General features: G+C 63.1%; 37 protein-coding genes (2 of these 37 cut by a window edge). 18 read left to right on the forward strand and 19 right to left on the reverse strand.

The genetic code is table 11. The features are described 5' to 3' along the window. Window positions 1–355, forward strand: partial view of an FUSC family membrane protein gene (locus tag LJY25_RS11850; protein ID WP_227608553.1) — the 3' end only. It extends 1,796 nt beyond the left edge of the window; 355 of the gene's 2,151 nt are visible here — the last part of the coding sequence; its start codon lies off the left edge, out of view; its stop codon occupies window positions 353–355. A gap of 7 nt (window positions 356–362) precedes the next feature. Here the strand turns inward: LJY25_RS11850 and LJY25_RS11855 are convergent, their stop codons facing one another. The 4 genes from LJY25_RS11855 to LJY25_RS11870 form a co-directional block, all read right to left on the reverse strand. Continuing rightward, entirely contained in the window at window positions 363–770 is a 408-nt protein-coding gene (locus LJY25_RS11855; RefSeq protein WP_227608554.1) for a DUF983 domain-containing protein, read from the reverse strand. Between the two features lie 172 nt (window positions 771–942). Beyond that, window positions 943–1,809 carry a helix-turn-helix transcriptional regulator gene (locus LJY25_RS11860; RefSeq protein ID WP_227608555.1) on the reverse strand — a complete coding sequence of 289 codons (867 nt, stop codon included), beginning with the start codon at window positions 1,807–1,809 and terminating at the stop codon, window positions 943–945. Between the two features lie 171 nt (window positions 1,810–1,980). Further along, the gene (locus tag LJY25_RS11865; RefSeq protein WP_227608556.1) at window positions 1,981–2,931 is read right to left on the reverse strand and encodes an aldo/keto reductase; all 951 of its coding nucleotides are present in this window, start codon (window positions 2,929–2,931) and stop codon (window positions 1,981–1,983) included. A gap of 88 nt (window positions 2,932–3,019) precedes the next feature. After that, window positions 3,020–5,872, reverse strand: coding sequence for a TIM-barrel domain-containing protein (locus LJY25_RS11870; RefSeq protein WP_227608557.1), 2,853 nt, complete (start codon window positions 5,870–5,872; stop codon window positions 3,020–3,022). Between the two features lie 119 nt (window positions 5,873–5,991). On the opposite strand from LJY25_RS11870, the gene LJY25_RS11875 reads away from it, so the two are divergent. After that, the gene (locus LJY25_RS11875) at window positions 5,992–6,381 is read left to right on the forward strand and encodes a hypothetical protein (protein WP_227608558.1); all 390 of its coding nucleotides are present in this window, start codon (window positions 5,992–5,994) and stop codon (window positions 6,379–6,381) included. 402 nt (window positions 6,382–6,783) lie between these two features. On the opposite strand, the gene ggt is transcribed toward LJY25_RS11875, so the two are convergent. Further along, window positions 6,784–8,577: a gamma-glutamyltransferase gene (ggt, locus tag LJY25_RS11880; RefSeq protein ID WP_227608559.1), complete on the reverse strand. Its 1,794-nt coding sequence runs from the start codon at window positions 8,575–8,577 to the stop codon at window positions 6,784–6,786. Window positions 8,578–8,701: 124 nt separating this feature from the next. On the opposite strand from ggt, the gene LJY25_RS11885 reads away from it, so the two are divergent. After that, entirely contained in the window at window positions 8,702–10,732 is a 2,031-nt protein-coding gene (locus LJY25_RS11885) for an alpha-amylase family glycosyl hydrolase (protein WP_227608560.1), read from the forward strand. A gap of 496 nt (window positions 10,733–11,228) precedes the next feature. Beyond that, window positions 11,229–14,891, forward strand: coding sequence for a beta strand repeat-containing protein (locus LJY25_RS11890; RefSeq protein ID WP_227608561.1), 3,663 nt, complete (start codon window positions 11,229–11,231; stop codon window positions 14,889–14,891). 72 nt (window positions 14,892–14,963) lie between these two features. On the opposite strand, the gene LJY25_RS11895 is transcribed toward LJY25_RS11890, so the two are convergent. Further along, complete coding sequence (locus LJY25_RS11895; protein ID WP_227608562.1) at window positions 14,964–15,428, reverse strand: YdeI/OmpD-associated family protein; 465 nt, start codon at window positions 15,426–15,428, stop codon at window positions 14,964–14,966. A 20-nt stretch (window positions 15,429–15,448) separates the two neighbouring features. Then, a complete protein-coding gene (locus tag LJY25_RS11900; RefSeq protein WP_227608563.1) occupies window positions 15,449–16,321 on the reverse strand; it encodes a glycosyltransferase family 4 protein in 873 nt (290 codons plus the stop codon). A 253-nt stretch (window positions 16,322–16,574) separates the two neighbouring features. On the opposite strand from LJY25_RS11900, the gene LJY25_RS11905 reads away from it, so the two are divergent. Then, a complete protein-coding gene (locus LJY25_RS11905; protein ID WP_227608564.1) occupies window positions 16,575–19,007 on the forward strand; it encodes a glycoside hydrolase family 31 protein in 2,433 nt (810 codons plus the stop codon). Window positions 19,008–19,170: 163 nt separating this feature from the next. On the opposite strand, the gene LJY25_RS11910 is transcribed toward LJY25_RS11905, so the two are convergent. The 4 genes from LJY25_RS11910 to LJY25_RS11925 all read right to left on the reverse strand — a co-directional run bounded on the left by LJY25_RS11910 (window position 19,171) and on the right by LJY25_RS11925 (window position 23,142). Next, entirely contained in the window at window positions 19,171–20,265 is a 1,095-nt protein-coding gene (locus tag LJY25_RS11910; protein WP_227608565.1) for an esterase/lipase family protein, read from the reverse strand. Next, complete coding sequence (locus LJY25_RS11915; protein WP_227608566.1) at window positions 20,262–21,200, reverse strand: T9SS type A sorting domain-containing protein; 939 nt, start codon at window positions 21,198–21,200, stop codon at window positions 20,262–20,264. The genes LJY25_RS11910 and LJY25_RS11915 overlap by 4 nt, the downstream gene beginning before the upstream one ends. Before the next feature lie 118 nt (window positions 21,201–21,318). Further along, complete coding sequence (locus tag LJY25_RS11920; RefSeq protein ID WP_227608567.1) at window positions 21,319–22,179, reverse strand: rhomboid family intramembrane serine protease; 861 nt, start codon at window positions 22,177–22,179, stop codon at window positions 21,319–21,321. A gap of 120 nt (window positions 22,180–22,299) precedes the next feature. Beyond that, on the reverse strand, window positions 22,300–23,142 hold the full coding sequence (locus LJY25_RS11925; RefSeq protein WP_227608568.1) for a hypothetical protein: 843 nt from the start codon (window positions 23,140–23,142) through the stop codon (window positions 22,300–22,302). Between the two features lie 167 nt (window positions 23,143–23,309). Between LJY25_RS11925 and LJY25_RS11930 the strand changes: the two genes are divergently transcribed. The 7 genes from LJY25_RS11930 to LJY25_RS11960 all read left to right on the forward strand — a co-directional run bounded on the left by LJY25_RS11930 (window position 23,310) and on the right by LJY25_RS11960 (window position 33,329). Then, window positions 23,310–23,624, forward strand: a complete 315-nt coding sequence (locus LJY25_RS11930; RefSeq protein WP_227608569.1) for a hypothetical protein — start codon at window positions 23,310–23,312, stop codon at window positions 23,622–23,624. Between the two features lie 173 nt (window positions 23,625–23,797). Continuing rightward, window positions 23,798–24,016: a hypothetical protein gene (locus LJY25_RS11935; protein ID WP_227608570.1), complete on the forward strand. Its 219-nt coding sequence runs from the start codon at window positions 23,798–23,800 to the stop codon at window positions 24,014–24,016. A 147-nt stretch (window positions 24,017–24,163) separates the two neighbouring features. Continuing rightward, window positions 24,164–25,453, forward strand: a complete 1,290-nt coding sequence (locus LJY25_RS11940) for a serine hydrolase (RefSeq protein WP_227608571.1) — start codon at window positions 24,164–24,166, stop codon at window positions 25,451–25,453. Beyond that, window positions 25,450–26,082: a M15 family metallopeptidase gene (locus LJY25_RS11945; protein ID WP_227608572.1), complete on the forward strand. Its 633-nt coding sequence runs from the start codon at window positions 25,450–25,452 to the stop codon at window positions 26,080–26,082. Before LJY25_RS11940 ends, LJY25_RS11945 begins: the two co-directional genes overlap by 4 nt. Before the next feature lie 222 nt (window positions 26,083–26,304). Next, window positions 26,305–28,056, forward strand: coding sequence for a glycoside hydrolase family 10 protein (locus tag LJY25_RS11950; RefSeq protein WP_227608573.1), 1,752 nt, complete (start codon window positions 26,305–26,307; stop codon window positions 28,054–28,056). A gap of 535 nt (window positions 28,057–28,591) precedes the next feature. Continuing rightward, window positions 28,592–31,633: a SusC/RagA family TonB-linked outer membrane protein gene (locus LJY25_RS11955; protein ID WP_227608574.1), complete on the forward strand. Its 3,042-nt coding sequence runs from the start codon at window positions 28,592–28,594 to the stop codon at window positions 31,631–31,633. A 19-nt stretch (window positions 31,634–31,652) separates the two neighbouring features. Then, window positions 31,653–33,329, forward strand: coding sequence for a RagB/SusD family nutrient uptake outer membrane protein (locus tag LJY25_RS11960; protein ID WP_227608575.1), 1,677 nt, complete (start codon window positions 31,653–31,655; stop codon window positions 33,327–33,329). 161 nt (window positions 33,330–33,490) lie between these two features. Here the strand turns inward: LJY25_RS11960 and LJY25_RS11965 are convergent, their stop codons facing one another. From LJY25_RS11965 to LJY25_RS11980, 4 genes are all read right to left on the reverse strand, one after another. Next, the gene (locus LJY25_RS11965) at window positions 33,491–34,087 is read right to left on the reverse strand and encodes a hypothetical protein (protein ID WP_227608576.1); all 597 of its coding nucleotides are present in this window, start codon (window positions 34,085–34,087) and stop codon (window positions 33,491–33,493) included. Window positions 34,088–34,477: 390 nt separating this feature from the next. Continuing rightward, window positions 34,478–35,734 carry a hypothetical protein gene (locus LJY25_RS11970; protein WP_227608577.1) on the reverse strand — a complete coding sequence of 419 codons (1,257 nt, stop codon included), beginning with the start codon at window positions 35,732–35,734 and terminating at the stop codon, window positions 34,478–34,480. A gap of 41 nt (window positions 35,735–35,775) precedes the next feature. Continuing rightward, window positions 35,776–37,338: a SusD/RagB family nutrient-binding outer membrane lipoprotein gene (locus LJY25_RS11975; RefSeq protein ID WP_227608578.1), complete on the reverse strand. Its 1,563-nt coding sequence runs from the start codon at window positions 37,336–37,338 to the stop codon at window positions 35,776–35,778. Between the two features lie 140 nt (window positions 37,339–37,478). After that, window positions 37,479–40,610 (reverse strand): SusC/RagA family TonB-linked outer membrane protein, encoded by a 3,132-nt coding sequence (locus tag LJY25_RS11980; RefSeq protein ID WP_227608579.1) that lies wholly within the window; start codon window positions 40,608–40,610, stop codon window positions 37,479–37,481. Between the two features lie 381 nt (window positions 40,611–40,991). On the opposite strand from LJY25_RS11980, the gene LJY25_RS11985 reads away from it, so the two are divergent. Together LJY25_RS11985 and LJY25_RS11990 are read left to right on the forward strand one after the other, a co-directional pair. Then, window positions 40,992–42,161 (forward strand): acyltransferase family protein, encoded by a 1,170-nt coding sequence (locus LJY25_RS11985; RefSeq protein WP_227608580.1) that lies wholly within the window; start codon window positions 40,992–40,994, stop codon window positions 42,159–42,161. A 91-nt stretch (window positions 42,162–42,252) separates the two neighbouring features. Beyond that, window positions 42,253–42,798, forward strand: coding sequence for a DUF2059 domain-containing protein (locus LJY25_RS11990; protein WP_227608581.1), 546 nt, complete (start codon window positions 42,253–42,255; stop codon window positions 42,796–42,798). A 66-nt stretch (window positions 42,799–42,864) separates the two neighbouring features. On the opposite strand, the gene LJY25_RS11995 is transcribed toward LJY25_RS11990, so the two are convergent. Beyond that, entirely contained in the window at window positions 42,865–44,493 is a 1,629-nt protein-coding gene (locus LJY25_RS11995) for a 3-(methylthio)propionyl-CoA ligase (protein WP_227608582.1), read from the reverse strand. A gap of 330 nt (window positions 44,494–44,823) precedes the next feature. Here LJY25_RS11995 and LJY25_RS12000 point away from each other — a divergent pair, with 330 nt between their 5' ends. Further along, window positions 44,824–45,786 carry an NAD(P)-dependent alcohol dehydrogenase gene (locus tag LJY25_RS12000; protein ID WP_227608583.1) on the forward strand — a complete coding sequence of 321 codons (963 nt, stop codon included), beginning with the start codon at window positions 44,824–44,826 and terminating at the stop codon, window positions 45,784–45,786. 156 nt (window positions 45,787–45,942) lie between these two features. Further along, window positions 45,943–47,142: a cation:proton antiporter domain-containing protein gene (locus LJY25_RS12005; RefSeq protein WP_227608584.1), complete on the forward strand. Its 1,200-nt coding sequence runs from the start codon at window positions 45,943–45,945 to the stop codon at window positions 47,140–47,142. A 349-nt stretch (window positions 47,143–47,491) separates the two neighbouring features. Here the strand turns inward: LJY25_RS12005 and LJY25_RS12010 are convergent, their stop codons facing one another. The 3 genes from LJY25_RS12010 to LJY25_RS12020 all read right to left on the reverse strand — a co-directional run bounded on the left by LJY25_RS12010 (window position 47,492) and on the right by LJY25_RS12020 (window position 55,220). After that, window positions 47,492–50,857: a DUF7948 domain-containing protein gene (locus LJY25_RS12010; protein ID WP_227608585.1), complete on the reverse strand. Its 3,366-nt coding sequence runs from the start codon at window positions 50,855–50,857 to the stop codon at window positions 47,492–47,494. 351 nt (window positions 50,858–51,208) lie between these two features. After that, window positions 51,209–54,277 carry a glycoside hydrolase family 3 N-terminal domain-containing protein gene (locus tag LJY25_RS12015; protein WP_227608586.1) on the reverse strand — a complete coding sequence of 1,023 codons (3,069 nt, stop codon included), beginning with the start codon at window positions 54,275–54,277 and terminating at the stop codon, window positions 51,209–51,211. A gap of 160 nt (window positions 54,278–54,437) precedes the next feature. Then, window positions 54,438–55,220 carry a hypothetical protein gene (locus LJY25_RS12020; RefSeq protein WP_227608587.1) on the reverse strand — a complete coding sequence of 261 codons (783 nt, stop codon included), beginning with the start codon at window positions 55,218–55,220 and terminating at the stop codon, window positions 54,438–54,440. 275 nt (window positions 55,221–55,495) lie between these two features. Here LJY25_RS12020 and LJY25_RS12025 point away from each other — a divergent pair, with 275 nt between their 5' ends. Both LJY25_RS12025 and LJY25_RS12030 read left to right on the forward strand, forming a co-directional pair. Continuing rightward, window positions 55,496–56,743, forward strand: coding sequence for a carboxypeptidase-like regulatory domain-containing protein (locus LJY25_RS12025; RefSeq protein ID WP_227608588.1), 1,248 nt, complete (start codon window positions 55,496–55,498; stop codon window positions 56,741–56,743). A gap of 147 nt (window positions 56,744–56,890) precedes the next feature. Next, a protein-coding gene (locus tag LJY25_RS12030; RefSeq protein ID WP_227608589.1) for an RCC1 domain-containing protein crosses the window boundary here: on the forward strand, window positions 56,891–57,671 show its 5' portion. The gene runs 545 nt beyond the window's last position; 781 of the gene's 1,326 nt are visible here — the first part of the coding sequence; its start codon is at window positions 56,891–56,893; its stop codon lies off the right edge, out of view.

Consider the following 57,671-nt stretch of genomic DNA (forward strand, 5'->3'; position numbering starts at 1 on the left):
GCCGGAAAGCAAGCGGCGGCAGAGTGAGGCGGTGCAGCAGTTCGTGGTGCTCAACCATATTCTGTCGGCCAACATTGCCGCGCTCATGGGCGCGCCGGGAGCTGACGCGCCGGGGCCGCTCCGGCTGCCGCCCGAGGGCGTGCGGCCCGTAAACCAGGCTCTCGCCGCCCTGGCGGAAAGCCTGCAGAAGCTCGACGAAGCCGCCGCGCCGCTGCCCGACAAAGTACCCGCCCTGCCAGCCCAGCCGGCGGCGCCCGGCCCCACGCCCGACGACCAGCTTTTGCTCGAGCAGCTGGCCTTTCTGCAGAAAGTCAGCACCGACATCCGCAAGGTGACCGACCAAGTGCTGGCGTGAGGCGGGCTTATTCGCCGGCCATGCGGGCTTTCTCGGCCCGGGTGGCGTCGTAGCGGACCCCGCCGAACAGGTAAAGCATGATGGCCCGGGAGTAGCGCAGCACCAGGGGCGTAGTCACCAGCACCACGATGGTAACCGTCAGCACGTACACCCACACGGCCGGGTCGCCGAAGGCGTAGTAACAGAGCAGGCCGCAGCCCAGGAAGATGGCCACCGAGAAGCCGTAGCTCACGAACATGGCCCCCCAGTAAAAGCCGGGCTCCGGCTCGTAGGTTTGGTTGCACACCGGGCACTGGCCCGGCATTTCGGCAAACTTGGTCAGGTTCAGGGAAGAGTAGGAAAACAGCTTGCCTTCGTGGCAGCGCGGGCAGCGCAAAGCCAGGAGCGAAAGGGCAGAAGATTGAATGTGAGCCATAGTCGTTGAAATTCGATGGGCGGCAGACTGAGTTTACGGACCAGACCCCGGTTCGGCCACTGCTGACCGGCTGGTGGCGTACAGCCCCGGCTAACCAGTGCCTGGTACGATGCAAAGTTCCGCCTTTCCGCCCGCGCCCGCACGAGTTGTTTGCGGGCAGATGCAGGACAAATCAACGATGCTGGCGGTAGGCCTCGGGCGTGATGCCGGTGTGTCTGCGGAAAAAGCGCACGAAGTAGGACGCATCGTCGAAGCCCAGCTGATCGGCCACTTCCGCCACCGACAGCGCCGAGTGCAGCAGCAGGCGCCGGGCTTCCACCACTACCCGCTCGTGAATCAGGGTGCTGGCCGTTTTGTTGAGCAGGCGGCGGCACACGGCATTCAGGTGATTGGCGGTGAGGTGAAGCTGGTCGGCGTAGTCGGCCACGGCACGGCGGGTGCGGAACTGCTCGTTGAGCAGGCGGCCGAACTCCCGTACCTGCTGCCGCCCCAGGGCCGAAGCCGGCTGCGCCGGGTGTGGTGGGTAGTGGCGGCAGGCCAGCTCCAGGCACAGGTGCAGGTAGGAGCGGAACACCTCGGCCTGGTTGGCAAACGGGGTGGTGCTTTCCGCCAGCATCCGCTCCAGCAGCCAGCTGAACTCGGTTTCAGCAGGCGGAAGGTACAGTACCGGCGGAGCGGTGCTGGCGAAAAACGGGTACTCGTCGAGCACACTGCCGGGGTAGCGCAGCAGAAAGAAGTCGGCGTCGAAGAACACGATGAAGCCTTGCACGTCGGCCGACAGTTCCCAGCTGTGTACCTGCCCCGGCGTCATGAAAAACAGGCTGCCGGGCCGGATTTCGTAGGGCAGCAGGTCGATGGTATGGGTGCCGTGGCCTTCGGGAATGTACAGCAGCAGGTAGAAGTCGTGGGCGTGGGGCACGCTGACGCCGGGAAACCGCGCCACGTGGGTTTCAAGCCGCTCGATGTAGTAGGGCCGCCGCGCCTGCCGGGGCTTGGGAAACGCGGTAATGGCGAATACGGGCGGCGCGGCGGGTTTCATGGAGGGTTTTAGTTGCCAGTTGTTCGTTGTCCGTTGTCAGAACCAGACGTTGGGCATGAATGAAAAGAAGCGTGACAAAAAGCCTGATCAGGCCTGCTCGCAGCTAAATTCTAACAACTGACAACTGACAACCGACAACTGACAACGAGCAACTAACAACGAACAACCAAATCAGCCTCCGGCCCGACTCAGCAGGTCCAGGTCTTCGGCGCCCAGCTTAAGCTCGGTGGCTTTCAGCAGCTCGGTTAGCTGTTCTGCGCTGGTAGCGCTGGCAATCGGGGCGGTAAGGCCGGGCTGGGCCATCACCCAGGCCAGGGCTACCTGCGCGGGCGTGGCGCCCAGGCGCCCACCTACCGTGTCGAGGGCAGCGAGGATGCTCAGCCCTTTTTCGTTGAGGTACTTCTGGCCCACGCCGCCGCCCCGGGCGCTTTTCTGCAGGTCGGCTTCGGAGCGGTACTTACCGGTCAGGAAGCCCGCAGCCAGGCCGTAGTAGGGAATCACCCCGATGTTTTGCTCCCGGCACAGGGGCAGCAATTCCCGCTCAAACTCGGCCCGGTCGTAGAGGTTGTACAGGGGCTGCAGGCTTTCGTAACGAGGCAGGCCGTGCTTCTGGCTGGCTTCCAGCGACTCGCGCAGGCGGGCCGCCGTAAAGTTGGAGGCCCCGATAACCCGCACCTTGCCCTGCTGCACGAGTTGGGCGTAGGCTTCGAGGGTTTCCGCTACCGGCACCGTGGGGTCGTCCTTGTGCGACTGGTACAGGTCGATGTAGTCGGTCTGCAGGCGCTTGAGGGAGCCTTCCACGGCCCGCAGAATGTAGTCTTTGGCGAGACCCTTGTTTTCGGCATTCACTTCCCAGCCTACCTTGGTGGCAATAACCACCTGGTCGCGGCCCCCGCGCTGCCGGAGCCACTTACCGATGATGGTTTCAGACTCCCCGCCCACGTGACCCGGCACCCACACCGAATAGCCGTCGGCGGTGTCGATGGTGTTGCCGCCCCCGGCCACAAAGGCGTCGAGAACCTGGAAGGAGGTTTTTTCGTCGGCCGTCCAGCCAAATACGTTGCCGCCCAGCACGAGCGGGGCAATCTGCAGGCCGGAGTTGCCTAAGGGTCGGGTTTGCATAGCGAAGTCAGTAGTAAAGCAGGCAGAGCCCAAACGTACGACTGCCGCTGCCGCCATGTTGTAAAACCGCGGCAAGCTCAGCGGCCCGCTACCGGAGCAGCACCAGGCGCTGGCGCTGCCCGTCGGCTTCGGCCCAGTACACGCCCGGCGCGGCGGGCTGGTTGGCACTGGTCCGGCCGTTCCACTCCACCGAATGGCTGCCGGCTCGCTGGAGCCCGGGCGTGAGGGTGCTGACGAGCTGACCGGCGGCGTTGTGAATCCGGATGGTCGTGCTGCCGGCGGTATGCCGGGTGTAGCGCAGCTGGGTGCCGCCGCCAAAGGTGCGGTCGGAGGGAGCTTCCAGGGTCAGGGCCTGCGGGGCCATATCGGCGGCAGGCTGGTTGTTGATGCGAAGGCCCTTCACGATGATGCTGACCGGCTTTTTCTCGAGCAGGAAGCGCAGGCGCAGCTGCTGGCGGGCGGCATCGTAGCGCCACTCCGTAGCGGGCACCGTCTCACCATCGAGGCTGATGCTGGTAGGCGCCGCCGCTACCCGGGGCAGCAGCAGTTCTAAGGTCCGCCACTTGGGTGCGCCGGGGTAGCCGTTGCCACTCGTGGCTACCTTGATTTCGGTCTGGTTGACCGAGGTAGTGCCCGCAAAGCGGATCAGCTCAAACAGCTTGGTTTCGGCCGTCTGGGCTGATTTGCCGTCGTCCTCATACATCGTAAAGTTCGACTCCGCCACGCTGGGGTCGGCGTAGTAGCGCACCCGCAGCGTGTCGGTGCTGTACTGGGCCGTAGTGCCGACGTAGGGCGCCAGGGGCAGAAAGGCGCCGGCCCGTACCAGCAGCGGAATCCGGGCCAGCGGCGCGGCTACGCTCACCGTCTGGTCTCCGGGCAGCGTCTGCTGGGTGTCGAAGTCTATCCAGGAGCCGGCCGGCAGCACCACGTTGCGGCGGCGCTGCCCCGGGTTCATGACCGGGGCCACCAGCAGGTTGGGCCCCAGCAGGTACTGGTCGTTCAGGTTATTCAGGTTCGAAACGCTTGCAATAGAAGCAGATCTTTCTCGGTCATTAGCCCCGGCTACTATCGGCGTGCCGGTGCCGTAATTCATCGGCCGGGCCAGGGGCGTGCCGCTGACCGTGTTTTCCCAGGCCAGGGTGTAGAGGTAGGGCAGCAGCTCGTAGCGGCGGTGGGCGTAGTCGCGCACGATGCTCTTGTAGGGCTCGGGGTAGTAGTAGGGCTCGGGCGGCACGCCTTCGCCGTGGGGGCGCATGATGGGGCAGAGGCTGGCCATCTGCAGCCAGCGGGTGTACAGCTCCGGGTCCACGGGCCCTACGCAGAAGCCCCCGGCGTCGGAGTGCATATAGCCAACCCCGCCCATGCCCACACCGAGCATGATGGGCACCTGGGCCTGGTAGCCCGACCACGACCGGTTGATGTCGCCTGACCACGGAAACACGCTGTTGCGCTGCATGCCCGCCCAGCCCGACCGGGCCAGGTTGAACAGGCGCTCATCGGGAAACTCGCGGCGGTAGTTCTCGGAAAGGATGCCGGCCCAGGCCTGCCCGTAGGCGTTGTGCACGGCCCGGGTCGAGCCCGGCAGGTGCTGCATGTCGGCGGGGTGGTTTTCCGGCTCGCCCAGGTCGCTCCACCAGCCGCCCACGCCTTCGGCGCGGTGCTTTTTGTAGTAGCTCCACAGCCAGGCCCGGGTGTCGGGCTTGAACATGTCGAGCAGGGAAGCCGGCCCGGCCCAGAACGAAGCCACCGTGTAGGGGCGGCCCCGGTAATCGGTGCCTACCAGCCCGCGGGCCCGTACCTCGGCGTCGTTGCGGGAGGCGCGCATCACGTAGGGCTCGGTTATCAGCACGGTTTTGATGCCGGCTGAGTCGAGGCGGCGCATCATGGTGGCGGGCTTCGGAAACGCCTGGTAGTCCCACTCCAGGTTGCCCTGGTCGCGGATGGTGCCAAACCAGTAGAGGTCGAGCACCAGCGCGTCGAGCGGGAAATTCTCCCGCCGCATCCGCCGGGCCACGGCCTCGGTTTCGGCCTGACTGCGGTAGCCGAACCGGCTTTGCAGCAAGCCCAGCGCCCAGCGGGGCGGCAACGGCTGGCGGCCGGTCAGGCGGGTGTACTTGTCGAGGATATCGGCGTACGACGAGCCGGCAATGATAAAGTAGCCCAGGTTGACGAGGTTCTCCCCGCTGTACTCGAGCACGTCCTTTTTTGTGGCGCCCAGGTCGAGGGTGGCGGCGGCGTGGTGGTCGAAGAACAGCGCGTAGCCCCGGCTCGATACCACCACCGGCAAGGTAATGCCCAGGGCCGGCTCCCCGTTCTGGTAGGCGTAGTGGGCTTGGTTGTACAGTTCCAGCTTGCGGCCCCGCCGGTTTTGGGGCAAAGCCCGGGCCCCGGTGCCATAAAGCTGCTCGCCCGGCTGCAGCCGGAACGAGACGCCCGTCCCGCCCGGCCCGGAGGCTTCATTGGTGCGCCGCTGAAACGCACCGCCTGCTTCCGCGACCAGGGTTTCAGTGCCCTGCCGGTAGGTTACCCGCAGAGGCGACTTCTGAACAATAATCGTGTGACCTGGACCAACGGGCCATTCCAGCGCGGTGGCGCTGACCTCTGTGCTGCCGGTTCGTGGAGTATCCGGCTCCTGCACCACGCTCACCGACGCATCCGGCTTTACTGCGCTGCCCGCCGGGAAGTACTCGACCCGCACGACGCCCTCCGACCAGGGCCGGACGCGCAGGGTACCGCCGTCGGTGCTTTTTACGGTCAGGATGCCGTTGGCGTAGGTGTGGGAGCGGTAGCTGCCGATGCTGACGGGCGGGGCTACGGGCCGGGCAAACGGGTCCTGGTCGGGTGGACCGCCGCCTTCGCGCTGGGCAAGGGCGGCGCTGGGCAGCAGGGGCAAAGCCAGCAGGGAAAGGCGAATCAGGGAGCGGCGCAGGGGGGCGGGCATCGGCGGGAACGTGAATAAACGAAGCAAGATAAGGGCTTGGGTTGGGCCGGGCTAACTTTCCCAGCAACGAGGCGGCCAAATCCGGCGTACAGCTAAGCTCCATTCCAACCCCTACGACCATGGCACTGTCCTCTTCGAACGTCAACGACCACCTTTACTCCACCAACCTGGCCCTGGGCGACCTGTTCAACAACCACACCTTTGCCCACGACCCCAGCGGCCTCATTCCGATTATCGACAGCTGGGTGCCGTACCTGCAGAACTCGCCCAGCTCGGTGACGACCACCGCCGCCTCGGCCCTCACCCGGTTGCGGGAGATGATTCAGAACGGCGACCGGGTCGGAGCCAGCGCCCTGCTCCAGACCCTGGGTGAACAGGCGTCGCGCTCGGCCAGCAACGTGCACGAATGGGCCGGCAACCACCTCCACAACGGCATTGGCGACCAGATGCGCCACCTCGGCCAGCTGCTCATCATGGCCTCAGGCAACCTGAAAACCTACGTAGCCTAAAGCAAGGTCACGCGGGGTGAAGCAAAGTTTCGCAAGGTGGGTTCAAGTACGCCCTTGCGAAACCTCCTTTTAACAGCGCGAAACCTTGCGCGCGAAATCCGAAGCCCGGCCGCTCCCCGCAGCCGGGCTTCTTTGCTGTATCCAATTTTGCTGCATATAGAGAGCAAGCAGCCAGGGTTGTTTTGGGATATACACACATCGAACCTACCCCGGCCTTTCAGCGAAGGAAGCGTGAGGAGGAAGCAGCGGAAAAGTACCAATGGAGAAAAGATATCAGCGGGGCAGGGGCAAGCCTTCGTCTAACGACGAACCACCCCGCCCTGCGGGCACCCCTCCTTGAAAAAAGGAGGGGACTTACCACCTGGCTACATCCTTTCCCGGAGCAGGAAGTAGACTCCTGACTCAATACCCCTGCGCCGTATCATCGCCGCGGGGGTCGGCGCCACCCTGAAGCTGGCCTTTGGGGCCTACTTTAATAACGTCGATGCGGCCCCAGGCACTACGGGGCTTGAGCACGTAGCCCCGGGCGCGGAGCGAGTCCTGGACGACGGGCAGCAGGGCGCCTTCCTCTACGTCGATATGGTCGGGCAGCCACTGGTGGTGCAGGCGCGGAGCCGCCACGGCCTGCTGGGGGTTCAGGTTGTAGTCGACCACGTTCAGGATGGCCTGCAGCACGCTGGTGATGATGGTGGAGCCGCCGGGAGTGCCCACGACCAGCGCCAGCTTACCGTTGCGCGTCAGGATGGTGGGCGTCATCGAGGAAAGCATCCGCTTGCCGGGGGCAATGGCATTGGCCGTGCCGCCCGTCACACCATACATGTTCGGAACGCCGGCCTTGGCCGAGAAGTCGTCCATCTCGTTGTTGAGCAGAAAGCCGGCCCCAGCCACTACCACTTTGCTGCCGTATCCCCCATTGAGCGTGGTGGTGCAGGCCACCGCGTTGCCCTGGGCATCCACGATGCTGTAGTGGGTGGTCTGGTCCGACTCGTAGCCCGGCAGGCTTTTCCCGGCCGTCACCTGGGCGCTGGGCGTGGCCCGGTAGGGCAGGGTGGAGGCCATGCGCTCCTTGTTGTACTGCGGGGCCAGCAGCTGGGCTACCGGCACCCGGCCGAAGTCGGGGTCGCCGAGGTAGGTGGCGCGGTCGGCGTACACCCGCCGTTCCGCTTCGGTAATCCAATGCACGGACTGGGGCGAGTGCCAGCCGGCTTGGCGCAGGTTGTAGGGCTCCAGCATCTGCAGCATCTGCAGCAGCGCCACGCCCCCGGAGCTGGGCGGCGGAAAGGACAGCACGTCATAGCCCCGGTACGAGCCGTGCAGGGGCGTGCGCCACCGGGGCTGGTAGGCGTCGAGGTCTTTCCGGGTGATGAAGTCGTCGCCAAACCTCATTTCCTGAACAATCAGGTCAGCGGTTTTGCCGCCGTAAAAGCCAGCCCGGCCCTCATCCCGGATCCGCCCGAGGGTCGCCGCCAACTGGGGCTGCTTGAGCGTGTCGCCGGCAAGCCAGTCGATGTCGTGCAGGCGGCCGCCGTCGAGGTAGCGCACGTAGGGCGCCGCGCCCCGGGCCTGCTCGGCGAGGTCTCCTGCGAAGGGAAAGCCAGCCGGCAGCTCGTTGGTTTCAAAGAAAATTTTCCGGTTTGCGTTCAGGCCGGCGGCTTCTTTCTCCGTGAGCTTCACGCCCCGACGGGCCAGGTCCACGGCCGGTTGCACCACCGTTTTCCAGGGCAGGCGGCCGAGCTTCTGGTGCACCTCTACCATGCCCGCCACGGTACCGGGCACGCCCACGGCCTTGGGTCCCCGGGTGCTCATATTGGGAATTATGTTGCCCTGGGCGTCGAGGTACATATCCCGGGAAGCTTTGGCCGGGGCGGTTTCGCGGAAGTCGAGGGCACCTTCCGAGCCGTCGGCCGCCCGGTACAGCAAAAAGCCGCCCCCGCCGATGTTGCCGGCGGCGGGCAGACACACGGCCAGGGCAAACTGCACCGCCACCGCCGCGTCGTAGGCGTTGCCGCCCTTCTGCAGAATCTCCACCCCGATGCGCGACGCCTCGGGGTGGGCCGATACCACCATGGCATGCTCCGCCACGACCGGCGCGGCCGCCGGGGGCACCGGCGTAGCCAGGCCGGCAGAAGTCCGGGGTTCGGAAGCGGTGCAGGAAAGCAGCAAAAGCAGGGCCGAGGGCGCTAGGCGAAGTTTCATGCGGTGAAGATAGGGTCTGGCCTTTGGCCCGCCACCACCTGAATTCCTCGGAAATCAGAGGCGGATAACTTGCTTATTTATTTACTACCCCGGGAAGTGTAGCTTTGGCCCAAACCGCTCCGCTATGAACTCTGCCGCCGAAACCCCCGAACTTTTCCCCCTGCCCCTGGTTCAGCAGGACGCCTGGCTGGCCCCGTTCGAGCCGGTGCTGCGGGCCCGGCAACTGCGACTGGCCCGGCGCATCAGCGAAATAGAAGCCTCCTACGGCTCCCTGGCCCGCTTTGCCACTGCCCACCAGCGTCTCGGCCTGCAGTACGACGCCCGCCGCCGGGGTCACTGGTTTCGGGAGTGGGCACCCCAGGCCCAGGGACTGTTCCTGGTTGGTGACTTCAACTTCTGGAACCGCGAGGCCACGCCTTTGCAGCGGGGCGCGGACGGCGTGTGGGAAGTGTTCGTGCCCGATCAGCCTGAGGGCGGGCTGGTACACGGCAGCCGCTACAAGGTGCACGTCGTGACGACGAAAGGCGCGCAGGACCGGCTGCCGGCTACGCTGCGCCGGGCCGTGCAGAACCCGCAGACCCACGACTTTGCTGCCCAGGTGTGGCGCCCGGATCAGCCTTTCGCCTGGACCGACCAGAAATTCCGGGTCGGCAATTACGTGAAGGAGCCCTTCATCTACGAGGCCCATGTGGGCATGGCGACGGAGGAAGCCAAAGTCGGCTCTTACCTGGAGTTTGCCGAGCAGGTGCTGCCCCGGGTGCAGGCCCTGGGCTACAACTGCGTGCAGCTGATGGCGGTGATGGAACACCCGTATTACGGCTCGTTCGGCTACCACGTGGCCAACTTCTTTGCCGTGTCGTCGCGGTTCGGGACGCCCGAGGAGCTTAAGCACCTGATCAACGAAGCCCACCGCCGCGGCATGGCCGTGCTGCTTGACGTGGTGCATTCCCACGCCGTGAAAAACGAGGCCGAGGGCCTGGCCGACTTCGACGGCTCCGGCGGGCAGTACTTCCATGCCGGCAAGCGGGGTGAGCATCCCGGCTGGGATTCCCGGCTGTTCGACTACGGCAAGCCCGAGGTGCAGCAGTTTCTGCTGAGCAACCTGCGCTACTGGCTTGAGGAGTTTCACTTCGACGGCTTCCGCTTCGACGGCATCACCTCCATGCTCTATCAGCACCACGGCGAGGGCGTGGCGTTCAGCAGCTACGACCAGTATTTTGGCCCCGAGGCCGACGAAGACGCCATTCTCTACCTGCAGCTGGCCAGCACGCTGGTCAAGGGCCTCAAGCGCAGCGCCCTGCTGATTGCCGAGGACATGAGCGGCATGCCCGGCCTGTGCCGGCCCATTGCCGAGGGCGGCATTGGCTTCGACTACCGCCTCGGTATGGGCATTCCCGACTACTGGATCAAGCTGCTCAAGCACACCCGCGACGAAGACTGGAACCTGGGCGAGCTGTGGTACACGCTTACCAACCGCCGGGCAGGCGAGAAGACGGTGGCATACGCCGAGTCGCACGACCAGGCCCTGGTAGGTGACAAGACCTTGTCGCACTGGCTGATGGATGCCCGCCTCTACAGCAACATGCACCGCACCGACCCCGACCTGGTAGTGGAGCGGGGCATGGCGCTGCACAAGCTGATCCGGCTTATCACGCTGGCTCTCGGCGGCGAGGCCTACCTGAACTTTATCGGCAACGAGTTTGGCCACCCCGAGTGGGTCGACTTTCCCCGGGCCGGCAACAGCTGGAGCTATCAGCACGCCCGGCGTCAGTGGTCGTTGGCCGATAATCCCGACCTAAAGTATTCCCAGCTGCTGGCCTTTGACAAGGCGATGGTAGGGGTGGTCAAGGTCGGTCGGGTACTGAGCGCCTCCCCCCGGCAGCTCAACCTCGACCCCGAAAACCAGGTGCTGATCTTCGAGCGGGGCGGACTGGTGTTTGTCTTCAGCTTCCACGTCAGCCGCAGCATACCCGACTACCGTTTTCTGGTTTCCCGGCCCGGGGGCTACCGGGTTGTACTGACTTCCGATGCGGTCGAGTTCGGCGGCTTCAGCCGCGTTGATGACGGGATTCGATACGAAACGTTCGGGGAGCAGGGACGTCAATTGAGCCTGTACGTTACCAACCGCACGGCGCTGGTGCTGGCCCGCTGCTGAGAGTGCTCTACAGCGGGTCTATATGATGAAAATGTTATTTTATCTTAAATAAGATTAAATATTACTTTACTATTTCCGTTCAACTGACTACTATTGCCAACATGAACGGTTTCCACGGAAAAAGAACAGGGAATCCGGCCATAATTTAAGACAAAGCACGGTGTCGACTTCGGTTGCTGCCAACTAGTCTACGCGTACCTGCAGCCGCTCCGGTTCTGACTGGAACCGCTCGGTCAGGCGCTTTGGTGGGTAATTACGGCTCCGGCTGCAATGCCCGCTTCCCGACCTGCCACTTCTGCTGACAGAAGTCCCCGGTCTTTTGGTGATGCCTAAGTTTCATTCTCTGAGCTGGTTATCAGTGTCAGATAATGTCGTCTTCTGGTCGGTGCCCGTGTGGCGTCGCGCTTCCCTGACCTGCTCGGCTTGTCCGGCCGAGGCATTTAATCCGACCCCGCGTTTCCGGACCCGGGCGGGACTCACCAATCTACCCACCGTTATGAACGTAAGACTGCTACTGCTTAGCTGGATGCTTGGGTTACTGTTTCTGGTTGCCCCCTCTTTAGCGTATTCCGCCCCTGTCGGGGCTGCTGCCCGTTGGGACAGCTCTCCGTCGCCGGTTATTACAAGTCCGGCCCAGCTAAGCGCCGTCAGTACGACCACGCCGGGTATCAGCGGAACGTCGACGGCCAATGCGCTTATCACCGTGGTAATTGACAATGTGGTGGCCGGCACTACCAACGCCAACTCAAGCGGCCTGTGGAGCTGGACGGTGGCGGTGGGCCTGAGTCAGGGCTCCCATACGGTGCATGCCACCGCGACTGTAGGAGTCAGCAGCCCCAGCCCCACGATTACCTTCCGCGTCGATACCGTGGCTCCTGTGGTCACGGCCGTGACCATCCCGGCCAACGCTACCTACACCGCTGGTCAAGCCCTGACCTTTACGGTGAGCTTTTCCGAAACCGTGCTGGTCACGACCAATACCGGGGTGCCGTACCTGAGTTTGACCGTTGGGAGTACGGCCCTCACGGCTGCTTATGTAAGCGGGGCGGGCACGACGGTGCTGACGTTCCGTCACATCCTGCAGCCGGGTCTGGTCGATCCTGATGGGGTTACCCTGGGCAGTGCCATCACCCTGAATGGGGGGCGCATCCGCGACGCCGCGACCAATAATGCTTCCCTCACACTGACCGCAGTGCCGTCGACGGCGGGTGTCCGGGTGGATAGCTCTCCTCCGACCGTTGTGTCGATGAGCCGGCGGGTGCCGATCAGTGCCACAACCAATGCCACCACGCTGGTGTACCGCCTCTCCTTCAGTGAAAGCGTAACCGGCGTTAACCTGGCGGATTTTACGTTGCTGCTTACGGGTACGGCCTCCGGCATCCTCAGCTCGGTTTCGGCCGGGAGCGGTACATTCATGGATATCACCATAACCGGTGTCGGGGGCAACGGCAGCCTGCGCCTGCACCTGAACAGCAGCGGCACCGGCATTGCCGATAACGCCGGTAACGCCATTAGCGGGGGCTTCAACGGCCAGGCCTACACCATTGACAACGCCCCGCCGGTGGTTACGGGCGTAGTGGATAAAGGCGTGTATGCCACGCCGGTTTCCATCAGCTTTAACGAGGGCAACGGTAGCCTGAACGGTAGCTTCTTTGGCTCGGGCTCGGTGGTCAGCGTCGATGGAGCTTACATTCTGGTCGTGACGGACGAGGCAGGCAATACCACCACCATCAACTTCACCATCGATACCACCGCCCCCAGCGGCACCGTGCTCATCAACGGAGGCGCGGCCCGTACCAACACGGCCAGCGTGACCTTGACCGTTACGGCCAGCAGTGCCACCCAGATGCGCTTCTCCAACGACAACAGCACCTATAGCGCCTGGGAGCCCGTAACGTCTTCCCGAACCTGGGGGCTGAGCACGCCTGACGGTCTGAAAACCGTTTATATGCAGCTGCGCGACGGGGCGGGCAATATCTCCCCGGTCTTTACCGATAACATCGACTTCGACGGCACTCCCCCGGTGTTAACCATCAGCAGCCCGGCCGGGAGCGTGACGACTACCAGCCCGATTCCCTTAACTTTTGTCTTCAGCGAAGCCATAACCGGATTTAACGCCGGCAGCATCGGGCTCAGCAGTGGCACGCTGTCAGGGTTCAGCGGGAGCGGAGCCAGCTACAGCGCCGTGCTGACTCCGGCCGGCAACGGTCCGGTTACCGTCAGCATTGCTGCCGGGGCCGGGCAGGACGCTGCCGCCAACGACAACCTGGCCGCCGCCTTTACGGTGGAGTACAGCTCGTTTGTGGGCTGGACCGGCAACACCTCGTCAGCCTGGAACCTGCCTGCCAACTGGTGGGGCGGGATTGTGCCCGGGGCCGGCGAAAACGTGGTAATTCCGGCCGGGCTGGCCCGCTACCCCGTGCTGTCCTCGGGCACCATTACGGTCAGGAGTATGACGATTGAGGCCGGAGCCGTATTCGGGCAAAGCGGGGGCACGCTCGACGTGAAGGGCGACTTCGTCAACCACGGGACCCTGAATGCCCGCGGCGGCCTGATTCAACTCAGCGGCCCGGCCCGGCAAACCATCGGCGGGGCCAGCACCAGCCGCTTCTTCGACCTGACGGTAGGTCCGCAGGGAGTTATTCAGGCAACCCCGGCGGCTGTGCGCCACGTCCTGCAGCTCAATGGCGTGCTGCTTACGGACGGATTTCCACTGACCTTGATTTCTGACAACAGCGGCACTGCCATGGTCGTCAACAACGGGGGGGTGGTAAGTGGAAATGCTACCGTGCAGCGCTACATTGACCCGACCCTGAATGCCGGGCTGGGATACCGGCACTATTCCTCCCCGGTGGTAGGAGCAACCGTGGGCAGCCTGGCTACGGCCGGCTTTGCGCCCGTCGTGAATGAGGCCTACAACACGGCCGCCAACCCGGGCGCCGTCAACCCGTTTCCCACTGTTTTTGGCTACAATGAAAGCCGGCTCACGGCTGCTTCGGCCACTACCCGCGCCTTTGATTTCGGCTGGGAGTCGCCGGCTGCTCTGGGCAGTGCGCTGGTGCGGGGCCGGGGCTACACCGTGAACGTGCCGGCCACCGCCACCGTCAGCCTGGTGGGTTCCCTCAACAACGGCCCCGTGACGGTGACCGGGCTGGGCCGGGGCGAAACTACCAGCTCGGGCTGGCACCTGCTGGGCAACCCGTATGCCGCGCCCATCGACTGGGACCTGCTCACCAAGCCCACCGGCATGCTTCCGACCGTGTACGTCTACCGCTCGGGCACGCAGTACGGTGGCGGCTATGCCACCTACCTGAACGGCATCGGCGACCTGACCGATGGCGTAATTCCGGCTATGCAGGCCTTCTTTGTACGGACCACGCAGCCCGTGTCCAGCTTCGAGTTCACCAATGCCGCCCGCCTCACGAGCTATGCCAACCCCGTGTTCCGCCGCGGCACCGCGGAGCAGCGGCCGGTGCTGCAGCTGGCCGCCACCAACCCGACCGGGCAGAAGGACGTCACCTTTGTATACCTGGAAACCGGGGCTACGGCCGGCTTCGACGCCGCCTACGACGCTCCTAAGCTGCTGAACGGCTTGGTGCGCTGCTACACCCTGACTCCGGCAGAAGAAGCGCTGGCCATCAACGGGCTGGGCTCCGTCGGCACGCCCCAGTCGCTGCCCTTAGTGGTGGAAGGAGTTGCCGGTAACTGGCAGTTCGACGTGGAAGCCCTGCTGAATGCCGGCCAGCTGACCGTGGAGCTGGAAGACCGGGTGCTGGGAACGCGGCAGGTGCTGACCAGTGGCCGCCGCTACGCTTTTGCCCACTCCGGCGGGCAGAATAAGACCCGCTTTGTGCTGCACCTGAACGCCGGACGCGTCACGGTGCAGCAGGGGCCCGGGGCCGGGCCGGCGGTGGAGGTATTTCCCAACCCCACCAATCAGGAGCATGGCGTGAAGGTGCGGGCAAGCGGCCTCAGCGCACCGGAACTGACCATCAGTCTCTACAACAGCCTGGGCCAGCTCGTGCAGACGCAAACCGTGCGCACAACTCAGGGTAGCGCCGAAGCTGTCCTGGCAACCCGGTCCCTGGCTGCCGGAGTGTACACGCTGCAACTGCGCCACGCCCAGGGCCAAACGGTGAAAAAGCTACTTATTAACTAATCTGCTATCTACTAAACGAAAGCAGCCCGTCGTACCCGACGGGCTGCTTTCGTTTGTAACCGGCCACTGGGTTTAACTGCGCTTCAGGCCGGCCAGCAGCATCTCCACGGCCTTTGCAATACGGCGGGAGCGGGTTTCGGGCTTTTTGGCTTCCGCTATCCACTGCGCGTATTCCTTGCGGTGGGTGTAAGCCAGCTTGTCGAAGATGGCCCGGGCTTCGGGCACGGCGTTCAGCGCTGCTGCCAGCTCCTCGGGTACGTCCACCACGCGCTCGGCCGTATCCCGGGAAAGGCTGATTGTGACGGTGTCGCCGGGGTGCTTGCCGATGGCCGCCCGGGTGGCTTTGTGAATCAGCAGAATGTGATGCCCGCCCATGGGGGAGAGGCTGGAGCTGAACGGATACCCGTCGATGGTACCCCGCACCCGTACCAGAGCCCGGGTGCCGAACAGGGCCGGCACGTCGAGCGGGGGAAGGCAGAAGGCGCCCCCGCTATTGTGGCTTTCCATAACCGCCTCGAAGGAATGCACGTCGTTCATGACCAGCTACCCGTAGGTAATTAGGCTGTAGTAGTTTCCTGAAGCGTGCGCAGCACCTCGGCGGCCAGCTGGGCCGTGTCGGCGCCGGCCGGCACGACCCGCAGCCGCTTGGGCGTGAGGCCGTAAAGCGAGGTAAGCTGCTCGGCCAGGGCTTCGGTGGCGGCCAGCACCGCATCGGCCCGGCGCAGCACGAGCCGCTCCAGCTCCAGCACCCAGCCCCGGTCGGCCAGCGTGTTGCGGTCGGTGGCCAGGGAGGTGACGTGCAGCACCAGGGGCTTGCCGGTGCGCTGCCGGATTTCGAGCCCCGCCAGCCACGTGGGCCAGTCGGCGGCGTAGATCAGCCCAAACGACTGCGTTGCCGCCAGCCGGGTGGCAAAGCGGGCATACTGAATTACCCGGAAGTTCAGGTCGCCGGCGGCCTGCTCGGGCTGCAGCGAAGCCAGCGCCTCGGCAAAAGCCGTGGAAGGCTCCGCGGCCCCCGGGGTCGGGGCCGCTTCGGCGGTGATGGTGCGGGAATCAGAGCCGACGGCGCCGGCCGCCGAGGCCGGAACGGCAGAAGTGGGCGCAACCTGATTCTGGTCGGTTTTCGAAGTGGAAGAAACCTGGCTGCTGCCGCCCACGTAAGGCGCGGCGGGCGACTGCCACTCCTGCGCGCTGCGGGCGGGCAGGGGAGCGGCGGCTTCGAGCTGCTCGGCCGAGAAGTTGCCCAGACCAGTCAGGGAGGCACCGGCGCTGAGCTCGGCTCCGGCCGCGAGGTGGGGGACAATGACTGCTACCGTTGCGTGCTGGGTTAGCTGCTGAGCCAGGGCCAGGCTGGCCGGGGCACCGGGTTCTCCGCTTCGGGGCACGTCGTCCCAGCCCAGGAATAAAACCTGGAGGTGTTCATCTTTCATAATCAGTTCTGAGCGGAACGTAGTCCGTAGTAGGCGTGGGAAAGTCAGTTAAACCGCTGAAAACGGCTTTCCCGTAATTCGCTGCTAATGTTAAATAAAAATAGCGGGAATCATTTTTACCTTGCGCACTTAATCATTCCGGACCGGCAAGAATTTTCTGCATAGCCGATCCGGCCATTTTTTCCGGGTCCGCGGTACCTGCTTCCGGCAATGCCGGAATTTTTTTGCCCGTTTACCCCGACCATCCACTCCCATGAGCGAGACGACGATACCCGAGAATAACTACATGATCAATGACTTGGCCGCCCGGGCCAAGCAAGAGTTTTTCGCCGGTCAGGTGTTGTCCTGCCAGCAGCAGGGCAATGACTTCGTTTTCACCTGCGACAACGGCGTACTGCTCACCCTGCAGGTCGTGACCGACAAGATCCTGCGCTTCCGCTACACCACCGACGGCGGCTACGCCCCCGACTTCAGCTACGCCGTGCCCACCGACCGGCCCCGGGAAACGCTGGAGTTTCTGGAATTCAAGGAAAAGGACGACCACTACCGCATCACCACCGAACGGCTGATCTGCACCATTGCCAAGCAGAATCTGGAGTCCCGCATCCTGAACCGCTCGGGCCTGGTGCTCAGCGCCGACGAGAAAGGCTTTCACTGGGAGTACGACGACGAAAGCGGCAATGACATCGTGAAGATGAGCAAGCAGGTGCAGAGCGGCGTCCACTACTACGGCCTCGGCGACAAGCCCGACAACATGAACCTGCGGGGCAAGCGGTACACCAACTGGGGCACCGACACCTACGGCTACGGCAAGGGCTCCGACCCGCTGTACAAGAACGTGCCGTTCTACCTGGAGCTGCACCAGAAGATTGCCCACGGCATCTTCTTCGACAACACCTTCAAGTCGTTTTTCGACTTTGCCGCCGAGCGGGCCGACGTAACCAGCTTCTGGGCCCAGGGTGGGGAGATGAACTACTACTTCATCTACGGCCCGTCTCTGCTCGAAGTAACGGAGGAGTACACCCGCCTGACCGGCACACCCGAGCTGCCCCCGCTGTGGGCTCTGGGCTACCACCAGTGCAAGTGGAGCTACTTTCCCGAAAGCACCGTGCGCCAGATTGCCGGCGGCCTGCGCGACCGGCAGATTCCCTGCGACGCTATCTACCTCGACATCGACTACATGGACGGGTACCGGTGCTTTACCTGGAGCCCCGAGCATTTCCCCGAGCCGAAGAAGATGGTGCAGGAGCTGGCCCAGGACGGATTCAAGACCATCGTCATCATCGACCCCGGCATCAAGATTGACCCCAAGTACCCGGTTTACACCGAAGCCCTGGCCAACGACTACTTCTGCCGCCGCGCCGATGGTCCGCTGATGAAGGGCTCGGTGTGGCCCGGCCTGTGCAACTTCCCCGACTTCACCCGTCCCCAGGTGCGCGAGTGGTGGGCCGGGCTGTTCAAGGGCCTCATTGCCGAAGACGGGGTGAAGGGCGTGTGGAACGACATGAACGAGCCGGCCGTGTTTGAGAAAGGCACCTTTCCCGACGATGTGCGCTTCGACTACGACGGGCACCACGCCTCCCACCGCAAGGCCCACAACATTTACGGCATGCAGATGGCCCGGGCCACGAACGAAGGCGTGAAGCGCTTCAGCTACCCCAACCGGCCGTTCACCATCACCCGCAGCACGTATTCCGGCGGGCAGCGCTACTCCTCGGGCTGGACCGGCGACAACATGGCGTCCTGGGAGCACCTGTGGCTGGCCAACATCCAGTGCCAGCGCCTGAGCATCTCGGGCTTCAGCTTCGTGGGCTCCGACGTGGGCGGCTTTATCGACACGCCCGACGGGGAGCTGTACGTGCGCTGGGTGGCGCTGGCGGCCTTTCACCCGTTCTTCCGCACCCACTCCAGCGGGGACCACGGCGACCAGGAGCCCTGGAGCTTCGGCGACCCGTACACTGGCCTGGCACGGCAGTTTATCGAGCTGCGCTACCGCCTGCTGCCCTACATGTACACCACCTTCTGGCAGTACGTGCAGCGGGGCACGCCCATGCTACGCCCCCTGGCCTTCCTCGACCAGACCGATACCGATACCTACCTGCGCATGGCGGAATTTGGGCTGGGCGACCACCTGCTCGTGTGCCCCATCACCCAGGCCGGAGCCGACGGCCGCTGGATGTACCTGCCCCGCGGCGACTGGTTCTACTACTGGACCGACGAGCCCCGCACCGGCGGCGCTGAGGTGTGGGCCAGCGCCCCGCTCGACCGGATTCCGGTATTCGTCAAGGCCGGCGCCGTCATTCCGATGTACCCGGTGATGCAGTACGTGGGCGAGAAAAAGGTGGAAGAGCTGACCCTGCACGTCTATTACAAGGAAGGCGAGGAAAGCAGCGTACTCTACGACGACGGCGGAGAAGGCTACGGCTACGAGCAGGGGCATAGCACTACCCGCCGCTTCACCGTCGAAGGCGCTGCGGAGAGCCTCACGCTCCGCCAGCACATCGAAGGCGACTACCAGCCCACCTTTTCCACGTTCCGCGTGGTGCTGCACGGCCTGCCGTTCGGGGCCCTCAAGCTCACCGTGGACGGCAAAACCACGCAGGCGACCAAGCATGCCACTGAAACAGGCCTCTCACTTCCCGATGTGGTGGTAGCGGCCAGCTTCGCGGAGTTGACGGTACGCTAGCCTCCGTTTAGGAAAAGAAAAAGCCCCGTAGAACCTGTCTGCGGGGCTTTTTGTGCAGTAATAAGGCCGTTTGCTTTTTCAAAACAGTCGACAGGTAGTTTGGGCTTGCAACGGAAAGGGCCGCAGCCACCCGGCGCGGCCCTTTCCGTTGCAGCAGGTGGCGTTACAGGTTTTCGCGCAGGTACTGGTACACCTCCGGGTGAGACAGCAGTCCGGCGTGGCTCTGCCGGGCAAACGTGCGGGTGCTGACCGTAAAGTCGGGACCCAGGGCGGGGTCGCCGAAGGTGCGGCCCAGGGCGCTGCCCCCGCCCACGAGTCCGTCGCCGAAGTAGTGGTCGAGGGCAGAGCCCACGGCTTTGAGCAGGGAGCCCACCAGCACGTGGTAGTGCACGCCCGGCAGCGGGGGCACCGTGGTGCGCGGGGCCGTCAGGATGTCGTCGGCGTGCTCGTCGCGCCAGTCTTCCTCCACCAGCAGGGCATGGCGCAGGTCCTTGATGCCGTTGCTGCGCTGGTCCATGGCCCGGCTCAGAAAGCGGGTCGGCGCCACGTTGATCTTGCGCAGCATTACCGAGGTGAAATGACTGTTCTGCTCCAGAAAAGAGCCTTCGTTGGGCACACCAAGTAGGAATACCGACCGTAGCCGGCCTATCCACGGTGCCGCCGGGCCCGGTCGGGTGCCGTAGTAGCCCGCGCTCCGAATGACGAGCCCGCCCATCGAGTGGCCCACCAGCACCAGGTCGCTAATGGCGGCAGGGTAGGCTGCGAGCAGCTGGGTCAGTAGCTGACTGAGTTGCTGGCCGTTTTCGGAGATGTGGAGGCCGGTGTTGTAGCGCAGGTACAGGCAGCGCACTCCGGCTTCGCGCTGCAGCAGGGGGCCGTAGCGGGGCGTATCGGGCGAGCCGGACTGCCAGATCATCTCGTCGCCCATCAGCCCGTGCAGAAACAACACGGTTTTCTGGGCTACGCCCTCCAGTCGCAGGCTGTCGACAGAAACGTCGCCGGCGTGCAGGCGGAAGCTCATCCGGATGGCCCGGTGGTCGTGGCGGGCGGCCAGCTGATCACCAATGGCGCCGTTGAGGATGGGCAGCGTAAAGTGACGATACGACTGTCCGGTGTGGTAAAGCTGGTCGAGCCCCCGGGCCGAAAGCGACACGGCCCGCCGGGCCGCCGCTTTCACCTGGTGCCAACGCGAAAGCGGCCCGGTGCTTTCGTCACCGGGCCGCTCGTTGTGCATTGAATCTGCAGGGTCTATCTTCACTGAATAACGAGCTTGCGGGTCAACGGGCCCCGCGGCGTATCCAGGCGCAGGGTGTAGATGCCGGCGGGCCGGCCCTGCAGGTCTACGAAACGACCCGCTCCGGTGTTGGCACCGGCGCTCTGCCGCAGTACAACGCGGCCGGTAGCATCACTTACGGTGAGCGGGGCGGTGAGGATAGCGGGCTCCTCGGTGGAAGTCAGCGTGAAGCGGCCGGTGGCGCTGGGGTTGGGGAACAGGGCCAGCTGCGCGTTCTGCTTGGCATCTCCCGTCGACAGCGGACCGGCCGTGCCTACCATCGTAATCTCGTCCACGAACAGGGCGGTGTTGGTATTCAGGTTTTCGGCCATACCGGAGCTGAACAGGATGTACAGCGAGTCAGCGGTCTGGTTGGAGTAGTACGTCAGGGGCAGGTTCATCAGGGCGTAGGCGGTGCCGGGCGTGGCCGTGCGCAGCAGCATGGCGCCATCGGCAATAACCTGGGTGCGGTTACCGATCCGCTTGGAAAGCACCACGTTTACCGTGGCCGAGTCGTCCTGAATGCCGGCGACGGGACCCGTGCGCTTGTAGTAGAACTGCATGCTGGCCGGACGACCGGTGTAGGGGATACCCCCGGGGAAATCGGCCGACTCGCTCAGACGGGTTCCCAGGATCAGGAAGCCCGGGAAGGGCACGCCTAGGAAGCTGTTCTTGTTTTCCAGCTTGGCCGCGAAGGTGCCGCCCTGCTTGTCGGTGGTTTTGGTGGTCGTGCCAGCCGGAATCGGGAAGCCGGCTACGCGCAGCACGTCGTCGAAGGTCTGCCAGCCGGTAGGAGCCTCTGCCCCGTTGCGAACTGCCCAGGTGTCGAGGCTGGAGTTGGTAAACGTGGTTTGGGCCGAAGCCGCACCGGCCCACAACAGGGCACCGGCACAAATAAGGCTGCGTAAGAAGTTTTTCATAAAAGGGTATCAGGTGAAATTTCAGACAAAGGTAAGATGCCAGACCCGGACAAAAGGTTGGACTATCAATGTAAATTATTTACTGATTCATTGAAAATTATAGATAATGAGCTGTGAACTAAGGCTTTGAGTTCTCTTTCGCCGGGCCAGTTTTTCGCAGCCCGAGCCGGGCCATGACCAGTCCGCTCAACGTGCCGACGATAAGGCCGCCGACGTGGGCCGCGTTGTCGGTATTGCCTTCCAGGCCCGCCAGCAGGTTCGACAGCACAAAATAGAGGACAAACCAGAGCAGGTGCCGCCGGTCGGAACGGGGCACGTCTACGGCCCGGGTGAGTAGCAGCATCAGCAGCAGGCCGTAGAGGCCGAAGATGGCCCCCGACGCCCCCACCGAGTTCAGTCCCTGGCTGTGCCACCACAGGCTGAGCAGGCTGCCCCCGATGCCGCTGAGCAGGTAGGCGCTGAGCAGGCGCACCCGCCCGATGAGGGGCTCGATCAGAAAGCCCAGCAGCAGCAAAGCGCCCATATTGAGCAGCAGATGCGCCAGGCCCGCGTGCAGAAAGGTGTTGGAAAGCAGGCGCCAGGGCTGCCCGTGTAGAGTCAGGGGAGAGAAGTTGGAGCCCCAGCTGATCAGCTCCCGGCCCGAGGGATTCAGTACGTGGACCCCGCCCAGGGCCATCAGCCCGAACAGGAGCAGGTTCAGGTTGACCAGGATGGGCGTCACGAAATAGTCGGCCGAGGGCCAGAACAGCCCGCGCGCGATGCCGCCCAGCAGCTGGCTCCAGGTAGCCTCGGTTTCGGGCGGCCGGGCCGGGGCGTGGGCTGCGGGCAGCTCGGCCGGAATCAGCTCCCGCCGCTGCAGCTCCCGCACGGCGGCCTGCACCACCGGCACCGGATAACGGTAGGCGTGCTGCGTCAGGTACAGCAGCTCGGCATCCGTTTTCTGGGCGAAAATGGGGTTCGGCTCGGGCGCAGGATTCATACGAGGAAGTTAGAGCTGAGAACGTGGAGGTAAGAGCGTAGCCTCTGACGCGTCAGGAAGTTTAATTCAGAACAGGTGTAGGTTCTTCGCTCTGAGGGTCCAGGCCCTGCTTACCCGGTGTTACAGGTTAACCCGGATGCCGGCCTGCCCGGACCGGGAAGTAGCCCGGAGGCGGGCCAGCAGCGGGTCCAGCTCCACCAAGTCCTCCTTCACGTCCTGCGTCAGAACCGGTACGCCCTGGTTAAAGTTGCCGCGCATCCGGACCAGCAGGCTGAGGCGGCGGCGGGCAATGTTCTGCATCAGGTCCATGCGCTCCTGCATTACGGGCTTCAGCTTGTGGTCGTACACCAGGGCGCTGGTCAGGCGGCGCCACTTGTCGTAGGTCATTTCGGCCTGGGCCGGAAAGGTGGAGTCGACGGGCGCCAGAGTGGCCTTTTTGATCAGAAACGCCGACGGGTTTTCAGCCTCCCAGAAGCGGCGAGCCAGAATCAGGTACTTGCGGGTGGCGGTGGTATCGGTCCGCTCCCGGGCCGACACGGCCTGCCGCTCCCGCACCAGGTCGGCGGCGGTAAGCGAGTCGAAGGTGGGCAGCATGTGCGTTTCCACTGACCGCAGCTCCAGGGGCGGGGCCGGCTTGGTGGACTTGGCCACCGGCGGGGCTTTGGGCTGCGACATCACCCAGTAGGTAAGCAAGCCCACCAGAATCAGCCCCAGCACACCGGGCAGGATCCAGGCGGGCAGGTTGTTCTTTTCTTCTACGTACTCCAGGGGCTGGGCCGGGGCAGACGCGGTGGCCGGCGCGGGCGCCGGGGAAGTAAGCGGTACTCCCCGCCGCAGCAGCTCCCGCCGGGCCGAGGCGACGAGGTCGGCGTGGTAGTAGCCGGGGTTTTTAACAAAGAACAGCAGCTCAGAGTCGGTTTTCCGGGTGAGGAAGTCGCCAGCGGGTGGTTGGGAAGAAGACATAACAAGGGCCCGGGGCCGGGATAGAGAGTCGGATGAACAGACAAGTTGGGGAAAAGACGGCGAAAAACCCGTTAGCTCGACAGGAACAAGGCTTTTGGCCCTGCGTATAGTCTTGCTCAACCCCAAGACCGGCGTAACCGGCTGGTCTTCGCAACCAACCTTTAGCCATGAACAACGACGAGCAGCAGCCCCGCGACGCCAGCGGGCAGGAGTCGCCCCCGGCCGGGCAGACCAGTAAGCGGCAGCCGGAAGGCCGGCAGTTTGCCAGTCGCCGCAGCAATGCCCTGCGCGGCCTCAACGCCGACGACAACTCCGGCAGCGGCGGCACCGAGGGCGGCAAGGAAATCAAGGGCTCTGACGTGAGCAAAAACCGCCGCAACTACAAAGCCCCCGGCAATGCCGACCGGGGCCACGTGGGCGGCAGCACGGTATCGAGCGGTACCGGCGTATCAGGCGGCGAAACCGGGCAGGTTAACCTGTAGGCGTTTTCCGGTAGCAGGATATAGGTATTGGGTAGATGGATTGGTTAGGGCTGCGAGCAAGGTTTTTCCCGGCGAAGCCTGATCAGTCTACCACCCACTGTCCCCTTGCTTTAAAGCCTGATCATCCTACTACCAACTACTTACTACCAACTTCTTTTCAACCTTTCCCAGCTATGAACAACGAAAAAGCAAATCCCAGCGCCGAGGAGTCGACCGGCGCCCAGCGCGTCAGCATGGCCAACAGCGGCCAGAACCAGTTTCCCATCAAGAAGAAGCCCGGCCAGCAGCCCCTGCAGGAAACCGGCAGCCACGACCGGAAGCGCGCCATGAAGGATGGCGGTGCCGACGAAGGCGAAAACGCCGGCGCCGAGGGCAACAACCATAAGAATTAGCTGGTTGTTAGTTGTCGGTTATCAGTTGTCAGTCTTTTAGAACGATACTAACAACGGACAACAAACAGCCAAACCAAGCCGCTGCCTCCGGGTGGCGGCTTGGTTTTTGTCCGGGTGGTTCGGACTCAGCCAGTATCTTGGGGCCAGATGCGCGCTTCTCTCCTTATTCGTCGGCTTCTGCCCGTTTCCGGCCTGCTGGCTCTGGCTTTTACGGCCCCGGCCCAGCCCGGCAATCCGCTGCGCCGCCTGCTGAAGGCGGATACCACCCGGTTCGGGCGGGTGCTGCGCCAACCGGATGCCTACAAGGTGCAGATTCTGTACACCCGCATTGACCGCGACGCCCAAAACCGGCCCCGGTTCAAGTCCTTTAGCTACCGCCTGCGGCCGAGCGAGTATTTTTACCCGGCCAGCACCGTGAAGCTGCCCGCCGCCGCGCTGGCGCTGGAAAAGCTGCACCAGCTGAAAGCCCGGCATCCGGCCCTGCATCCCGACTCACCCCTGCGCATCGACTCGGCCTTTGCCGGCCAGACCCGGGTGCTGCGCGACACCACGTCGGCCACCGGCCGGGGCAGCATCGCGCACTACATCCGCAAGGTGCTGCTGGTAAGCGACAACGATGGCTTCAACCGGCTCTACGAGTTTCTGGGCCAGCGGGAGCTGAACGAGGGCCTCGCCCGGCGCGGCTACCGCAACTTCCGGCTGATCCACCGCCTCTCGGTGGGCGACCAGGAGCCCGGTTCCCGCCACACCAACCCGGTCACCTTCTTTGCCGATACGGCCCTGCAGCAGCCCCTCTACCAGCAGCCGGCGGCGTTCAACGAGGCGCCGTTTCCGCAGCTGAAGCTGAGCGGGGAGCGGGTAGGGGAGGCGTACCTGAAAGGGGATAAGCGCGTCAACGAGCCTTTAGACCTGAGTTCCAAAAGCTACCTGGGCTTACGCGAGCAGCAGCAACTGCTGCGGGCCATCCTGTTTCCGGAAAGCCTGCCCGCCGCCCGGCGGTTCGACCTGGGCGAGGAAGACTACTCGTTTCTGCGGCGCTACATGTCGGAGCTTCCCCGGGAAAGCCGGTTTCCAAAGTATCCGGTGGGCGAGTATCCCGACAACTACGCCAAGTTTCTGCTGGCCGGCGGCGCGGCCGGACCCCTGCCGCCGGGCGTACGTATCTTCAACAAGATCGGCCAGGCCTACGGGTTCCTGATCGACAACGCCTACATCGTGGACCCGGCCAACGGCGTGGAATTCATGCTCAGCGCGGTTATCTACACCAACTCCGACGGGGTGCTTAACGACGACCACTACGACTACGACACCATCGGCTTTCCCTTCCTGCGCGACCTGGGCCGGGCCGTGTACGACTACGAGCTTAAGCGCCCCCGCCGTCACCGGCCCGATCTGAGCCGGTTTCAACTCAGCTACGACGAGCCGCTGAAGCCATGACCGAGCCCCAGCCCAACCCGTACGGCCTGCGGGTGCTCAGCTCCCCGGCGCAGTACCGGCAGCAGGCGGCCCGCCACCCGGCCCGGCAGCTGGTGAACCTGGCCGAAGCTATTCCCGGCCTCCGGCTGGATATCCGCTACGCTACGGCCGACAACCTGCTCGGCTATCCGCTTTACCAGCAGGCCCAGGCCTGGCTGCGCCGCCCCGTGGCCGAGGCGCTGAAGCAGGTGCAGCAGGCCCTGGCCGCGCACGGGGCCGGGCTGGTGGTGTACGATGCCTACCGGCCCTACAGCGCCACGGTGCTGATGTACCAGAAGGTGCAGAACGAGGATTACGCCGCCCCGCCCTGGCGCGGCTCCCGCCACAACCGGGGCTGCTCGGTGGACGTGGGCCTGGTAAACCAAGCCACCGGCCGCCCGCTGCCGATGCCCACCGCCTTTGACGAGCTGAGCCCCGCCGCGCACTCCGCCTACGAGCCCGTATCTTCCGAAGCCCGCCGCCACCGGGCGCTGCTGCTGAAGACGATGGCGCAGTTTGGCTTCGTGAACTACCCCGGCGAGTGGTGGCACTTCGACTACGCCCAATGGGCCGAGTTCGGCCTGCTGGACCTCTCGTTTGAGGAGCTGTAGCCCCACTAGCGCGGACTTTATAGTCCGCGCCGGCACGAGGCCATAATGCGCGTCACCCACGGGTGGTTCGGCAAAAAGCTCTGACGGAAAGCCTGTGACAAACTGTGTTGTGACAAAACGTTTTGTCACAACACAGTTTGTCACAACCAGGACCAGCCTATTTTGTGCGCGGCGCTGCCGGGTTATGGCGTAATTTGCGGCCTGTTCCACCCGCCTGTGCTGATGCCCCGTTTCCTGCCCGCTTCTCTGCCTGCTCTTTTCCTGCTGCTTGTATTGCTTACCGGCTCCGCCGCCCGGGCCCAGGACGTGCCGCCCAAGCGGGAACTGCGCGGGGTCTGGATTGCCACCGTGGAAAACATCGACTGGCCCAGCTCCCGCACGCTCACGCCCGAGCAGCAGCGCCGGGAGTACCGCCGGATGCTTGACGTGCAGCAGCGCAACGGCATCAACGCGGTGTTCGTGCAGGTGCGGCCCGCCGCCGACGCTTTCTACCAGAGCGACCTGGAGCCCTGGAGCAAGTGGCTGACCGGCACCCAGGGCAAGGCCCCCAGCCCATACTACGACCCGCTGGTGTTCATGATTGACGAGGCCCACGCCCGGGGCATGGAGTTTCACGCCTGGTTTAACCCCTACCGGGCCAGCATGGACTCCGTGACGCGCCGCCTCGCGCCCACCCACCCGTTCCGCAAGCACCCCGAGTGGTTTCTGCGCTACTCCGGCAAGCTGCTGTTCAACCCCGGTATCCCCGAGGTGCGCAGCTACATCACCCAGGTGGTAATGGACGTGGTGCGGCGCTACGACATCGACGGCGTCCACTTCGACGACTACTTTTACCCGTACCCCGAGCCCAATCAGAAGCTGCACGACGAGCAGGCGTTTCAGGAGTTCAACGACGGCTACACCAACCTGGCCGACTGGCGGCGGCATAACGTGAACGTGTTTATCGAGAACCTACACGACTCGATTCAGAATACCAAGCGCTGGGTGAAGTTCGGCATCAGTCCGTTCGGGGTGTGGATGAACAAGTCGGCCCACCCCGACGGGTCGGACACCCGGGCCGGGCAGCCCACCTACTCCAACCTCTATGCCGACACCCGCCTGTGGCTGCAGAAAGGCTGGATTGACTACATCCTGCCCCAGCTCTACTGGAGTACCAACTTCAAGCTCGTGCCCTACGCCGTGCTGCTGGAGTGGTGGACGCGCAACCGGTTCGGGCGCCACCTCTACGCCGGGCAGGGCGCCTACCGGATGCTCGAAAACACCCGCTCCGACACCACCTGGCGCAACCCGCGGGAGCTGATGCGCCAGATTCGCCTGAACCGCTCGTACCCCAACGAGGTAAGCGGGGCCGTGTTCTTCAGCTCCAAGTCGCTGATGCGCAACCCCCTGCACACCTCCGACTCGCTACGGCTGAACATGTTCCGCTACCCGGCCCTGATTCCGACCATGCCCTGGCTTGACCAGCAGCCGCCCCGCCCGGCCCAGAACCTGACCTTGAACCGCACCGAACAAGCTGTGGCTTTGCAGTGGCAGCCCGGCCCCGCGGCTCCCGACGGTGACGAGGCCCGCTACTACGTGGTGTACCGCTTCGGCCCCGACGACCAGCCTTCCCCCGCCGACCCGCGCTTTATCGTAGGTCTGGTTCAGCAGCGCGGCACCGCCATTCCCGGCTTTCAGGATACCACCGCCCGGGCCGGTACCGAGTACGCCTACTACGTGACGGCCGTGGACCGGCTCCACAACGAAAGCTCGCCCATCCGCCTCAGCACCGATGCCCGGGTGAATGCTGCGGCCCTGGCCGCCAAGGCGGCCGCCCCGGTGGCGGTACCCAGCCCGCCGGTAGCCGCCGCGCCCAAGCAGGTCGTGAAAGCCAAAACCACCGCCGTGCGCACCGAGGGCGACACCGTTACCAAGACCAAGGTGAAAGTCAAGAAGAAGCGCGGCTTCTTCGCCCGCCTGTTCGGCCGGAAGTAGAGTAGGGGCCGGTTTAAGCTTTACCCAAAAGGCGGTCATGCAGAGGCGCAGCCGAAGCATCTCGCGTGCTGACGTTGTTGGGAGAAGAGCGTCATGCTTCGACAGACTCAACATGACCGCCTTTTAGGATAAGGGCCGGACAACCGTCCCGGCATCTAAAATCCGGGCGCCAACCTGCTCAACCTGCTGACACTACCCCTTGCCACCCCGGCAAGGGGTTTTCTTGTGCTATTCTTGCCGGTTCACCGTCTGCCAGCATGCAGTGGAAGAACTGGTATAATTCAATTGTCCGATACAAACTCTCTTGGGCTGTAGGCGAGGCTCCCGATTTGCAGTTCCTACATGAATAGTGAGTCGTCACTCATTCCGAAAACTGACGGATCTTCCGGCAACGTTCCCGACATCGTTTGCATAAAATTATCTGCTCTTATCCTGCCGTTTATATCTGAATACCTCAACCTTACTGATGCGGGATAAGCCGGGTACATAACCGGCTATCCTGTGGCAAATCAAATTCTCACTATACGGTTAGCTCATGAAAAACTGGTTACTCCTGATTGTACTTGTGCTCAGCCTTGCCGGGCACGCCCGGGCCCAGCAGGCCCGGCGCCTGACCGGCCAGGTGCTCGACGACGCCAATGGCCAGGGCCTGCCCGGCGTCACGGTTGTGGTCAAGAACACCACCACCGGGGCCAGCACCGACGGGGACGGGCACTTCACGCTGGACGTGCCCGCCGGCGCGGCCACGCTCGTGTTCAGCTACGTGGGCTACCTGCCCGTGACGCTGCCGGTGGGAGAGAATGCCACCGTGAAAGTGCGCCTGAAAGCCGACCAGAAAGCCCTCGACGAGGTCGTGGTGATTGGCTACGGCGAGGTGAAAAAGAGCGACGTGACCGGGGCCATTGTCTCGGTGAAGGCCGAAGACCTGAAGAAGGTGCCGACCTCGAACGTGATGGAGTCCCTGCAGGGCCGCTTGCCCGGCGTCGACATCACCCGCTCCAGCGGGGCGGCCGGCTCGGGCGTGAACATCACCGTGCGCGGCAACCGCTCGTTGAGCGCCAACAACGGCCCGCTGTTCATCGTGGACGGGGTGCAGTACAACTCGATTCAGGACATCAACCCCAACGACATCCAAAGCATGGAAGTGCTGAAGGATGCCGCCTCCACGGCCGTGTACGGGGCCCGGGGCGCCAACGGGGTTATTATCGTGACCACCAAGAAGGGCGCGTCCGGCAAGACCACCGTTTCGCTGAACTCCTACATCGGCCAAAGCGAAGTGGTTAGCTACCCGGCCGTGCTGACCGGCCCCGAGTACATTGCCCAGAAGCGCGAAGCCAACCGCACCACGGGGTTGTGGACCAGCCCAGCCGATGACCCCAAGATCTTCGGGGCCGCCTACCAGCGCGAAGCCCTGGCCAGCGGCGCCTGGACCGACTGGTCCGGCCTGCTGTTGCGTAAAGGCGTGCAGCAAAACCACCAGGTCGGCATCGGGGGCGGGGGTGAGAATACCAAGTTCTACCTCTCCTTCGACTACTTCAACGAGAAGGGCGTGTTCCGCCTCGACCAGCTGCGCCGCTACACCACCCGCTTCAACCTGGAGCACGCCGTGAGCAGCAAGGTAAAGGTGGGTTTGCAAAGCCAGCTCACCTACTACAACCAGAACGTGCGCCGCGACCCGCTCAACCTGGCCAACAAGATTGACCCGCTCACCACGCCCACCGACGGCAACGGCGTGTTTCAGAACATCCTGCAGAACGGCCGCGACATCAACCCCCTGGCCGACGAGCAGCCCGGCAACTACGAAAATAACGTGCGCACCACCCGCACCTTCCTGACGGCGTTTGCCCAGTACCAGATTGCCACGGGCCTGAGCCTCCGCTCGAACCTGGGCCTGACGCTGGCCAACGCCCGCACCGGCATCTACCGCGGCTCCAACACCATCGACATGGCCGGCTCCACGCCCCAGTCGTTCTACGGCGTCGACTTCACCACCAACTGGAGCTGGGAAAACATCCTGAACTACAGCAAGACCTTCGGCGACCATTCCATCAGTGCCACCGCCGTCTCGTCGCTGCTCACCTTTAATACCGAGCTGCAAACGGCACAGGGCCGCAACCAACTGCTGGGCTACCAGCTCTACTACGCCCTGGCCAACGCCAACCAGCAGATGGGCATCAACAGCGCCTATGTCAACAGCAAGCTGATTTCGTTTACGGGCCGGGTGCAGTACGGCTACAAGAGCCGCTACCTGCTCACGCTTACCGGCCGGCAGGACTACTCCTCGAAGCTGGCTGCCGGCCACAAGGGCGCCTTCTTCCCCTCGGCCGCCGTGGCCTGGCGCATCATCGATGAAAGCTTCCTGCAGGGCCAGGACATCGTGTCGGACCTGAAGCTGCGCGCGTCCTACGGCCTGGCCGGCAACTACGACGTGCCCGCCTATTCGTCCCAGTCCCTGCTAACCCGGATTCCCTTTGCCTTTGGCGACAACTCGGCCCCGGCCTACGTGTTTGCTTCCCGCATCGGCAACCTCGACCTGACCTGGGAAAAGTCGACCACCAAGAACGTGGGCCTGGATTTCGGCCTGCTCGGCAACCGCCTCACCGGCTCGGTGGACGTGTACGAGACGCTGACCCGGGACCTGCTCATCGACCGGTTTCTGCCCGCCACCTCGGGCGTGGGCGTGATTACCCAGAACGTGGGCCGCACCCGCAACCGCGGCATTGAGCTGGGCCTCAACGGACGGGTTATCGACAACGAGCACGTGAAGTGGAACCTGGGCGCGACCTGGTTTAAAAACCAGGAGGAAATCCAGCAGCTCGCCACCGCCGCCGACGACATCGCCAACGGCTGGTTTGTGGGCTACCCCACCCGCGTGTTCTACGACTACGAGAAAATCGGCATCTGGCAGCTGAACGAGGCCGATGAGGCGCGCTCGTTTGGGCAGAAGCCCGGGCAGATCAAGGTGAAGGACCAGAACGGCGACGGGCTGATTACGGCCGCCGCCGACCGCAAGGTGCTGGGTTCGGCTTTGCCCAAGTGGAGCGCCAGCCTTAACTCCGACGTGAGCTGGAAGGGCTTTGATCTGTCGATGCAGTGGTTTGCCCGCTACGGCCAGCTCATCCGCTACGAGTACGACCAGCTCTGGGACCCGCAGGGCGTGGAAAACTCCTCGAAGCAGGACTACTGGACCCCCGAAAACCCCACCAACAGCTTTCCCCGCCCCGATGCCAGCTTGTCGAAAAGCACCTTGCAAAACAGCCTCTACGGCAACACCCTGGCGTACCGCGACGGGTCGTACCTGAAGCTGCGGGCCGTGACGCTGGGCTACTCGGTGCCGGCCGGCGTGCTGGAGAAAATCGGCGTGTCGTCGGCCCGGGTGTACGTGCAGGGCAAGAACCTGTGGGTCGTGAGCAACATTCCCGACTACGACCCTGAGCGGGCTGCTTCGGCCGCTACCTCGGCGCCCGAGCAGGTATTCACGTCGAGCACCTCCTCGGCCGGCCTGGCCGTGGGCCTGTCGCCCTTGTCGAACCCCATTCCCCGCCTGGTGCTAGTCGGCGTCAACCTTTCCTTCTAATCGTCAGCCCTTCCTGAATATGAAACTCCTCCACGTTCGTCCCTACCTGATGGCGGGTCTGCTGATGCTGGCTTTGCCGGGCTGCGAAAAGGCCCTCGAAGAATACAACCCCTCCGGCCTGACCGCCGACAGCGTGTACACCACCCCGGCCGGGTTTGAAACCCTGGTGAACGGCGCCTATTCGTACGCCCGCTGGTGGTACGGCAAGGAAGACGGCTACAGCATGTCGGAAATGGGCACGGACCTCTGGCTGCGCGGGGCCGGCGACGTAAACCCCGACCTGACCGAGTACACTACGCTGCAGTCGTCGTCGAGGGCCAGCACCGAGCTGTGGGGCCAGCTCTACGCCGCCGTGAACGTGTGCAACGCCGGTATCGAATACGTGAGCAAGTCGGGCCTGACCGACAGCCAGAAGAAGGTGCGCGAAGGGGAGCTGCGGTTCCTGCGGGCGTTTTACTACTGGCACATCGTGGAGCAGTGGGGCGGGGTGCACTTCACCACGTCGCCCACCACGTCGGTGCAGACGACGGCCAACCGCACCCCGGTCGAAGCGTTCTACACCCAGATTTTCCAGGACCTCGACTTCGCCGTGGCCAGCCTGCCCGCCACGACGTCGGATTACGGCCGGGCCACCAAGCCCGCCGCCGAGGCCTTCCTCGCCAAGATGCACCTGACCCGGGGCGAAGCCGGCATGCCCGACGCCCAGCTCCACAACCAGCAGGCCGCCACCTTAGCCGAACGGGTCGTGACGGCCTATGGCCTGAGCCTGCAGCCTACCTACGCCGATCTGTGGAACATGACGAACCTGCAGAACAAAGAAATCGTCTGGGCCATCAACTACTCCAAGGACTTGAGCATGAACGACCTGGCGGATGCCACGCTGTACCCCGGCGGCCACCCCCGGGGCAGCCACAACGGCCATCTCCACTTCCTGATGAAGTACGACGACCAGCCGGGCATGGTGCGCGACGTCGCCAATGGTCGTCCGTTTAACCGCTTTATGCCCAGCCGCTTTCTGCTGAACCTGTTCGACGAAACCAAGGATGCCCGCTACGACGCCTCTTTTAAGAGCGTGTGGTACGCCAACGTAGCCGTAGCCGGCCGCCTTGCCGTGGGCGACACCGCCATCCTGGCCACCAAGAAAGCCATTCCGGCCGCCGTGGCCGCCACCAAGAAGTACACCATCTGGGATGTAAACCGGGTGTATAATGCCGCCGGGCGGGCCGCCAGCGACCGGCTGCACTACGTGACGCTGAAGAAGTTTGAAGACGTTACCCGCCCTACCCTGAACGAAGCGCAGAGCTCCCGCGACGCCTACGTGATTCGCCTGGCCGATGTGCTGCTGGTGGCTGCTGAGGCGCAGTTCAAGCTGGGCAACGTGGGGGCCGCCGTTACCCACATCAACACCGTGCGCCGCCGCGCCGCCAAGCCCGGTCAGCAGGCCGCCATGCAGATTTCCGCTGCCGACCTGTCCATCGACTTTATCCTCGACGAGCGTGCCCGGGAGCTGGCCGGGGAGCAGCTGCGCTGGTTTGACCTGAAGCGGACCGGCAAGCTGGTGAGCCGGGTGCGGGCCCACAACCCCGAAGCCGGGGCCAGCATCCAGCCCTTTCATATGGTGCGCCCCATTCCCCAGCGTCAGCTCGACGCCATCACCAACAAGGACGAGTTCAAGCAGAACCCGGAGTACCGGTAGAAAGCAAGTGTAATAAGTGAAGTGTGAAGAGAAAAACCCTCTGGAATATTTCCGGAGGGTTTTTTCGCGTCTGACGGGTTAGAAAGCAGATGACAGGCCGTGAAAACAAAAAAGGAGGTGCCGGTCAGGGCACCTCCTTTTGCAATAAGCCCACCGGCCAGCTACGAGCCGATGACGCTGATGATTTTGTTCAGGTGAGCAACTACGCCGCCGGTATCGGACGGGGAGGGGTTGCCCAGGATTTTACCCAGGGAGCAAAGCAGGTTGCCCAGCAGGTTCTTGTTCGACTGAGCGGGCGAAACGCTCAGCAGCGGGTTGGTGGTCGTGGAAATAACCGCGCCGTTCAGGTTAAACTGCATCGGGCCATAGTTGATCTGCAGGCCCGAGCAGCTGCTGGAAATCTGCGACAGCGACAGCGGAATCCGGACCGGAAGGGTGCCGGCACCAAAGTCGGCCGTGCTGCCGTTCAGGGTGCCCACGGCCATGATGGTGCCATTGACGACCTCATAGGCCGTGATGTTCAGGCTGCCGTTCAGCAACGGACGGTACTCGGTGCGAACGATGCCGGTATTGTCGGTGTAGGTGAACGGGTAGGTGCCCGTTACGCCCGAGGTGACGGTCTTGCCCTGGGTCAGGGAGTTGAGGCTGCCGTCGGTGGCCGTAATTTCAGACGAGGCGGGTTCAACCTGGTTTTTATCACAGCTGGAGGTGCCGGCAAGCAGCAGCAGAAAGGCGGGGAGGATGGCTAGTCTTTTCATGATCCTGGTGTGGTTAAGGGTGAATGAAAGGAACCGGTAAGATGCTGCTGATACGCGGCTGAAAATGGGGGTGTTGTTACTGTCGGGGTTGGCCGAAGGGCCGGGCTCCCGGCAGGGCGCGGGCTCCTGTCCGGTTCTGTGATGCTTGTAAAACTGGCAAGAGACAGTGAATCAGATGATTGAAGATGCGCCGGCGGGCAACCGGATTTCGCTGCAAAACGTGGCGCGGCGGGAGTAACAAGATTTTGGCCCTTGGCCGGCCAGCCGACATCTTCCGGCCGGCCAGAGGGTCGAAAACAAAAAAAAGCCCTTCCCACACCGTGGGAAGGGCTTTCTGACGTTAATAGGCAAACCCGGCCAACGGCTGCCAGCCGTCAGCCCAAAGTTGATCTACAGCGTGCGGTAGTCGAACTTGACGCGGGCAATGGAACCGGCGGTGCTCGGCTTGATGCCGGTAATGCGCAGCACCATTACCTCGGCCGTTCCCCGTACACGTACCGCGTACACGTCGCCTACGGCAACGGCCGTGCCCAGGTCAGCGGTGGTTGTGTTCTGAAACAGCAGCAGACCAATGCTGTTAGCCGTAGCTCCCGTAAAGGTAGCCAGGTTGCCGCCCGGGATTTTGTAGAAGCGCGTTGTGTTGGGGGCCGTGATGCTCACCGTGCTACCCGAAACGCCGGCGAACAGCAGGTCCTTGGCCGTCACGGCATTGGCCGCCGGCTCGTTAAGGCCGGTTCTCAGGTTAAACGCGGTGGAGTCCGGCGTGGAGCCGGGGCCGAAGGTGATGCGGCCCGAGCGGGTGGTGGTCGAGAACGGCGTGGCGTTGGCTACCGTTATCGGGGCCGTGGTCAGCGTGGTAGACTGGGCCTGGGCGTAGGCGGTAAACAGGAAAGTCACCTGCTGGCCTACCGTAGCCGTGGTCGGAATGCGCAGGTCGATGGTGCGGGCATTCGTGGCTCCGGCAGTCGGGTTGCGGACTGAGCCGATGCGCACCGGGTTGGCGGTACCAACCCGGGAGAAATACGTCAGGCTGTCCACGGCCTTAAACAGCTGGAACGTGGGCGTAGCGGTAGGTGGCGGGAAGGTGGAAACCCCGTTCTCGTTCAGAATGATGGAGTAGCCGATCAGGTCACCTGCCATCTGGGCCGTGGCCGAGAGGCCGTTGCGGTACGTGGCGGGGGTGGTGCCGAACTTCAGCGTAGGAGCATTGGCAACCGAGTAGCTGAAACGCCGCGTCCGGGAGCTGCCGTTCTGGAAGTTCAGCGTCACGTCGACCCGTACCAGGGTGCCGTTGGGATACGCCGCGGTGGTAGGCACCGTGTACGGCACCTGCATCACCTGCTGCCGGTAGGTGGTGTTGTAGGCGCCGGCCGCCGGGAAGGTGCCGGTCACCGAAGAGTCCTGCTTGGTAGCCTGAAACACGGTAACGTCGCGCAGCTGCTCGGCTTCGGCGTAGGCGACCAGTATTGGGATGGTTTCGCCGGGGGCATACTTCGTCGCCAGGGCGGCGTTGGGCAGGCCCAGAATGGCCTGTCCCGGCTCACCCTGGAGGGTGAAGTAGTCGTCCACTTCTTTTTCGCAGCCCATGGTGAGCAGGGCCAGCAGGGGCAGCGCCGCGGCCAGCCCCCAGGAGGTAAATCGTTTCATATGAGGAAGATGAAAGCCAGAGAGTTTAGAAACCGAAGCCATTAGGGACGGTCAAACCACATGGGAGCCGTGATGTAGTCGCCTTCGGAAATGGCACCCACGTCGCTATAAGCCTTCAGAATGGCGTTCGGGTTGTACAGCACTTCGGTGGCCCCGGGCAGCATCCGGCGCGGGAAGCGGCGGGTCGGGTCCGTCTGGGTCGAAATCTGCGTGTTCACCGAGTTGGCGGGGTAGGCGAAGTTCACGTAGATCGAGTTGCTGTAGTCGTAGCGGCGCACGTCCGTCCACGACTCCGGGTTCAGGAACAGGGCAATGTACTTCTGCTCCATGATGTTGCGCAGGGTCAGCGCCGCCTCGGTCTGGGCCACGGCTGCGCTGCTCAGATACGCCGTAATCTGCGCCTCGGTGATGACGGGGTAGGTAACGGTAATGGTAGACTGCGTGGCAGTTCCGCCCACGCCAATCTTACGCATGTGGGCCCGGATACCTTCGCGGTACGCGGCCAGGGCGCGCGTCTTGTTGCCGGCCCGGAAAGCGGCCTCCGCCTCGATAAACTTCTGCTCGTGGTAGGTAATCACCTCAAAGTAGCCCAGGTCGCGGGCGTACCAGCTGGCGTAGAAGTCAGTCAGGGTGCTGCCCGGAGCCAGGTTGCCGGTTATACCGTTGCCAGGGTCAGCGCCGGTGCTGGTGGTAGGCGCCATGATGCCGAAGCGGGGGTCAATCACGCCAGAGTAGGTAGTGCCGTTCAGGTACTTGATGAAGTTGGCCGAGAAGGTAGCCGTGCCGAAGTTGGCGCGCGTGGTACCAAAGATATTGGTCGTGCCCGTCAGCGGAGCTACGGCCACCTGGTACTGCAGCTGGGCATCATCAGCGGAAGACGTGAAGCCCTGGTCGCACAAAGCCAGGATAGCGTTGGGGTCGTAGGAGCTCTTCTTGGTGAGGTGGTTGAGCTGACGGGCTTTCAGGGCCCGGGCCAGCTTAATCCACTTCGTGGTGTTGCCCTGGTAAAGAATGTCGCCGCTGATGCTGGGCACGGTGGTGTACAGGGGACGCAGGTTTTCGGAAGCAGGCTTGGCCATTTCCGCAGCGCCCTCGTCGAGCAGCTGGTAGATGTTGCTGTACAGCTGCTCCTGGGGGTCGTACTTGGGCGTGTAGTTGGCCCCGCCCTGGTACGCTTCGGAGTAGGGTACGTCGCCGAGCATGTCGGTGAGGTGAGCCAGGATCATGGCCTGCATGATCTTGCCGGCGCCCACGTAGTAGGGCGAGCCTTCCTTCTGCGCCTGCGCCTGCATCAGCGGAATGTTGCCGCCGGAGTAGAAGTAGGAGTAGTTGAAGGTGTTGGTGCTCTGCGCCGTGGTCAGGTAGTACTGGTCGTTGCCGAGGCTGTTGCGGGTACGGCTGACCAGGTACTGAGAGAAGTAAGGCGTACGCAGGGCCGAGAACATCTGGGTCTGGATGCCGTTGCTGATGATGCCCGGCAGCAGGAAGTTCGGCGTGGCAACGGTCGGGTTATTCGGGTCGGTGTTGACGTCGAGAAACTTCTCACACGAGGTGAGCGCAGTTCCGCCGATAGCCAGGCCGAGGAGGAGAAGGTATTTTTTCATCGGAGAAAGTCTTGTTGATAGTTGGGGTAGTTGATGGTAGATTGTCAGTAGTTGATTGTTGGCAGATGATGGCCGGTCACTCGGGCCATAAGCATCAGCTTTTAACAATCAACAAGCAGCAATTACCAATCAGCCACCATCTAGAAAGTGACGCGCAGGCCCATGTCCACACCACGCGTGGCCGGAACGTTGCCGAAGTCGAAACCGTTCGCGCCGCCGCCGCGCACACCGGCGCCGGCCGCTGCCGTTTCGGGGTCGGCGCCGCTGTAGCTGGTCAGCAGCATCAGGTTGCGGCCGGTCACGCTCAGCTCCACGCCCTTCAGGAACTTGGTGTTGTCAAGCAGTGAGGCGGGCAGGGCGTAGCTCAGCGTCACGTACCGCAGGCGGGTCCAGGAAGCGTCCTCCACGAAGGCCGTACCTATCCGGCCCAGGATGGACTGGTAGTAGGCCTGCGTCAGCTCCACCGAGCGGGTGTTGGGAGCATAGCTGCCGTCGCTCTGACGAACCACGCCGTCGAAGACCACCTGCTTGTACCGGTCGGTGGTCCGCTCGCTTAGGCCGGTAGCCGTCGAGTACCAGTCGTTGCCGTTCACCACGACGCCGCCCTTGCGGAAGTCGAGCAGGGACGTCAGCGACAGCCCCTTGTAGGAGAACGTGTTGGTGACCTGGGTTGTGAAGCGGGGAGCCCGGTTGCCGGCGTACACAAAGGTGCTGCTCACGCTGGGGTAGCCGCTGGCACCAATCAGGATCTTGCCGAAGTCGGGGCTGTTGGGGTCGGTTACGCGCACGAAGTCGGTGGCGGCCACGCCCGTAATCGGCTGGCCGGGGAAGGCGCCGCCCTGGTGCACGTCGGTGATAAAGGCATCCGACTGGTACACCACCGTCAGCACCGACGGCAGCTCCTTGGTGCGGTTGGTGTTGTGGTAGAAGTTGGCGCTGATGTCCCAGGTAAAGCCGCCCGCGTCCTTGATCGGCGTACCGTTCAGCGAAATCTCCTGACCTTCGTTGGTTACCGTGCCGCCGTTGATGTACTGCAGAATAAAGCCCGTGGCCTGGCTTACGCGCGGGGCAATGAGCTGGTCCCGGGTTTCGGAGTAGTAGTAGTTGAAGTCGAGGCCCAGGCGGTTCTTGAAGAACTGCAGGTTGATGCCCGCTTCCTTGGTGGTGGTGCGCTCAGGCTTGAGCAGGCGGTTCGAGCCAAAGAAGCCGTTGCGGAAGCCGCCGCCGATGTAGGTCTGAGCCGCCAGGGGCGAGTCGACGCGGTACGGGCCGGTGTCGCGGCCCACGTTGGCGACCGACGCCCGGATCTTGCCGTAGTTCAGGATGTTGTTCTGCTCCAGGCCCAGGGTTTTGGTAAACTCGTAGCCCAGACCGATGGAGCCGTACTCGAAGGGCTTGCCGAAGTTCTTGTTCAGATCGGGGCGGGGCAGGGTAGAGGAGTGGTCCTGCCGGGCCTGCAGCTCCAGGAATACCTGATCGAAGGCATTCACCGACAGACGGCCGAAGAAGCCGATCAGGCGGCGCTTGGCATTGCGCTCCAGCGCGTTGCGGTTTACCGTGTTGTTGATGCTGGCAAACTGCGGGTTCTGGAAGATCAGGCCGATGTAGTCCACGATGTTGGCCTGGCTTTGCTCAATGGTGTTGCCCAGCACGAGCGTGCCGCCGAAGTTTTCGTTGATGCGGCGGTTAAAGGAGGCCAGGGTGGTGGCCGTCAGCAGGCGGGTCTGGTCCACGGTCTGGGCAATGCCGCCGTTCTGGTTGTTGATCTGCGACGTGCCGACTGCCCGCACCGACTGGGCCCGGGAAGTGTAGAAGTCAGTGCCGATGTTGTGGCTCAGCGTAAACCAGTCGGCCACCTTAAAGCTCAGCTGGGTGTTGCCGATAAAGCGGTTCGTGCGGTCGGTCTGGGGGTTGAACTCGGCCGTCCAGTAAGGGTTGTCGGCATCGGTATCGGTGCCGTTGCCGGGCGCCAGCAGGCGGCGGCGGGTACCGTCGGGGTTCAGGTAGTTGCGGGCGTCATCGTTGCGGGGCCAGTTGAGCATGCTCATAAAGAAGCCGCCGGTGCTGCCAAACAGGCCCGGGCCCTGCAGGGGGCGGGTGCCGCCCGACGTCAGGTACTGGGCCGAGGCGGCCGCGGTGAACTTGGGCGAAATCTGGGCGGTACCGCTTAGGCGCACCGTGCTCTTGTCGTACTTGCTGTTGGGCACAATGCCACTCTGCTGCAGGTTCGAGGCCGAGAACGTAAACGTGGCCTTTTCCGAGCCACCCGACATGTTCAGGAAGTTCTGGAAGCTTTTGCCGGTGCGGAAGAAGTTGCCCAGGTTGTCGTACACTTCCTGGCCGGGAGCAAACCGGGGTCCCCAGGAGCCCCGCACGGTGGGGTCGTAGAGGCCGGCCGTACCCTGCTGGTACTGGTCCTGCAATTTGGGCAGGCGGTTTACGCGGTCCACCGAAAACTGCGTCCGGTAGTTAAGCGTGGTGCGGCCCGCCTGGCCTTTCTTGGTGGTGATGATGACGGCGCCGTTGGCGGCGTTCAGACCGTAAAGGGCCGCGGCGGCCGGGCCTTTCAGCACCGTGATGCTGGCAATGTCTTCGGGGTTGATGTCGCCGGCCCGGTTGGCGGCGCCCACCGAGCGGCCGAGCAGGCCGTTGAAAGCCGAGCCCCCGCCGGGAGCGGTGCTTTCCTGAAACGAATTGTTGTCCATGATCATGCCGTCAATCACGAACAGAGGCTGGTTGTTGCCGTCGAGCGAGGTGCCGCCCCGGATAACGATGGCCGCGCCTTCGCCGGGTCCACCGCCGGAGGAGGTGATGTTGACGCCGGCCACTTTGCCCTGCAAGGCATTGACCACGTTGGTCTGGCGGGAGTCGATGATGTCCTTGGCTTTCACTTCCTGCACCGAGGTCACGATTTCGCGCCGGTCCTGGGCAATGTTGTAGGCCGTTACCACTACCTCTTTCAGGTTGCGGGTGTCGGCGCCCAGGCTTACGTCGAGGGTGTTGTCGGCGCCTACGGTGCGCTCGATGCTGGTGTAGCCGATAAAGCTAAAGACCAGGGTAGCGCCCTCCGGCACGCCGGGCAGGGAAAAGCGACCGTCGGGGCCGGTCTGGGCGCCGGTAGTAGTGCCCTTCACCAGTACGTTAGCCCCCGGCAAAGGGCTGCGGTCGTCCGCCGACAGCACGGTGCCCGTGATGGTGCGGGTGGTTTGGGCAAAGGCGCCGGGCGCAAATAGCACGCCCAGCGTCAGGAAAAACCATAGAAGTTTTTTCATGGGTAAGGTGATAGGTGGGAAATGAGTGAAGGTGGGAAGCGAAAAACGGCGGCCGTCGAAGGAACGGAACGGTTTCAGAAACTGAGAAAAGAAGGCTGGTGATGGAGCGGAAGGAAACAGACTTGTCCGGGAATAGTCAGCTAAAACCGGGGGCGTGGGAAAAAAAGCAGCTCGCTTTCGGTTGGAGTCTGATTTTTTTCGCTTGTTTCCAGGATTAAAATTGTGTTTAAAGCTAAAAAGGGCCGAAGTGAGTACCAACTAATCAAGCAACTTTCTTCGGCGGCGGCGGAACCCGAAATGCGCCTGAGCGCCGGCTGCCTCCTGCTCTGACCACCGCCGGCACCCGGCCCCGACTCGCCGGCCCGTAACTTACATGCTGATATGCAAAGCACTACCCAGGCCGCCCGCGAAACTACGGGCGCGCTTCCCCTGGCCGAAGCCTCCCAGCCGGCCCGCCTGATTTCGCTTGATGTTTTTCGGGGCATCACCGTCATGGCCATGATTCTGGTGAATAATCCCGGCGACTGGGGCCACATCTACGCCCCGCTGGAGCACGCCAAGTGGCACGGCTGCACGCCCACCGACCTGATTTTTCCGTTTTTCCTGTTTATCGTCGGCGTGTCCATCGTGTACGCCCTCGACTCGGCCCGCCGGGGCCCGCACGGCCCGCTGGTACGCCGCATCCTGAAGCGCAGCGCCATTCTGTTCGGGCTGGGCTTGTTTTCGGCGCTGTTTCCTAAGTTCGACTTCGCCACCGTCCGCATCCTGGGGGTGCTGGCCCGCATTGCCCTGGTGTTTCTGGCCTGCGGCCTGATCTTTCTGAAAACCGGCTGGCGCACCCAGCTCGGGCTGCTGCTGGGCATTCTGGTGGGCTACAACGTGCTGCTGCAGGTGGTGCCCGTCCCCGGGTTTGGCCCGGCCAACCTGGAGCCCGCCACCAACCTCGGCGCCTGGCTTGACCGGCTGGTGCTGGGCGAGGCCCACCTCTGGAAATTCAGCAAAACCTGGGATCCGGAAGGACTGCTGGGTACGCTGCCCGCCATTGGCACCGGCCTGGCCGGCCTGCTGGTAGGTCAGTGGCTGCGCCGGCCGGTTCCGGCGGCCGACAAAGTGGCCTGGCTGTTCGTAGCCGGGGGCGGGGTGCTGCTTCTGGGCCTGATCTGGAACGGCTGGTTTCCAATCAACAAAAGCTTGTGGACCAGCTCCTACGTGCTGTACACCGGCGGAATCGCCATGGCCGGGCTGGCGGCGCTCTACTGGCTGTGCGACGTGCAGGGCTACCGGGGCTGGACCAAGCCGTTTCTGGTGTACGGCGTGAATGCCATTACCGTGTTCTTTTTGTCGGGACTGATTCCGCGCATGCTCAACCTGATCAAGGTGGCCGGGGCCGACGGCAAGGAGGTCGGGCTGCGGGTGTGGCTGTACGACACGTTCTTCGTGCCTTATTTCAGCCCCGTGAATGCCTCCCTGGCCGGGGCGCTGACGGTCGTGCTGATCTGGCTCGGCATTCTGTGGTGGATGTACCGGCAGCGTATCATCATTAAAGTATAGACAAGCAAAGCCCCACCCGGAAAACTATTCTACAGCGCGGGCGGTACTGCATACACTGGCAAGCGCCCCGGTTTGCCTTCATTTCCTGACGATGCTAAAATCAATTTTATCGGCTGGTTCCCGCCGGGTCCTGTGCGTGGCGCTGGGTGCCCTGCTGCTGAGCACCCCGGCCGTACTGGCCCAGACGGCCCCCGCTACGCCCGCTTCAAGTCCCACCGCCCCGGCCGAGCCTTTGGCACCCGGCCTGCGCAAAGCCTCCGAAGAGCTGCTGCAGGTGCTGCAGATGGAGAAGTTTACCACGGAAAGCATCAACCAGATGCTGACCATGCAGATTCAGCAGCGTCCGGGCCTGGAAGTAGTGGAGCCGGAGATGCGCGCTTTCATGAACAAGTACATGAGCTGGAATGCGCTGCGGGAAGACATGGTGCGGCTCTACGCCCGGGAGTTCACGGAAAAGGAGCTGCGCGACCTCGTCAAGTTTTACAAGTCGCCGACCGGGCAGAAGTACGTGAGCAAGCAAAGCTCGCTGATGCAGTCCGGCATGGAAATCGGGCAGCGGCGGGTGCGCGAGAACATGCCCGAACTGCAGCGTACGGTGGAAGAAAAGATGAAGTCCCGGGCCCCGGCCGGCCAATAGCCCTGCTCTGACTCCAGAAAGCCCCGGCCTTTCACTGGCCGGGTTTTTTGTGTGCCGTTGAAGAACCTAGACCGCAAGCGTATAGCCGGCGAAATCCTGGCGCAGGCGGGTTTTGAGCAGCTTGCCGGTGGCCGTGTGGGGCAGCTGGTTTACGAACTCCACCGCGTCGGGCTTCCACCAGGAGGCCACCTTGCCGTCGAAAAAAGCCAGCAGCTCTTCCGGGCTCACGTCCTGCCCGGGCTTGCAAACCACGATCAGCAGAGGCCGTTCGCCCCACTTCGGGTGGGGTACGCCGATAACGGCGGCTTCGGCCACGGCCGGATGGGCCACGGCCAGGTTTTCGAGGTCGATGCTGGAAATCCACTCCCCGCCCGACTTAATCACGTCCTTCGACCGGTCGGTAATGTTCAGGAAGCCGTCCGCGTCGATGGTGGCCACGTCGCCGGTGCGAAACCAGCCGTCCTGGGTCAGCTCCCCGGGAGAGGAGCTGCGGAAGTAGTCGGCCACGATGAAGGGGCCGCGCACCAGCAGGTCGCCAAACGCTACGCCATTGTGGGGCAGCTCGGCCCCGCTGTCGTCCACAATCTTCATGTCGACGCCAAAAATGGCGCGCCCCTGCTTGGTTTGGATGGCGAACTGCTCGTCGGGGCTGAGGCTGAGCTGCCGGGACTTCAGGGTGTTGACCGTACCCAGGGGGCTGGTTTCGGTCATGCCCCAGGCGTGACGGATGGTAACGCCCAGCTCCACGTCGAATGCCTTCAGCAAGGCCGGCGGACACGACGAGCCGCCCACAATCATCTTGCCCAGGGTACTGAACCGGGCCTGCTTTTCCCGCATAAACGTGAGCAGCCCAAACCAGATGGTGGGCACGCCCGCGCTGAACGTGACGCCCTCGGCTTCGAACAGCTCAAACAGGCTGGCCGCGTCGAGGCCCGGGCCGGGCAGCACCAGCTTGCAGCCAATCAGGGGCGCCAGGTAGGGAATGCCCCAGGCGTTGACGTGGAACATGGGCACCACCGGCAGAATCACGTCCCGGACCGAGCAGTTAAAGCAGTCGGGCAGGCCGGCGGCGTAGGAGTGCAGCAACGTGGAGCGGTGCGAGTACAGCACGCCCTTGGGCTGGTCGGTGGTGCCGGAGGTGTAGCACAGCGACGAGGCCGTGTTTTCGTCGAACACCGGCCAGTTGAACCCGGCCGGTTGCTCGTTGAGCAGGTCTTCGTAGCAGAGCAGCAGGGGCAGGCTGGTGTCGGCGGGCAGGTGGGCCTGGTCGCTCATTAGTACCCAGCCCAGCACGTGCGGACAAGCCGGAGCCAGCTTTTCCACCAGAGGCAGAAACGTCAGGTCAAAGAAGATATAGCGGTCCTGGGCGTGGTTGATGATGTACACCAGCTGCTCCGGAAACAGGCGGGGGTTGATGGTGTGGCACACCGCGCCCATTCCCGAGATGCCGTAGTACAGCTCGAAGTGGCGGTGGTTGTTCCAGGCCAGGGTGCCCACCCGGTCGCCCATGCTGACGCCCAGGGCTGTGAGGGCGCCGGCCAGCTGCTGGCTGCGCCGGTGGGCGTCGGCGTAGGTGTAGCGGTGGATGCCGCCCTCGGTCAGCCGCGTCACGATTTCCGTGTCGCCGTGCCACTTGGCGGCGTGCTCAATCAGCCCGGCAATGCGCAGGGGCTGGCTCATCATCAATCCTAGCATTGGGCGGAGTTGGTGGGTTTGACGAAAGAAAGCTAGGCGTTTTGGCGTTGCGGGCCAAGCTCCCAGCTCAACCCGGTCGCCCCGCCTTTGCCCCCAACAGCCGGCATCCGGAATAAATGTTTAGCCGGCCGCTCCCGGCTGCGGGCAGGAAAGCCGCCGCTAAATCGACTCGTATTCATTGCTAACGATATATTCTATATTCTAAAGCCGCTACTTAAGCAGGCTTCTCTATCTTCCGGCCTCCTCCGGGGACCTGAGCTGCCAGTGCTTACGCTGCGGCCGGCACCTGGTAAGCACTGAAAAAAAGCAACTCACCCATTACCAAACCCAATGAGAGCAGCCGTAAATACCTCGTATGGCCCCCCGGAAGTTGTGACGCTGGCGGACGTACAGAAGCCGGTGCCCGGTGAGCAGGAGGTGCTCATCAAGGTGTACGCAGCCACCGTCAACCGAACCGACTGCGCCTTCCGCAGCGCCGAGTACATTGCTTCCAGGCTGTTCAGCGGGCTTTTCAAACCGAAAAACCACATCCTCGGCAACGAATTCGCCGGGCAGGTGGAAGCGGTAGGGGGCGGCGTAACCCAGTTTGCCGTGGGCGACATGGTATTCGGCTACAACGACCAACAGTTTGGGGCCCATGCCGAGTACCTGACGATGCCCGAGCAGGGCTGCCTCAGCACGATGCCCGCGGGCCTGACGTATGAGCAGGCGGCGCCGCTGTGCGAAGGCGGGCACTATGCGCTCTGCGACATCCGGGCGGCGAAGGTGAAAGCCGGGCAGCACGTGCTCGTGTACGGCGCTACCGGGGCCATCGGCTCGGCCGCCGTGCAGCTGCTCCGGCACTTTGGCGCTTCGGTTACGGCGGTGTGCGACACCCGGAACGTTGAGCTGGTTAAGTCCCTGGGTGCCCATACAGTTATCGACTACACCCGGGCCGACTACACCCAGGCCGGGCAGACATACGATTTCGTGTTTGATACCGTAGGCAAAAGCTCGTTCGGGCAGGCCCGCAAAGTGCTGGGCCCCCAGGGAATCTATATCTCCACCGAGCTGGGCAAAAGGTTTGAAAACATCTTTTACGCCCTGAATGCCCCATTCTCGCGCGGCCCGAAAGTGCTGTTCCCGATTCCCTCCATGAGCCAGGCCGACGTGGTGTTGTTCCGGGAACTGGTCGAGTCCCGGCAGTACCGCGCCCTGATTGACCGGCGCTACCCCCTGGAGCAGATTGTGGAGGCCTACCGGTATGTGGAAACGAGGCAGAAAATCGGCAACGTCGTTATTACGTTCAGTTAAGCCTGTTTAGTAATCAATAAGTAAAAGCGAGTCAGTGTATTAGGTGTTCAGGTGCGGATTTATTTTCATCTGTAAGGAGTTGCTGCGACCGGGCGCGAAGGGGGGGAGAAGAAGTGGAACGTGACCCGCGGCCCGGTCCGTGCGTATGGAACCGGTATGGGTCCTTACTCTATCCTGATCTTTCTGAGCATTGCCGTCATTGTATCGTACCTGTTCGATATTGCCGCCCGTGCCACCAAAATCCCGTCGGTGCTCATGCTGCTGCTCACCGGCATTGCCCTCAAGCAGACCGCTGACCAGCTTGATTTCGAGCTGCGGCTACCCCTGGTGACCCTGCAGCTATTAGGCATCGTGGGCCTGATTATGATCGTGCTGGAAGAGTCGCTCAACCTGAAAATCATGCCGGGAAAAGGCCCGTTGATCCGGCGGGCGTTTGCGGCGGCGGCCCTGATGCTGCTGGGCCAGGCCTTTGCCATTGCCGGACTGCTGCAGTGGTATCTGGGGCCGGGCGTATCCTTTCAGAGCTGTTTGCTTAATGCCATTCCCCTGGCAGTAGTCAGCTCTGCCGTGGCTATTCCCAGCGTGGCCTCGCTTGGCGGCGAGAAGCAGGAGTTTATCGTGTACGAAAGCACGTTTTCCGACATTCTGGGCATTATGTTCTTCAATTTTGTGGCCCAGGACAACTTTGCACAGGGCATTTCTGCCCTCACCTTCACCCGCGACCTGCTGGCTGTGCTGATAGTGTCGGTGCTGGCCACGGCAATCCTGGCTTTTTTGCTGGACCGCATCCGCCTGCACGTCAAATTTATTCTGATCCTGGCGTTTCTGATTCTGATCTACTCCCTGGCCAAAAAGCTGCACCTTTCGTCACTGCTGGTGGTGCTCGTGTTTGGCGTCATCGTGCGCAACGCCGATCTGTTCCTGCGCGGACCGCTGCGGCGCTGGTTTAACCCCGAGCGCCTGCAGGAAGAGCTGCATCAGATGCAGAGCATCACGGGCGAGGGGGCCTTTCTGATCCGGACTTTTTTCTTTCTGCTGTTCGGCTACTCGATTTCACTCACCGGCATTCTGGACGTTCAGCTCCTGTTGCAGGGGCTGCTGATAGTGGCCGTGCTAACGCTGATCCGGTACGTGTACCTGCGTTACATCGCCCGCACAAGCCTGATTCCGGAAGTATTCATTGCCCCGAAAGGGCTGATTACGGTGCTGCTGTTTTACAGCATTCCGGCCAAGCACCTGATCGGGGAGGTCAGCGAAAATATTTTGTTTATCGTAATTCTGCTGACCGGCGTGCTGATGCTGATCGGTTTGCAGCTGACGGGCAAACAGGAGCCGCCACCGATTGGAGAGTACTGAGGTAAGCTCCGTAACTGGTCTGCCTGCCGCTACGTGGGTGTGTCCCTAGTGAGCGTCCGGGTTTACGCTTTCCTGTCTGCCCCGGCACTAATGCGTCACTGGGCACTGGTCGGAGTCCAGCAGTTGGCACCCGCCTGATCGTCCGGAGATTTCCTGCTCAAACCACCGCTTATCCTAGCCGGTACCACAAGTCAGGTCCTCCCTCATCGAACGCGACCCCGCCCTGGTTGTATACCCAGGCCACGGTGGTAAATGGTTATGCGCACCCCTTGCGAGTGCATTGTTGGTTCGAAGGTGACGAGCGGGAACAGCCGCCTTTACATGCTACGGTATCCAGCTGATCTTCAGCTTACCGCACTACTTCCAGCCAGCCCTTGGCGGAACCGTCGGGGGTGAACAGGTGAAAGTAGTAAATGCCCTCAGCTAAGCCGGCAGCGGTCCAGTCGTTCCGGTAAGCGGCTGTTTCATACACCAGCCGGCCCCATTTCGAAAACACTTTAAGCGTGGGCGGCTCGCAGCTCAGCTGCTGCACGAATGTGTCGTTGCGGCCGTCTCCGTTAGGGGTGATAATATTGGGCAGGGGCTGGGGCGCTGCGATGGTAAAGGAGCCGTACTCTACCTGGCTGGCACAGGTGAGGCCGTACCGGGCGGTGAGGGTTGGCGTGTAGGTTCCCGGCTGCCGGTAGGTGTGCCGGACCTGCAAAACGTAGCTACTTGCCGAATACGTGGTGTCGGTTCCGTCGCCGAAGTTCCAGGTATAGGTTCCGATTCCGTACGCGGTCGGAGGAAACGTAATCGTGAAAGGAGCCACTCCCCTAAAGTCCGGGTTAAAGACGCAACGGGGTAAGTCAAGGTCTTTGAAAACGTTGCCGGCCTGCGGCACGAGCGTCACCTTGCGGATATCCTGGGCGGTGCAGCCATTGGCCGCCGTGTAGGTGTAGTACAGAAAATTGTCGCTCGGGCCCGAAACGAGGCGCAGGACGGCAGCCGGGTCAAACACGCCGGCGCTGCTCACGCCCCGCCCGCTCCAGGTGCCCCCGGTGGGCGAGGCGCCGCGCAGCTGGAAAGGTGCCGCCGGCATACCACACAGCACCGTATCCGGTCCTGCCTGCACGATGGGCGCGGGAAGCACCGTAACCGTCCGGGTTCCGGTTCCGCACTGGGTGCTGTTTAAAAAGGAATAGGTGATGGTGTGCTGACCCGGTCCGGCCTGCCGGGGCCAGAAAAGATTGCCCGAAACCCCAGGGCCAGAGAAAACTCCACCCGCGGGCAGGGCACTCAGCAGCACGGAGTTGGGCTGGTTTTCGCACAGAGCGGCCGCATCTGCAACCGTAATGACGGGCATAGTAGGCGGCAGCACCTTAATAGGTAGTGAGCGGGTCGGGTTGGAGCAGGAGGCGCCCGGCGGGGGCGAATAGGTGAGGGCGTTCAGGCCGATGATGCCCAGGCTCGGCGTGAAATAGTAAAGCCCGCCCGTTAGGGTTACCCCGGGCCCGCTCCAGGTGCCGCCCGCCGGACTACCACCCAACACCCGGGGCTCCGAATCCCTGCAAAGCGTAATTTCCGGTAAAGCGCCCGTGGCTTCGCCCGTAAGCTCGATCTTCAGCGCAACATCGTTGCAGTCCCCCCCGGATTGATTCGTCTGCGAGTAGTAACGGGCCCCGGATGGCATTGGAAACTGCCGACCCGTGCAGCCCCCGCAGACTGACTGATACAGGATTCCGTTTCCATCAAACCGGCTGTCCCCATGCCGGTGATTGCCTCCGTAAAAGGAGGAAATGGTTGTTTCGAGCGCCACGGCCTCCTGGCTGAGGCGAAAGACGATGATGCCGCTGCCCACGTAGATCCGTTCACAGTCATCCAGCCCCAGAGCGCTTACACCCAGTACGGTGCTTGCCGGATCAACCGGATTGCCAAACCGGGTAAGAAAGAAGCTTTGGCGCAGGTCGGGGCTAAGCTTTTGCAGGAATGTAGTGCCTCCCGGGGTTGTAAAGCGACCAGGTGAAATGGGCGTCAGGTGGGAGGTGTATCCCAGCACAAAGACGTTGGAAGCGCGGTCGAGCTGGATAAACTGCGCCCGGTCCGGGCCGGTAAAGCCGAGCCGACAGGAATTCTGCAGCGCTTGGCCGCTAGCGCTGAGGCGGGCCACAAAGCCGTCGGTGTTGCCGGTGCCTGGCGGTTGGTAGGCGCCGGCCGTGACGGGAAAGTCCGGGCTGCTGGTGCTGCCGCACACGTACACGTTGCGGGCTGCATCCAGCTGAAGCGCGTAGGCGGCATCTGCATCATTGCCGCCCAGAAATGTGCTCCACTGCAGCGTGCGCAGGTCTGCACTGAGCTTACACACAACGGCATCCGACGGGCCGCCCCGAAAGGTGGTGGCATAGGACCCCGCCGTCATGGCAAAATTCGAGCTGTTGGTGTGAGAGGCCAGCACCACGTTGTTGTCGCCATCAACGGCTATGTCGCCCGTGTAGAGACCAGCTCCACTCGTTATTCCTTCGTTGCCCGCGCCGCCCAGGAAAGTAGCGGCCCGCAGGGCATTGCCACCCGCGCTCAGCCGGGCCACGAACAGGTCTGAGCCATTCGCATACTTCAGATAGGCATCACCGGGACTGATTGCCTGCCCGCCGTTAAACGTCGGATCAAAGCAGCCCGCAGTCGTGGGAAAGTCGGTGGAGCTGGTAGTACCAAACACGACGAGCTCGTTGTTGCCGTCGACCACGAGGCGGTGCGGGGAGTCGGCGGAGCGTCCACCCAGATACGTGGCGTAGATCCGGGCCGCCTGCCCGCTGACCTGGGTGTTGTACTTGATAATGCCGACGTCAATACCATTACTGTAAGTCTGGTCGTAGGCACCCATAGAAACCGGGTAGCCCTGACCAAACGCCAGGCTGGCCGAATACAGGTTGCCCTGCGCATCGTAGGTGGCCGTAACGCCCCAGTTGTCGGCAGTAGAGCCGCTGTAAGTCGCAAATACCACTGTGGGGTCGATGGTGAGGGCTAGGCGCGGGTCGTAGGAGCCGAGCTGAAAGCGCACCACGTTGCCGGCCAGCTCGTAGGCACACGGTACCGGGTGGCGCCGCCCGTCGGCGCCGGTTTGCCAGGCCCGGGGCGCCAGCTCGGTTACGGTGCCCACACTCGTCTCAATCAGGAGCTGCTGGTTGTGAAGCCGCAGCCGGGTGGCTCCCTCGTAGCGCAGCTGAATAGCCTCGGGGCTGGCGCCGGGCTGCACCAGAAAGTCATATTCCAGGTTGCTCTGCTGGTTTTCGTACACTACGGCCTCAATGCCCGGGTACAGGTTCGGATAGCGCACCCGCCGGAAAGCCGGTACGTCGTGGGCCCACCGGGTGGGGTCGGCACCCAGAAAGTAGTTATACCGAACCGACAGGGGCATTTCCGCAACCGGCGTAGTGGGCTGACTGCCGGCAAAGGTCATGGAGTACGCGTGGCAGCGCAGCAGAGAGGCCTGGCTGGTATGGCCCCTGGCAGAGTCGACGGGCATCGTTCGGGGGTCGAATAGGGCATAGGTAAACCCACTGGACTCGAGAAAGAGACGTCCGCTCGTCAGCGCCGCGCTGAACTGTGCCTTCGCATCCCATTGCCCCTGGTTCTGAATGAACTCCACCGTCTGAGGAGGTGACCCGGAGGCCAGGAGCGAGGTGCGGGTCAGCAGCAGAAACGCCAAGAGCAGGAGGGCTTTTTTCAGATACAGCATAGGGTAGGGCATTCGGCGGCTTCTCTGCATGTTCCGGATCAGCCGGAAAGATGGGGCAGCAGCAGCCGAATATGCTCCGAACTATCCGCCGGATCCGACTTTTGTTTTCCGGGATATGTGAGGTATGCGCCTGAGCAATAGTTGGTTGTCTGATAATTTATCTGACTTTTGCTTTGCACCACTACTTTGGGTTATTCCCCTCGGATCCAGGGTCGGGCTCTGGTTTGTTGGTTTCATGCAGCACAGGCAGCAAAAAGCCCCGGCATACGACGCTGCCGGGGCTTTTTGCTGCCTGAGTTACGGATAGGTTTCGGGCTTCTGGTAGATAGTAGCCGCTGCCTGCTCTAGGGCTTAGTTCTCTTTATCGACCGGTGCCTCCACCTTGCCCCGCTCCGATACCACGGCATCAATGGCCAGCTGCAGAATGTGGCTGCGCACGCTCAGGTCGCTTATTTTGTTGTTGCGCCGGGTCGGGTTTACGCGGTTAGACAGGAAGATGACCGTCAGGTCGTATTGCGGGTCCACCCAGAAATAGGTGCCGGTAAAGCCGGTGTGGCCGAAGCTGCTCTGGCTGGCATTTTTGGCCGAGTTTACCGATGGGTTGGCCGCGGGCCGGTCGAAGCCCAGGGCGCGGCGGTTGTCGGGGCAGAACTGGCACTTGGTGTACTCGGCCACGGTTTCGGGCTTGAGCAGCTGCTGCCCGCCGTACTTGCCGTTCCAGGCGTAGAGCTGCACCAGCTTGGCCAGGTCGTTGGCGTTGCCGAACAGGCCGGCATGGCCGGAAAGCCCGCCCAGCAGCGCGGCGCCTTCGTCGTGCACGGTGCCGTGGAGCTGGCTGCGCCGGAACAGCGAATCGTACTCGGTGGGGGCAATGCGGGCCAGCGGAAAGCGCCGGGTCGGGTTGTAGCCCAGTGTCGTGGCGCCCAGGGGCCGGTAGATTTCCTCGGTCACGAACTGCCCGATGTTCCGGCCCGCGGCCGACTGCACAAACTGTGGATACATGATAAACGACAGGTCGGAGTACACGTAGCCGGGCTTCTCGTTGAGCGGCGACTCGGCAATGGCCTTGGTAATCAGCTCCGGGAAGTTCTTGCGGGCCCACAGGCCATTAGCCGCCTGGAGCGGGAAGCGGGCCGAGGAGTCGGCGCGGAAGTAGCGGCGGCGCAGGGTGCCGTCCTTGCGGGTGTAGTCTTTCCAGAACGGAATCCAGGACTTCAGCCGGGCCTGGTGGGTGAGTACGTCGCGCAGCTTCAGGTCCTGCTTGTTGGAGCCCATAAAGGCCGGGAACAGCTGGCCCAGCGTCAGGTCGGGGTTAAACTTGCCCTGGTCCTGCAGCTTCATCAGCGCCGGCAGCGCGGCCGATACTTTGGTTACCGAAGCCAGGTCGTAGAGGTCGGTGTTGCGCACCGGGCGGCTGGGCCGGCCGGCCTGGGCGGGGGCATCGGCAAAGGAGTGAGTGCCGTAGCTTTTGCGCAGCACCACCGTGCCCTTGCGGGCAATGACGACCTCGCAGCCCGGAAAGGCCCGGGCGGCCAGCGCCTGATTGACCAGGGAGTCAACCCGGGCTTCGAGGCTGTTGCTCATGCCTACGGCCTCGGGGAAGCTATAGCGCAGTCGCATGCCACCGGTGGTCGTGAGGCCCACGCCCTGGCGGTACTTGTCCGTAACGGTAACCGGCAGCTTGCCGCTGGCCCCGATGCCGCCGAAAATCACCTGGGCGGTCAGCTCCTGGGCATTGCGGCTTTCCTGATAGGCCAGCACCGTCGCATCGGCCCGGTCGAGGTCCCGCACCTTCGCCACGGCGTAGGCGCTGCCGAACACGCTCACCACCATCCGCTGACCCTGGCCCACCAGCTCATGCAGCAGCACGTTGGTTTCGGGCGTCACGCCGAAGTTGGTGGCGGGCAGGCGGCCCAGGTTGTTGAGGCCCACCAGCACCAGGTTGTAGGGCTTGAGCGCGGCCCGCATGGCCGTCAGCTCGTCGAGCGTGGGCGCGGCGGCCAGCCAGAAGTGCCGGGCCGGGGCGTAGTCGGCCACCATGCGCTGAAAGTCGGTCGTGTCCTTGGTGCCGATGGTGAGCGTGGCGATGCGCAGGGTGTCGAGGCGCTGCAGGGGTAGCAGGGTACGCTGGTTGCGCAGCACCGTGATGGACAGCTCGCTCAGCCGCTGGCTCAGGTACTGGGTGTGAGGCGTGTTCAGGTCCCGGTAGAGCGTCTTGAGCTCGATGGGACGGTACTTGTCGAGGCCCGACCACTGCTTCAGGGCCAGCACCTTGCGGCAGCGACGGTCAATTTCCTCCTGGGAGATCTGGCCTCTGTTGATGGCCTCCCGGATCATCTTCAACGCCAGCGGAATGTTTTTGGAGAACTCCAGGATGTCGTTGCCGGCCAGCAGGGCCCGCAGATCGGCCTCGCCGGGCGGAAACATATTGATGACGCCCTTCATGTTCATGGCATCGGTGAAGATGACGCCCTGAAAGCCCATCCGCTCTTTCACCATGCCCGTGACAATCGGCCGGGAGAGGGTGGAGGGGACGCCAGTGCTGTCGAGGGCCGGAATGTTGAGGTGGGCAATCATGATGCCGCCCAGGCCCCGCCGCATCAGGTCGCGGAACGGAAACAACTCCAGCGTGTCGATGCGACGCTTGTCGAGCCGCAGCAGGGGCAGGGCCAGGTGGGAGTCGGTATCGGTGTCGCCGTGGCCGGGGAAGTGCTTGGCCACAGCCAGCACGCCGTGGTCCTGCATGCCCTTCATGTACTGGTAGCTCTTGGCCGTCACGTTTTCGCGGTTCTCGCCCCAGCTGCGGAAGCCGATGACGGGGTTGGCGGCGTTGTTGTTCACGTCGACCACCGGAGCAAAGTTGACGTGCATGCCCAGGCGCTTGAACTGCCGGGCCACTTCCTCGCCCATGTCGTAGATCAGGCTGTTGTCGCGTACCCCGCCCATGCTCATCTGGTATGGAAAGCGCACCACGCTGTCGAGGCGCATGCCCACGCCCCACTCGGCATCCATAGCCACCAGCAGCGGCACTTTGGCCTGGCTCTGGTAGCGGTTCAGCAGCTTGCTTTGTCGCACCGGCCCGCCCTGGAAGAAAATCAGCCCGCCAATGCCGTACTGCTGAATCAGGGCAGACACGGAGTCCTCGTCGATGCGCTTGCGGTTGGAGTAGGCCGCCACCATGAACAGCTGCGCCACCCGCTGGTCGGGCGTGAGCGTGGCCATCACCGAATCAACCCAGCGGGAGCTGGTTTGCTGGGCGGCAAACGGTACGGGCGAAGCGGCCGGCCTGCTTAGGCGGAGCGCAGTGGCCGGCTTGGTGGTAGTTGGTTTCTTGAGGGCGGGCTTGCGCTGGGCCTGAAGCGTCAGGGGCGAAGCCACGAACAGCAGCAACAGCAGCAGAAGGGAGCGGGAGGTCGACAAAGCAGATGCGGAATTGGGTGAGGAAGGCAAAAATACACCAGTTGCCGCAGCATCGCGTCAGCAGTGTGGGCGGCGCGGCTATTCCGTCGTTTCGGCGGCATCTTTCTGAGCAGAGGATGAATTAACCGGGCCCCCTCCTCTGCCTGGCGGGGCTTCAAGCCTAAGCAGGCAGGCCCAGCAGGTAGAGCTTGTTGGCCCGGCCCGTAATCCGGCCTTTCTCCCAGTGGTAGCCTTCCGTCGGCAGCCCCTCGAGCAGCAGGTCGAGGTCGGCCAGGGTGTAGGTGCGGGCGTTGGACACGGCCCCGTCCCAGGCAAAGCACACCGGCACAATGGGCAGCAGGTACGTGAAAACGAACTGCCGCCAGGTCAGGGGCCGCACGAACGGAGTCAGCAGAAAGCTCATCAGGAAAATAGCCGGCAGGGAAATCCACCAGAGGGGCGTGGGCAGGCTGTTGTCGCTGAGTTCGAAGATGCAGATGGGCTGCCGGCCTGCCTGGGCGTCCTGCAGAATCCGGCGGGCCGTAACCGGATTCATGTGGTGGAAGCTGCCCACCATGGTTCGCACCCCGGTTAACTCCGGACTTACGCTCGTGGCATCAACCGAATCGAGGGCGTAGGAAAGACCGGGAATGCAGCTTTGGTTGAGTTGAGCGGCAACCTCGCGGTTCGGATACAGGTCGGTCAGCACCAGCTCGAGCTCGGGATGGGCCCCGGCTGCTTGCAGCTGCTCAAACACAGCGGGCATCGGCCCGCCGCTGCCCGAGCACAGATCCACAATGGCCGGGCGGGGCGAAGCCGCCAGCGCCCGGCTCAGCAGGACGGTCAGCTCATCGGCCGAGCCCAGGGCGCGGTGCATCACCACAATCAGCTTGGTGAGGCAGGTCCGGATCCAGTTCGGGAACCACGGAAAGTCTTCCAGCTCAAACAGGTGAATTCGTTTCATGCAGCGGGGCGTTGGGGCCCCAAAGGTGGCTTGGGGCAATCAGTTATGCCAGCTTCTGACTGTTTCTTTCTGTCACAGGTGCGGGTTGTTTGCTTTGCCCGCCGCTTTACGTTCCTGCGGATAGTCCCTGCGGCCGGGCAATTTCTGGCCGGATTTTTTCTTGGCCCGCTCTGCCCGGGCCGCCGGCCCGGGCTACTTTTGCCCGTCCGGTATATGCTTCGGGCAAAATCCTCGTTCTTGAGAAGCCAACCGGCCGTTTACCTTATTCCATTCCTATGCGTTCCTTCCTTTCTGCGTTTCACTTCCGGCTCGGCCTGCTGCTGGTTTTGCTGGCCATTGGTTTCTCTGCCCAGGCCCAGTACAAAGTGCGCGGCGTAGCCCTCGACAAGGATACCAATGAGCCCGTGCCCTTCGTCAGCATTGGCGTGCAGGGCACTACCATTGGTACGGCCTCCAACGCCAACGGCGAGTTTGTGCTGAACCTGCCCTCCTTGCCCCAGACCCTGATTTTTGCGGAAATCGGCCACGTGCGCGACACCGTCCGGGTGACCAGCGTCGACCAGCCCCTGACGGTGAAGATGGCCTCGGCAACCATTGCCCTGCCCGAGGTGAAGGTGGCCAGCTACGCCTACCAGCTCGTGGACCGGGCCTTCCGGCAGATGCAGCGCAACTACAGCCAGAAGTTCTACGGCAAGGCCTTCTACCGCCAGGTTACCCGCATCGGCAACAGCCCTACCGAGCTGCAGGAAATGGTCTGGAACGTGAAGTCCAACAACGCGCGCATCGAGGGCACGTCGATGGCCCAGGGGCGCTTCGCGGCGGTTTCCTCGCTTATGGACTTCACCAACTTCTCGCTCTACACCAAGTCCTACGGCCTCTACGACGAGCGGGCCGACAGCACCAAGTCCCTGGCCCTGCTCAGCCCCAACGTGGTGAAAAACTATCTCGTCGAGCTGGTGGGCATCGTGGAGAAAGGGCAGGGCGGCGTGGCGGAGCTCTCGTTCCAGACCCGGCCCGAGCTGAAAAGCCGGAGCCAGGGTACCATCTGGATCGACATCGACACCTACAAGGTGATGCGCTACCAGATGACCTCACCCAACTTCCCGCTCAGTACCAACAACCCGACTTTCAAGTTCAAGAACACCCAGCTGGAAGTAGAGATGGTATTTCAGGATACGCCCAAGGCGGCTTCCCCGATTGACTACATGAAGGTGAACCTCACCACCGACCTGACCCGGCCTTCCAAGCCCGACACCAAGCTCGACGTGTCCTCCTTCACGTTCTTCTTCGACACCAGCGAAACGCCCGTGGGCGCCACCTATGCCCGGGTCACGTCAACCGAAAAAGACCGGGAATCCATCAACAAAACCAAGTACGACCCGGAATTCTGGGCCAATAACCCGGTGGTGAAGCGCACTCCGCTGGAAGACGAGGTCATTCAGTCGTTTGAGAAAAAGGGGGCCTTCGGCACGATGGTGAAGCCCAAGAAAGCTGCATCCCCGGGCTCGGTTCGGGTTCCGTAGCCTGACCGAAACCCAGTGAAAAAGCCCCGGCGTTACGGCCGGGGCTTTTTTGTGGAGCCGGTGGCGGGCAGAATAAGGGAATGGGAGAGGAATGCTATTTTTGAAATTCGCGCTTCCGGCTGCCTCACCGCTCTTATCCGTTTTCCCGTGCTAAACCTGTCCTTCCTGCCCCGAACTGCTGGCTTCGCTCCGGCCCTGAGTTGTCTCCGCATCCTGGCCTTGAGCGTGGGCCTGCTGGCCGGACTCTCCGGCCAGCAGGCAGCGTATGGGCAGCAGGTCGGCGCCGGCGCGGCCTATTCGGTTGCCATCCGCGCCGACGGCACGCTCTGGACCTGGGGCGACAACCGGTACGAGTCGGGCTGGAGTGATGAGAAAGACAAAGTTGAGCCGCCGGTAGCCCTGCTTAGCGGCACCACCTGGCAAGCCCTGGGCGCGGGCGAAACCCACACCCTGGCCGTGCGGACCGATGGTACGCTCTGGGGCTGGGGGCAAAATCAGCGGGGACAGGTCGGCAACAATACGACCAGCTACCGCCCGACTCCCACGCAGCTGGGCTCGGCTACGAACTGGCGTAGCGTAGCCGCCGGTGCAGCTCATTCACTGGCGGTGCGCGCCGACGGGACTCTCTGGACCTGGGGCGATAATCAGAAAGGGCAGCTCGGCGACCCCACGGTTAATCGGGCTTCCAGCCATGCTGGCGAAATACAGCCCAAACCCGCCGCCAGGGGTAAGACAACCAACGCGAAGCCGGCGGCCAGTCCGCCCCTGGTCAACAAAGCGTATCGGGCTGTGCCGGCGCAGGTCGGCGTGGCTACCTGGCAAAGCGTAGCGGCGGGCGGCACCTACTCGCTCGGGGTGCAAACCAACGGCACGCTGTGGGCCTGGGGCTCCAACCCGGAGCTGGTAGCCGACGATCAGGAGCAATGGG

This window comes from Hymenobacter translucens (assembly GCF_020685205.1).
GTDB lineage: Bacteria > Bacteroidota > Bacteroidia > Cytophagales > Hymenobacteraceae > Hymenobacter > Hymenobacter translucens.

Excerpts from the sequence above, each read along its gene's own strand:
- LJY25_RS11950 (WP_227608573.1), top strand. The coding sequence starts at position 26,305 with ATGCCCCGTTTCCTGCCCGCTTCTCTGCCTGCTCTTTTCCTGCTGCTT.
- ggt (WP_227608559.1), bottom strand. The coding sequence starts at position 8,577 with ATGAAACTTCGCCTAGCGCCCTCGGCCCTGCTTTTGCTGCTTTCCTGC.
- LJY25_RS11980 (WP_227608579.1), bottom strand. The coding sequence starts at position 40,610 with ATGAAAAAACTTCTATGGTTTTTCCTGACGCTGGGCGTGCTATTTGCG.
- LJY25_RS12010 (WP_227608585.1), bottom strand. The coding sequence starts at position 50,857 with ATGCTGTATCTGAAAAAAGCCCTCCTGCTCTTGGCGTTTCTGCTGCTG.
- LJY25_RS11960 (WP_227608575.1), top strand. The coding sequence starts at position 31,653 with ATGAAACTCCTCCACGTTCGTCCCTACCTGATGGCGGGTCTGCTGATG.
- LJY25_RS11920 (WP_227608567.1), bottom strand. The coding sequence starts at position 22,179 with ATGAATCCTGCGCCCGAGCCGAACCCCATTTTCGCCCAGAAAACGGAT.
- LJY25_RS11970 (WP_227608577.1), bottom strand. The coding sequence starts at position 35,734 with ATGAAACGATTTACCTCCTGGGGGCTGGCCGCGGCGCTGCCCCTGCTG.
- LJY25_RS11870 (WP_227608557.1), bottom strand. The coding sequence starts at position 5,872 with ATGCCCGCCCCCCTGCGCCGCTCCCTGATTCGCCTTTCCCTGCTGGCT.
- LJY25_RS11935 (WP_227608570.1), top strand. The coding sequence starts at position 23,798 with ATGAACAACGAAAAAGCAAATCCCAGCGCCGAGGAGTCGACCGGCGCC.
- LJY25_RS11995 (WP_227608582.1), bottom strand. The coding sequence starts at position 44,493 with ATGCTAGGATTGATGATGAGCCAGCCCCTGCGCATTGCCGGGCTGATT.
- LJY25_RS11915 (WP_227608566.1), bottom strand. The coding sequence starts at position 21,200 with ATGAAAAACTTCTTACGCAGCCTTATTTGTGCCGGTGCCCTGTTGTGG.
- LJY25_RS11925 (WP_227608568.1), bottom strand. The coding sequence starts at position 23,142 with ATGTCTTCTTCCCAACCACCCGCTGGCGACTTCCTCACCCGGAAAACC.
- LJY25_RS11900 (WP_227608563.1), bottom strand. The coding sequence starts at position 16,321 with ATGAAAGATGAACACCTCCAGGTTTTATTCCTGGGCTGGGACGACGTG.
- LJY25_RS11885 (WP_227608560.1), top strand. The coding sequence starts at position 8,702 with ATGAACTCTGCCGCCGAAACCCCCGAACTTTTCCCCCTGCCCCTGGTT.
- LJY25_RS11975 (WP_227608578.1), bottom strand. The coding sequence starts at position 37,338 with ATGAAAAAATACCTTCTCCTCCTCGGCCTGGCTATCGGCGGAACTGCG.
- LJY25_RS11955 (WP_227608574.1), top strand. The coding sequence starts at position 28,592 with ATGAAAAACTGGTTACTCCTGATTGTACTTGTGCTCAGCCTTGCCGGG.
- LJY25_RS12000 (WP_227608583.1), top strand. The coding sequence starts at position 44,824 with ATGAGAGCAGCCGTAAATACCTCGTATGGCCCCCCGGAAGTTGTGACG.
- LJY25_RS11945 (WP_227608572.1), top strand. The coding sequence starts at position 25,450 with ATGACCGAGCCCCAGCCCAACCCGTACGGCCTGCGGGTGCTCAGCTCC.
- LJY25_RS11890 (WP_227608561.1), top strand. The coding sequence starts at position 11,229 with ATGAACGTAAGACTGCTACTGCTTAGCTGGATGCTTGGGTTACTGTTT.
- LJY25_RS11965 (WP_227608576.1), bottom strand. The coding sequence starts at position 34,087 with ATGAAAAGACTAGCCATCCTCCCCGCCTTTCTGCTGCTGCTTGCCGGC.
- LJY25_RS11875 (WP_227608558.1), top strand. The coding sequence starts at position 5,992 with ATGGCACTGTCCTCTTCGAACGTCAACGACCACCTTTACTCCACCAAC.
- LJY25_RS11860 (WP_227608555.1), bottom strand. The coding sequence starts at position 1,809 with ATGAAACCCGCCGCGCCGCCCGTATTCGCCATTACCGCGTTTCCCAAG.
- LJY25_RS12020 (WP_227608587.1), bottom strand. The coding sequence starts at position 55,220 with ATGAAACGAATTCACCTGTTTGAGCTGGAAGACTTTCCGTGGTTCCCG.
- LJY25_RS11865 (WP_227608556.1), bottom strand. The coding sequence starts at position 2,931 with ATGCAAACCCGACCCTTAGGCAACTCCGGCCTGCAGATTGCCCCGCTC.
- LJY25_RS11930 (WP_227608569.1), top strand. The coding sequence starts at position 23,310 with ATGAACAACGACGAGCAGCAGCCCCGCGACGCCAGCGGGCAGGAGTCG.
- LJY25_RS11990 (WP_227608581.1), top strand. The coding sequence starts at position 42,253 with ATGCTAAAATCAATTTTATCGGCTGGTTCCCGCCGGGTCCTGTGCGTG.
- LJY25_RS11905 (WP_227608564.1), top strand. The coding sequence starts at position 16,575 with ATGAGCGAGACGACGATACCCGAGAATAACTACATGATCAATGACTTG.
- LJY25_RS11940 (WP_227608571.1), top strand. The coding sequence starts at position 24,164 with ATGCGCGCTTCTCTCCTTATTCGTCGGCTTCTGCCCGTTTCCGGCCTG.
- LJY25_RS11855 (WP_227608554.1), bottom strand. The coding sequence starts at position 770 with ATGGCTCACATTCAATCTTCTGCCCTTTCGCTCCTGGCTTTGCGCTGC.
- LJY25_RS11985 (WP_227608580.1), top strand. The coding sequence starts at position 40,992 with ATGCAAAGCACTACCCAGGCCGCCCGCGAAACTACGGGCGCGCTTCCC.
- LJY25_RS12025 (WP_227608588.1), top strand. The coding sequence starts at position 55,496 with ATGCGTTCCTTCCTTTCTGCGTTTCACTTCCGGCTCGGCCTGCTGCTG.
- LJY25_RS12005 (WP_227608584.1), top strand. The coding sequence starts at position 45,943 with ATGGGTCCTTACTCTATCCTGATCTTTCTGAGCATTGCCGTCATTGTA.
- LJY25_RS11895 (WP_227608562.1), bottom strand. The coding sequence starts at position 15,428 with ATGAACGACGTGCATTCCTTCGAGGCGGTTATGGAAAGCCACAATAGC.